At 71.9% G+C, this 53,789-nt stretch carries 48 protein-coding genes, 1 pseudogene and 1 riboswitch; of the genes and pseudogenes, 20 read left to right on the top strand and 29 right to left on the bottom strand.

Features of this window, described 5'->3' with window-relative positions:
- Positions 1-51: 51 nt before the first annotated feature.
- A complete protein-coding gene (locus BGM09_RS10000) occupies positions 52-429 on the bottom strand; it encodes a DUF1801 domain-containing protein (protein ID WP_188281135.1) in 378 nt (125 codons plus the stop codon).
- A gap of 359 nt (positions 430-788) precedes the next feature.
- Here BGM09_RS10000 and BGM09_RS10005 point away from each other — a divergent pair, with 359 nt between their 5' ends.
- Together BGM09_RS10005 and BGM09_RS10010 are read left to right on the top strand one after the other, a co-directional pair.
- Positions 789-3,320, top strand: coding sequence for a glycoside hydrolase family 2 protein (locus BGM09_RS10005; RefSeq protein ID WP_188281136.1), 2,532 nt, complete (start codon positions 789-791; stop codon positions 3,318-3,320).
- Positions 3,317-4,369 (top strand): LacI family DNA-binding transcriptional regulator, encoded by a 1,053-nt coding sequence (locus BGM09_RS10010; protein ID WP_317452623.1) that lies wholly within the window; start codon positions 3,317-3,319, stop codon positions 4,367-4,369. Before BGM09_RS10005 ends, BGM09_RS10010 begins: the two co-directional genes overlap by 4 nt.
- Positions 4,370-4,397: 28 nt before the next feature.
- Here BGM09_RS10010 and BGM09_RS10015 read toward each other — a convergent pair whose 3' ends face one another.
- The 3 genes from BGM09_RS10015 to BGM09_RS10025 are packed head-to-tail and all read right to left on the bottom strand — an operon-like array spanning position 4,398 to position 7,494.
- Entirely contained in the window at positions 4,398-5,294 is an 897-nt protein-coding gene (locus BGM09_RS10015) for a carbohydrate ABC transporter permease (RefSeq protein WP_188281137.1), read from the bottom strand.
- On the bottom strand, positions 5,291-6,196 hold the full coding sequence (locus BGM09_RS10020; protein WP_391118052.1) for a carbohydrate ABC transporter permease: 906 nt from the start codon (positions 6,194-6,196) through the stop codon (positions 5,291-5,293). Before BGM09_RS10020 ends, BGM09_RS10015 begins: the two co-directional genes overlap by 4 nt.
- Complete coding sequence (locus BGM09_RS10025) at positions 6,163-7,494, bottom strand: ABC transporter substrate-binding protein (protein ID WP_411158286.1); 1,332 nt, start codon at positions 7,492-7,494, stop codon at positions 6,163-6,165. Before BGM09_RS10025 ends, BGM09_RS10020 begins: the two co-directional genes overlap by 34 nt.
- A gap of 362 nt (positions 7,495-7,856) precedes the next feature.
- Here BGM09_RS10025 and BGM09_RS10030 point away from each other — a divergent pair, with 362 nt between their 5' ends.
- Entirely contained in the window at positions 7,857-8,663 is an 807-nt protein-coding gene (locus BGM09_RS10030) for a putative protein N(5)-glutamine methyltransferase (RefSeq protein ID WP_188281138.1), read from the top strand.
- A gap of 31 nt (positions 8,664-8,694) precedes the next feature.
- Here BGM09_RS10030 and BGM09_RS10035 read toward each other — a convergent pair whose 3' ends face one another.
- From BGM09_RS10035 to BGM09_RS10050, 4 genes are all read right to left on the bottom strand, one after another.
- A complete protein-coding gene (locus BGM09_RS10035) occupies positions 8,695-9,837 on the bottom strand; it encodes a HoxN/HupN/NixA family nickel/cobalt transporter (protein WP_188281139.1) in 1,143 nt (380 codons plus the stop codon).
- A gap of 103 nt (positions 9,838-9,940) precedes the next feature.
- Positions 9,941-10,780, bottom strand: a complete 840-nt coding sequence (locus BGM09_RS10040) for a (2Fe-2S)-binding protein (RefSeq protein ID WP_188281140.1) — start codon at positions 10,778-10,780, stop codon at positions 9,941-9,943.
- Between the two features lie 4 nt (positions 10,781-10,784).
- Positions 10,785-11,648 carry a CbtA family protein gene (locus BGM09_RS10045; RefSeq protein WP_188281141.1) on the bottom strand — a complete coding sequence of 288 codons (864 nt, stop codon included), beginning with the start codon at positions 11,646-11,648 and terminating at the stop codon, positions 10,785-10,787.
- Between the two features lie 33 nt (positions 11,649-11,681).
- Positions 11,682-11,831 carry a CbtB domain-containing protein gene (locus BGM09_RS10050; RefSeq protein WP_188281174.1) on the bottom strand — a complete coding sequence of 50 codons (150 nt, stop codon included), beginning with the start codon at positions 11,829-11,831 and terminating at the stop codon, positions 11,682-11,684.
- 103 nt (positions 11,832-11,934) lie between these two features.
- Positions 11,935-12,083, bottom strand: a riboswitch (cobalamin riboswitch).
- A 55-nt stretch (positions 12,084-12,138) separates the two neighbouring features.
- Here BGM09_RS10050 and cobF point away from each other — a divergent pair.
- Both cobF and BGM09_RS10060 read left to right on the top strand, forming a co-directional pair.
- Positions 12,139-12,912, top strand: a complete 774-nt coding sequence (cobF, locus tag BGM09_RS10055; RefSeq protein ID WP_188281142.1) for a precorrin-6A synthase (deacetylating) — start codon at positions 12,139-12,141, stop codon at positions 12,910-12,912.
- A complete protein-coding gene (locus BGM09_RS10060; RefSeq protein WP_188281143.1) occupies positions 12,909-13,676 on the top strand; it encodes a cobalt-precorrin-6A reductase in 768 nt (255 codons plus the stop codon). Before cobF ends, BGM09_RS10060 begins: the two co-directional genes overlap by 4 nt.
- Here BGM09_RS10060 and BGM09_RS10065 read toward each other — a convergent pair.
- A complete protein-coding gene (locus BGM09_RS10065; RefSeq protein WP_188281144.1) occupies positions 13,666-14,064 on the bottom strand; it encodes a MerR family transcriptional regulator in 399 nt (132 codons plus the stop codon). The two genes, BGM09_RS10060 and BGM09_RS10065, sit on opposite strands and share 11 nt — an antisense overlap.
- A 141-nt stretch (positions 14,065-14,205) precedes the next feature.
- Between BGM09_RS10065 and BGM09_RS10070 the strand changes: the two genes are divergently transcribed.
- Positions 14,206-15,279, top strand: coding sequence for an alkene reductase (locus BGM09_RS10070; protein ID WP_188281145.1), 1,074 nt, complete (start codon positions 14,206-14,208; stop codon positions 15,277-15,279).
- A gap of 14 nt (positions 15,280-15,293) precedes the next feature.
- Here BGM09_RS10070 and BGM09_RS10075 read toward each other — a convergent pair whose 3' ends face one another.
- Entirely contained in the window at positions 15,294-16,187 is an 894-nt protein-coding gene (locus BGM09_RS10075; RefSeq protein ID WP_188281146.1) for an NAD(P)H-binding protein, read from the bottom strand.
- 81 nt (positions 16,188-16,268) lie between these two features.
- Here BGM09_RS10075 and BGM09_RS10080 point away from each other — a divergent pair, with 81 nt between their 5' ends.
- Entirely contained in the window at positions 16,269-16,913 is a 645-nt protein-coding gene (locus tag BGM09_RS10080) for a TetR/AcrR family transcriptional regulator (RefSeq protein ID WP_188281147.1), read from the top strand.
- 21 nt (positions 16,914-16,934) lie between these two features.
- Here the strand turns inward: BGM09_RS10080 and BGM09_RS10085 are convergent, their stop codons facing one another.
- Positions 16,935-17,345 (bottom strand): Fur family transcriptional regulator, encoded by a 411-nt coding sequence (locus BGM09_RS10085; RefSeq protein WP_188281148.1) that lies wholly within the window; start codon positions 17,343-17,345, stop codon positions 16,935-16,937.
- Between the two features lie 391 nt (positions 17,346-17,736).
- Here BGM09_RS10085 and katG point away from each other — a divergent pair, with 391 nt between their 5' ends.
- Positions 17,737-19,965, top strand: a complete 2,229-nt coding sequence (gene katG, locus BGM09_RS10090) for a catalase/peroxidase HPI (RefSeq protein ID WP_188281149.1) — start codon at positions 17,737-17,739, stop codon at positions 19,963-19,965.
- Between the two features lie 110 nt (positions 19,966-20,075).
- Here the strand turns inward: katG and BGM09_RS10095 are convergent, their stop codons facing one another.
- Positions 20,076-20,975, bottom strand: a complete 900-nt coding sequence (locus BGM09_RS10095; RefSeq protein ID WP_223186608.1) for an aminoglycoside phosphotransferase family protein — start codon at positions 20,973-20,975, stop codon at positions 20,076-20,078.
- A 286-nt stretch (positions 20,976-21,261) separates the two neighbouring features.
- Between BGM09_RS10095 and BGM09_RS10100 the strand changes: the two genes are divergently transcribed.
- The 4 genes and pseudogenes from BGM09_RS10100 to mftG all read left to right on the top strand — a co-directional run bounded on the left by BGM09_RS10100 (position 21,262) and on the right by mftG (position 24,904).
- Complete coding sequence (locus tag BGM09_RS10100; RefSeq protein WP_188281150.1) at positions 21,262-21,747, top strand: cation:proton antiporter regulatory subunit; 486 nt, start codon at positions 21,262-21,264, stop codon at positions 21,745-21,747.
- Between the two features lie 6 nt (positions 21,748-21,753).
- Complete coding sequence (locus BGM09_RS10105; protein WP_317452624.1) at positions 21,754-23,001, top strand: cation:proton antiporter; 1,248 nt, start codon at positions 21,754-21,756, stop codon at positions 22,999-23,001.
- Between the two features lie 60 nt (positions 23,002-23,061).
- Positions 23,062-23,301, top strand: a pseudogene (locus BGM09_RS10110) (MFS transporter); the annotation flags it as partial.
- A gap of 43 nt (positions 23,302-23,344) precedes the next feature.
- Positions 23,345-24,904 (top strand): mycofactocin system GMC family oxidoreductase MftG, encoded by a 1,560-nt coding sequence (gene mftG / locus BGM09_RS10115; RefSeq protein ID WP_317452626.1) that lies wholly within the window; start codon positions 23,345-23,347, stop codon positions 24,902-24,904.
- A 3-nt stretch (positions 24,905-24,907) separates the two neighbouring features.
- On the opposite strand, the gene mftF is transcribed toward mftG, so the two are convergent.
- The 10 genes from mftF to mftA all read right to left on the bottom strand — a co-directional run bounded on the left by mftF (position 24,908) and on the right by mftA (position 34,121).
- Complete coding sequence (mftF, locus tag BGM09_RS10120) at positions 24,908-26,410, bottom strand: mycofactocin biosynthesis glycosyltransferase MftF (protein ID WP_188281151.1); 1,503 nt, start codon at positions 26,408-26,410, stop codon at positions 24,908-24,910.
- Complete coding sequence (mftE, locus tag BGM09_RS10125; protein ID WP_188281152.1) at positions 26,407-27,198, bottom strand: mycofactocin biosynthesis peptidyl-dipeptidase MftE; 792 nt, start codon at positions 27,196-27,198, stop codon at positions 26,407-26,409. The genes mftF and mftE overlap by 4 nt, the downstream gene beginning before the upstream one ends.
- A gap of 1 nt (position 27,199) precedes the next feature.
- Positions 27,200-28,444, bottom strand: coding sequence for a pre-mycofactocin synthase MftD (gene mftD / locus BGM09_RS10130; protein ID WP_188281153.1), 1,245 nt, complete (start codon positions 28,442-28,444; stop codon positions 27,200-27,202).
- A gap of 138 nt (positions 28,445-28,582) precedes the next feature.
- Positions 28,583-29,563 (bottom strand): vWA domain-containing protein, encoded by a 981-nt coding sequence (locus tag BGM09_RS38805; protein ID WP_317452627.1) that lies wholly within the window; start codon positions 29,561-29,563, stop codon positions 28,583-28,585.
- A gap of 6 nt (positions 29,564-29,569) precedes the next feature.
- Positions 29,570-30,511 (bottom strand): AAA family ATPase, encoded by a 942-nt coding sequence (locus tag BGM09_RS10140; RefSeq protein WP_188281154.1) that lies wholly within the window; start codon positions 30,509-30,511, stop codon positions 29,570-29,572.
- Between the two features lie 39 nt (positions 30,512-30,550).
- Positions 30,551-31,387: a mycofactocin-coupled SDR family oxidoreductase gene (locus BGM09_RS10145; protein WP_188281155.1), complete on the bottom strand. Its 837-nt coding sequence runs from the start codon at positions 31,385-31,387 to the stop codon at positions 30,551-30,553.
- Positions 31,388-31,423: 36 nt separating this feature from the next.
- The gene (locus BGM09_RS10150) at positions 31,424-32,257 is read right to left on the bottom strand and encodes a mycofactocin-coupled SDR family oxidoreductase (RefSeq protein ID WP_188281156.1); all 834 of its coding nucleotides are present in this window, start codon (positions 32,255-32,257) and stop codon (positions 31,424-31,426) included.
- Between the two features lie 138 nt (positions 32,258-32,395).
- On the bottom strand, positions 32,396-33,646 hold the full coding sequence (gene mftC, locus BGM09_RS10155; RefSeq protein ID WP_188281157.1) for a mycofactocin radical SAM maturase: 1,251 nt from the start codon (positions 33,644-33,646) through the stop codon (positions 32,396-32,398).
- Entirely contained in the window at positions 33,643-33,978 is a 336-nt protein-coding gene (mftB, locus tag BGM09_RS10160) for a mycofactocin biosynthesis chaperone MftB (protein WP_223186609.1), read from the bottom strand. The genes mftC and mftB overlap by 4 nt, the downstream gene beginning before the upstream one ends.
- 11 nt (positions 33,979-33,989) lie before the next feature.
- A complete protein-coding gene (gene mftA, locus BGM09_RS10165; protein ID WP_188281158.1) occupies positions 33,990-34,121 on the bottom strand; it encodes a mycofactocin precursor MftA in 132 nt (43 codons plus the stop codon).
- A gap of 112 nt (positions 34,122-34,233) precedes the next feature.
- Between mftA and mftR the strand changes: the two genes are divergently transcribed.
- Both mftR and BGM09_RS10175 read left to right on the top strand, forming a co-directional pair.
- The gene (mftR, locus tag BGM09_RS10170; RefSeq protein WP_317452628.1) at positions 34,234-34,860 is read left to right on the top strand and encodes a mycofactocin system transcriptional regulator; all 627 of its coding nucleotides are present in this window, start codon (positions 34,234-34,236) and stop codon (positions 34,858-34,860) included.
- A 221-nt stretch (positions 34,861-35,081) separates the two neighbouring features.
- Positions 35,082-38,141, top strand: coding sequence for an alpha-L-rhamnosidase C-terminal domain-containing protein (locus BGM09_RS10175; RefSeq protein ID WP_188281160.1), 3,060 nt, complete (start codon positions 35,082-35,084; stop codon positions 38,139-38,141).
- Between the two features lie 65 nt (positions 38,142-38,206).
- Here BGM09_RS10175 and BGM09_RS10180 read toward each other — a convergent pair whose 3' ends face one another.
- From BGM09_RS10180 to BGM09_RS10210, 7 genes are all read right to left on the bottom strand, one after another.
- Positions 38,207-40,699, bottom strand: coding sequence for an ATP-binding cassette domain-containing protein (locus tag BGM09_RS10180; RefSeq protein ID WP_188281161.1), 2,493 nt, complete (start codon positions 40,697-40,699; stop codon positions 38,207-38,209).
- 74 nt (positions 40,700-40,773) lie between these two features.
- Positions 40,774-41,130, bottom strand: a complete 357-nt coding sequence (locus BGM09_RS10185) for a VOC family protein (RefSeq protein ID WP_188281162.1) — start codon at positions 41,128-41,130, stop codon at positions 40,774-40,776.
- A gap of 162 nt (positions 41,131-41,292) precedes the next feature.
- Positions 41,293-41,793: a hypothetical protein gene (locus tag BGM09_RS10190; protein WP_188281163.1), complete on the bottom strand. Its 501-nt coding sequence runs from the start codon at positions 41,791-41,793 to the stop codon at positions 41,293-41,295.
- An 88-nt stretch (positions 41,794-41,881) separates the two neighbouring features.
- The gene (locus BGM09_RS10195) at positions 41,882-42,673 is read right to left on the bottom strand and encodes an ArsR/SmtB family transcription factor (RefSeq protein ID WP_188281179.1); all 792 of its coding nucleotides are present in this window, start codon (positions 42,671-42,673) and stop codon (positions 41,882-41,884) included.
- 101 nt (positions 42,674-42,774) lie between these two features.
- The gene (locus tag BGM09_RS10200; RefSeq protein WP_223186610.1) at positions 42,775-43,830 is read right to left on the bottom strand and encodes an SMP-30/gluconolactonase/LRE family protein; all 1,056 of its coding nucleotides are present in this window, start codon (positions 43,828-43,830) and stop codon (positions 42,775-42,777) included.
- 121 nt (positions 43,831-43,951) lie between these two features.
- Positions 43,952-44,851: a helix-turn-helix domain-containing protein gene (locus BGM09_RS10205; protein ID WP_188281164.1), complete on the bottom strand. Its 900-nt coding sequence runs from the start codon at positions 44,849-44,851 to the stop codon at positions 43,952-43,954.
- Between the two features lie 89 nt (positions 44,852-44,940).
- The gene (locus tag BGM09_RS10210; RefSeq protein WP_188281165.1) at positions 44,941-45,705 is read right to left on the bottom strand and encodes an MgtC/SapB family protein; all 765 of its coding nucleotides are present in this window, start codon (positions 45,703-45,705) and stop codon (positions 44,941-44,943) included.
- Between the two features lie 285 nt (positions 45,706-45,990).
- Between BGM09_RS10210 and BGM09_RS10215 the strand changes: the two genes are divergently transcribed.
- The 6 genes from BGM09_RS10215 (at position 45,991) to BGM09_RS10240 (ending at position 53,600) form a co-directional block, all read left to right on the top strand.
- A complete protein-coding gene (locus tag BGM09_RS10215; protein ID WP_188281166.1) occupies positions 45,991-47,817 on the top strand; it encodes an ABC transporter ATP-binding protein in 1,827 nt (608 codons plus the stop codon).
- Positions 47,814-49,739, top strand: a complete 1,926-nt coding sequence (locus BGM09_RS10220; protein ID WP_188281167.1) for an ABC transporter ATP-binding protein — start codon at positions 47,814-47,816, stop codon at positions 49,737-49,739. Before BGM09_RS10215 ends, BGM09_RS10220 begins: the two co-directional genes overlap by 4 nt.
- A complete protein-coding gene (locus BGM09_RS10225) occupies positions 49,736-50,800 on the top strand; it encodes an ATP-binding cassette domain-containing protein (RefSeq protein ID WP_188281168.1) in 1,065 nt (354 codons plus the stop codon). Before BGM09_RS10220 ends, BGM09_RS10225 begins: the two co-directional genes overlap by 4 nt.
- A complete protein-coding gene (locus BGM09_RS10230) occupies positions 50,797-51,615 on the top strand; it encodes an ABC transporter permease (protein ID WP_188281169.1) in 819 nt (272 codons plus the stop codon). Before BGM09_RS10225 ends, BGM09_RS10230 begins: the two co-directional genes overlap by 4 nt.
- Positions 51,612-52,451, top strand: coding sequence for an ABC transporter permease (locus tag BGM09_RS10235; protein ID WP_188281170.1), 840 nt, complete (start codon positions 51,612-51,614; stop codon positions 52,449-52,451). The genes BGM09_RS10230 and BGM09_RS10235 overlap by 4 nt, the downstream gene beginning before the upstream one ends.
- A gap of 105 nt (positions 52,452-52,556) precedes the next feature.
- A complete protein-coding gene (locus BGM09_RS10240; RefSeq protein ID WP_188281171.1) occupies positions 52,557-53,600 on the top strand; it encodes an ABC transporter substrate-binding protein in 1,044 nt (347 codons plus the stop codon).
- Positions 53,601-53,789: the final 189 nt, after the last annotated feature.

Raw genomic sequence — 53,789 nt, forward strand, 5'->3', positions numbered from 1 at the left:
CGCCGCCCCCTCGCGCGGCGCTGCCTCTCCGCGCGGCGCGGCCTCCCGCGCTCAGGCCGACTCCGCCGCGGCCAGCGCGCGGGCCCGGGTGAGCCAGCGCGTGAACAGTGCGGCGTCCACGTCGTCCAGAGTGCGCAGCTTGACCGAGGCCATGGCCCGCGCGCCCGGTTCCAGCCGCCCGCTGCGGTCCTCGACCCGCTGGCCCTGCCAGAGCCCGAAGGTCACATACGAGCCGTACGCCTTGAGCAGGCAGACCGGTGAGACGCCCGGCGCTCCGCCCAGGCTCCACACCGGGTGACCGTGCCACAGGGCGCCGGGCGCGTCCGGCAGCGCGGCCTCGATGATCTCCCGCGCCTTCGTGCCGACGTCGCGCAGCGGTTCCTCCAGGGCGGCGAGGTAGTCGGTGACGGTGGTGGTGGCCTGGCCCATGCGGATCACTCCCGAGCGTCGGATACGGCGTGTGCGGGGTTGACCGGCACGGCGTCCGAAACTCATCGCCTCCGGCGGAGGTCTTTGCCCGGCCGCCGGTCCGCCGGGCCCCGTACCGGCCCATCGCCACCTCCGCACCGGCCCACTACCGGCCCCGCACCGGCTCCGGTCGGCCCTGTATCGGTTCAGCAAAACCGCTGACATCAAGGGAACACCCCGCTTCCCATCTGCACTTGTGGTGCTTTACCGTTTAATGGACAGCCGGTCGGCGGGGTCGCTAGGTTGGGCGCCGCGGGCCACGGGCCGAAAACCGGCCGGAAACCGCCCGGCAGCAAGGCAACAGCAGGCAAGGAGCAGGGATGAAGGACGTCACGCCGATCGCCGACGGCTGGAGGCTGCGCCTTCCCGAGCCCGGGTCGGCAGCCGGAGCCGGAGCCGGACCGGAAGCCGCGCCCGCGCTCGGGTCCGGCACCGTACCCGCCCAGGTACCCGGCTGCGTGCACACCGACCTGATGGCCGCCGGGCTGCTGGAGGACCCGTTCCTGGACCGGAACGAGACCGCGGCGGCGTGGGTGGGACGGGCCGACTGGACGTACGAGACGGTGCTGCCGCCGCGCGCCACCGGGCACGAGCGCACCGACCTGGTCTTCGACGGCCTGGACACGGTGGCCGAGATCCGCCTCGGCGACACCGTCCTCGGCGCCACGCGCAACATGCACCGCGGCTACCGCTACGACGTCACCGAGCGGTACGGAGCGGCGGCCGAGACCGCGCTGACCGTCGCCTTCACCTCCGCCTACACCGAGGCGGAACGGGTCCGCGCGCTGGTCGGCGACCGGCCCAACTCGTACACCGAGCCCTTCCAGTACATCCGCAAGATGGCCTGCTCCTTCGGCTGGGACTGGGGTCCGACACTGGTCACCGCCGGGATCTGGAAGCCCGCGCGGCTCGAACACTGGTCGACCGCGCGGCTGTCGGGTGTCACCCCGCTGGTCACGGTGGCCGACGGCACCGGACGGGTCGAGGCCCGACTGGAGGTCGAGCGCACCGCGTCCGGTCTGAACCGCCCGCTGGCGGTGCGCCTGCGAGTGGGGGAGACGACGGTCGAGGCCGAACTGCCCGCGGGCGCCGAGCGGTTCACCGTCACCGCGCGGGTGCCGGGCGTCGAGCTGTGGTGGCCGCACGGCTACGGCGCCCAGCCGCTGTACGACTGCGAGGTCACCCTCCTCGACGCGACGACCGCCCAAGGCGCCTCGCTCGACCGCTGGCAGCGCCGTATCGGCTTCCGCACCGTCACCCTCGACACCGCCCCCGACGACAAGGGCACCCCCTTCACCCTGCTGGTCAACGGCGAGCCGATATTCGCCCGAGGGGTCAACTGGATCCCGGACGACGTCTTTCCGACCCGGATCACCCCCGACCGCTACCGCCGCAGGCTCCGGCAGGCCAAGGACGCGGGCGTCGACCTGATCCGCGTCTGGGGCGGCGGGATCTACGAGAGCGACGACTTCTACGACGCCTGCGACGAGGCCGGGCTGCTGGTCTGGCAGGACTTCCTGTTCGCCTGCGCCGCCTACTCCGAGGAGCAGCCGCTGCGTTCGGAGGTGGAGGCCGAGGCGCGGGAGAACGTGGCCCGGCTCGCCCCGCACGCCAGCCTCGTGCTGTGGAACGGCAACAACGAGAATCTGTGGGGCTTCCGCGACTGGGACTGGGAGCAGGATCTGGCGGGCGCGTCCTGGGGCGAGGGCTACTACCTCGGCCTGCTGCCCCGCGTGGTCGCCGAGACCGACCCCACCCGGCCCTACTGGGCGGGCAGCCCCTGGTCCGGCTCCTGGAACCACCACCCCAACGACCCGGCGCACGGCACCGCCCACTCCTGGGAGGTGTGGAACCGCCGGGACTGGACCGGCTACCTGGAGGACGTGCCGCGCTTCGTCGCCGAATTCGGCTGGCAGGCGCCGCCCGCGTACGCCACGCTGCGCCGGGCGCTGACCGACGACCCGCTCACCCCGGAATCGCCCGGCATGCTGCACCACCAGAAGGCCGCCGACGGCAACGGCAAGCTGGACCGCGGCCTGGCCCACCACTTCCCGGCCCCCGCTGACTTCGGCACCTGGCACTACCTGACGCAGGTCAACCAGGTCCGCGCCATCGCGTGCGGCATCGAGCACTGGCGCTCGCACTGGCCGGCCTGCGCGGGCACCGTCGTCTGGCAGCTCAACGACTGCTGGCCGGTGACCTCGTGGGCCGCGATCGACGGCGACGAGCGCGAGAAGCCGCTCTACCACGAGCTGAAGCGGCTCTACGCGGACCGGCTGCTCACCGTCCAGGAGCGCGCCGCCGGCCTGGTCGCGGCCGTGGTCAACCAGAGCGCGCGGGACTGGTCGGGCACGGCGGTCCTGCGCAGGGTCGCGGTGGACGGCGCCATACTCGCCGAGACCCGGCTGCCGTTCACCGCGACGGCCCGCACGGTCGCCGAGATCGCCGTACCGCGCGACCTCGTACCACCGGGCGACAGCACCAAGGAACTGCTGACCGTCGAGGCGGAAGGACCCGACGGTGGCGAGGACGTCCGCGCCCTGTGGTTCCCGGCCAGGGACAAGGACTTCGCCTACCCCGCGCCCCGCTGGGACCTGGAGCTCGCCACCTCGGACGACGGCGCCACCGAAGTGACCGTCACCGCCCGTACGCTCCTGCGCGACCTGCTGCTCCAGGCCGACCGGCTCGACCCCGCGGCCCACGCCGACCGGGGCCTGGTCACACTGCTGCCCGGCGAGCGCGTCACGATCACCGTACGCGGCTGGGACCGGCCGGAGCCCGCAGCCGCCGCCGCGGCGCTGTACTGCGTCAACTCCGCGGTCCAGCGCACGGATCCGGGCGACGAGCGGTGAGCCTTCCGGCCGGGGAGCCGGGACGCCGCCCCACCATCAAGGACGTCGCCGCGCTGGCGGGCGTGTCCAAGGGGGCGGTGTCCATGGCGTTCAACGGCCGCCCCGGCGTCTCGGAGACCACCCGCGCGCGGGTCATCGCCGCCGCCTCCCAACTCGGCTGGGCGCCGAGCCAGTCGGCCCGCGTGCTGTCCGGCACGCGGGTCAACACCATCGGCCTGGTCATCGCCCGCCCGGCCAGGATGCTCGGCCTCGAACCCTTCTACATGGAGTTCATCTCCGGCATCGAGAGCGTCCTGGCCGACCACGACAGCGCCCTGCTGCTGCGCCTGGTCGGGGACGTGCCCGAGGAGATCGCCGTACAGCGGGCCTGGTGGCGCTCGCGGCAGATCTCCGGGTCGATCCTCGTCGACTTCCTCTCCGACGACCCGCGCATCCCCGCGCTGACCGCGCTCGGCCTGCCCGCGGTCGCGGTCGGCCACCCGTCGCTGACCGGCGGCCTGCCCTGCGCCTGGACCGACGACGCGACGGCCGTCACCGAGGCCGTGCGGTATCTGGCCGCGCTCGGTCACCGCAGGATCGCCCGGGTCGGCGGGGCCGCCGCCTTCGGCCACACCGCGATCAGGGCCACCGCCTTCGCGCGAACCGCGCGCGAACTGGGCCTGGACCAGGCGCGCAGCGTCGACACCGACTTCTCCGGCGCCCAGGGCGCCCGCGCCACCCGCGGTCTGCTCGCCTCACCGGCCGGCTCCCGCCCCACCGCGATCCTCTACGACAACGACCTGATGGCCGTCGCCGGTCTGTCGGTGGCCGCCGAGATGGGCCTCGCCGTACCCCGTGACGTCTCGCTGCTCGCCTGGGACGACTCGCAGCTGTGCCAGCTCACCCTGCCGAAACTGTCGGCGATGAGCCACGACGTCTTCGGCTTCGGCGCCGAGTTGGCCCGGCGGCTGCTGACCGTGCTGAACGGCGGCACACCCGCGACGGGACCGGTGGCCACCCCGGTACTGACCCCGCGCGAGAGCACCGCCCCGCCCGCCCGTACGACCTGACCGGCGTGCGCCGTCCGCGTCGTCGGGGCTACTTCGTCGCGCCTCTGGTGAATCCGTTGTAGATGAACCGCTGGAGGAACAGGAAGATCACCAGCGTCGGCACGATCACCAGGATCGCGCCCGCCGAGATGTCCTCCCAATGCGCGCCGTAGGGCCCCTTGAAGCGGAACAGCGACGTCGAGATGGTCCCCAGATTCTCCGACGGCATGTAGAGAAACGGAATGTAGAAGTCGTTGTAGACGGTGATCCCCTTGATGATCACCACCGTGGCGATGGCCGGTTTGAGCAGCGGCAGGATGATCCGCCAGTAGATCGTGAAGGTGTTCGCGCCGTCGATCCTGGCCGCCTCGTCCAGCGAGACCGGAATGCTCCGGATGAACTGGAGGAAGATGTAGATCGACACGATGTCGGTGCCCATGTACAGCACGATCGGTGCCCAACGGCTGTCGTACATCCCGAAGTTGTTCACGATCTTGAAGGTCGCCACCTGTGTCGTCACGCTCGGCACCAGCGAGCCGATCAGGAACAGCGCGATCACCAGCCGTCGCAGCCGGAAGTGGAAGCGGTCGATCGCGTACGCCGCCATCGAGCCGATCAGCACCGTGCCCGCGATCGAGAAGACCAGGATGAACGCGGTGTTCCCGAAGGCGCGCAGCATCTTCCCGGCCCGGAAGGCCGTCACGTAGTTGTGGTAGTTCAGCCAGTTGTGCGGCAGCGACAGCGCCCCGCCGTCCGCCGTCATCTCCTGCGACGTCTTGAGAGAGGTCAGGAACACCGCGACCAGCGGCAGCAGCACCACCGCGGAGGCGAGCAGGAGTGAGAGGTACACCAGCGTTCTGACCAGCACCCTGCGGGTGCGCGCGGGCCGGTCGACGGTCTCCCGCGGCGGGGCCTGCTCCGTGTCGCGGACGAGCAGCGAGGTCATACGAGATCGTTCCTCTCGTCGGGCACGACGACGCGCTGCAACCAGGTGACCAGCAAGATGATCACCAGCAGGGCGACGGCCGCCGCCGAGGCCAGCCCCATCTTGTTGAACTCGAAGGCCAGCTTCACCGTCTGGATCACGAAGGTCTGGGTGCCCGCCGCGCCGCCGGTCATGATGTACGGGATCTCGAACGCCGACAGCGAGCCGGAGATCGCCAGGATCGCGCTCAGGCTCAGCACCGGTTTGATGCCCGGCGCGATGATGTGCCGGAACTGCTGCCAGCGGTTGGCGCCGTCCAGTTCCGACGCCTCGTACAGCTCACCGGGGATCGACTGGATCGCGCCGAGGAACAGCACGAAGTTCAGGCCCATGAAGCGCCACACCGACACCGCGGACAGCGAGGTGTTCGCCGTTCGCCCGCTGCCCAGCCAGAAGTGGTGCCCGTGCACCCCGAAGGCGCTCAGCACGGTGTCGAGGGTGCCGTGCGGCTGGAAGAAGTACAGGAAGACGAAGCCGATCGCGACCCCGTTGAGCAGGTAGGGGAAGAACAGCAGGCCCTTGAAGAGATTCCGGAACCGCAGGTCGAAGCTGAGCACGGTCGCGAAGTACAGCGCCAGTGCGATCTGCGCCACCGACGCCACCAGGTAGTAGACGCTGACGAAGAAGACCTGGAACAGCTCGGGTCTGGTGAACAGCTCCACGTAGTTCTTGGCCCCGACGTAGTTCCGGTCGGGGCTGACCCCGTCCCAGTCGGTGAAGCTGTCCCTGATCATGGTGCCGACCGGCAGGTAGGTGAACGTGATCAGCAGAGCGAGCGGCACCGCCAGATACAGCCACGGCGTCACGGTCCGCCAGACCCGGGCGCGCGTCACAGGGCGGCGGTCTTCTGCGCGTTCGCCCACTTCTTGGCGAGGCCGGCGAAGATGCCGGGGAGATCACCACCCGCGGCGCCGCGCGCCACGTCGATCAGGTGCTGGCGGTACTCGGGCTTGTCGGTCATGCCGATCTCGGACTGGTTGTCGATCCTGGTGACCTTGGCGCTCTGCGCCTGCGACATCTCCACGAACCGCACACCGGCGTCCTGGAACGGCTTGAGGGCCGACGGCAGCGGTCCGCCCTTGAGCGTGGGGACGGCCTGGTTGGTCTGTACGTAGCCGGACTTGTCGGTGAACCAGTCGATCCAGGCGCGGGCCGCCGCCTTGTTCTTGGAGTGGACGTTCACCGCCTCCTGGTAGTCGGGCGCCACCGGGGTGCAGAAGGTGCCGTCCTTCTGGGAGGGGAAGGGCATGTAGCCGATCTCGGATGGGTCGCGCCCGGCCTTCTTCGCGGCGTCCTGCATCTGCACGATGGACCACGAGCCCAGCCACATGGTGGCGATCTTGCCGGTGGCCAGCAGATTCTTGCTGTTCTCCCAGTTGGTGGTGGTCGGGTCCTGCTCGGAGAGCCTGTCGTGCACGATGGTGTAGAGCAGCGTGTCGCCGACGTTCAGGTCGGTGCCCGCGTGCCAGGGGTCCGGGTCGGTGGCGGGCTCGTCGGCCGCCTTGGCGTCGCAGGTGGCCGCGCCCTGCACCGAGGTCCAGGCGGTCAGCGGCCAGCCGTCCTTGTAGTTGGTGTAGTACGGCGTCGCGGAGGTCTTGGCCTTGACGGCCTTGAGGTCGGCGAGGAAGGCGTCGGGTGTGGTCGGCCAGTCGGTGACCCCGGCCTGCTGCCAGACGGCCTTGTTGTAGACGAAGCCCGCCGCGTTCGCGAAGTTCGCGATGCCGTAGACCTTGCCGCCGACCGTGGCCTTGCCGGTGAAGGTGTATTTCTTGCCCAACTCCTCGGCGCTGCCCAGCGAGGCGAAGAACTTCGGGTAGTCGTCGGTCTTGATGGCCGCCGGGATCATCAGCACGTCGCCGTAGTTCGAGGTGTTCATCCGGATCTTCACCTCGCCCTCGTAGTCCGTGATCCCCTCGAAGGTCACCCGGACCTTCGGGTAGAGCTTGCTGAACTCGGCGGCGTACTTCTTCATCGTGCCGTCCTGCACGAGGTCGGTCCGCTGGGTGAGGACCTTGATGTCACCCGACACCGCCGACGGGTCGGCGGGCACGGTGGCGGTACCGCCCTTGGACGTCGAGCCCCCGCCACCGCAACCCGCGGCGAGCAGCGCCATGGTCGCCAGCAGCGACCCGGCGAGTGCCTTGCCCTTCATGTGCACCATCTCCGTCTCCACAGCGCGGTACTTAAGCGATTCAGTGGCGGAACGACCGCACTATTGCATTGGGTTGTGGGCCGGTAAAGGGACTGATTCAGCGCTGATGCTTAACCGTTATATTGCGGTTCAGCGCGCCGCCGTCCGTGGGCACGGGTTCGCGGGACGGGCGCGGCGCGCTGTGGGGTAGGGTCGGTGCCGTCAGGGGCGGGTCAGGACCCGTCACCGCAGTGGGGATCAGCCGAGATCAGCCGAGGAGGTGGGACCGATTACCGGTATCGCAGGCCGGGTGCTCCCGCCGTACGGCCGAGCGGTCTCTCCGACGTAGGTGAGGCCGGGGGAGTGCCCGTGGGCTTCCCGAAAGGCTCTACATGTCGGACTTCACCGCACCGTCGCCCGAATCCACCGTCGTCGCCGCGCTCAGGGCCGCGGGCTGCGTCTTCGCCGAGGACGAGGCGCGGCTGCTCATCACGGCGGCCGGAACCCCCGAAGAACTCGCCGCGATGGTCGCGCGCCGCGCGGACGGTCTGCCGCTCGAACACGTCCTGGGCTGGGCCGAATTCGCCGGACAGCGGTTCGCCGTGGACCCCGGTGTCTTCGTACCGCGCCGCCGTACCGAATTCCTCGTCCGGGTCGCGGTCGGCCTCGCCGCGCCCGGCGCCGTCGTCCTGGACCTGTGCTGCGGCTCGGGGGCCGTCGGAGTCGCCCTGGCCACCGTGCTCGGCGGCGGCGTCGAACTGCACGCCGCCGACCTCGACCCGGCCGCGGTGCGCTGCGCCCGCCGCAATGTCGCCCGCGTCGGCGGGCGGGTGTACGAGGGTGACCTCTTCGCGCCGCTCCCGGCCGACCTGCGCGGACGGGTCGGGCTGCTGGCCGCCAACGTCCCCTACGTACCCAGCGAGGAGGTCGGCCTGCTGCCGCCCGAGGCCCGCGACCATGAGGCCCTGATGGCGCTCGACGGAGGCGCGGACGGCCTCGACGTCATGCGCCGCGTGGTCGCGCGTGCCGCCGACTGGCTCGCCCCCGGCGGTTCCCTGCTGGTCGAGTCGAGCGGGCGGCAGGCCCGGCGGGCGGCCGGCCTGTTCACCGCCGCCGGGCTCCGCGCGCACGTCGCCGAATCGGACGAGCTGTACGCGACCGTCGTCGTCGGCACCCGCCCGCCGCTCGACATGTCCTAGCGCCGCGCGCGTCGTGGCCGTTCGTCGCTGGTCAGTCGGCCTGTTGGTCGGCGGTGCGCAGGCCCGCCGACCACTTCTCCTCGATGTTGCCGAACCGCCAGACGGCGAAGGCGACGGCCCAGGTGGCGAAGAACAGGCCCACGATGACGTAGCCGACGATGTTGAGGTCGATGCCGCCGACCCAGTCCCAGAAGGCGCCGTGGAACCCGGCCTTGTCCGCGACCAGGCCGAGGAGTTCGACGGTGCCGATGATGAGGGCGACGGCGACGGACAGGCCGGTGATGGTCAGGTTGTAGTAGACCTTGCGGACCGGCTTGGAGAACGCCCACTCGTAGGCGAAGTTCATGAACGAGCCGTCGATGGTGTCCAGCAGCGACATGCCCGCGGCGAAGAGCACCGGGAGGCAGAGGATCGCGTACCAGGGCAGCCCGGACGCCGCGCCGGAGCCCGCGAGCACCAGCAGCGCGATCTCGGTGGCGGTGTCGAAGCCGAGGCCGAAGAGCAGTCCCAGCGGGTACATCTGCCACGGCTTTGTGATCGACTTCATGACCCGGCCCAGCAACCGGTTCATGAAACCGCGGTTGTTGAGCTGCTCCTCCAGCGCTGCCTCGTCGAAGTGGCCCTCGCGCATCTGCCGGAAGACCTTCCAGATCCCGGCCAGGATCACCAGGTTGATGAAGGCGATGACGTACAGGAAGGTGCCGGAGACGGTGGTGCCGATCCAGCCGGTGACGTTGTGGAGCTGGGAGTTGTCGTCCTCGACGGGGTTGGCGAGCGCCTTGATGCCGAGCGAGAGCAGGAAGGCCAGGCCGAAGACGATGCTGGAGTGGCCGAGTGAGAACCAGAAGCCCACCGACAGGGGCCGCTTGCCCTCGCCCATCAGCTTGCGGGTGGTGTTGTCGATCGCCGCGATGTGGTCGGCGTCGAAGGCGTGCCGCATGCCGAGGGTGTACGCGGTGACGCCGATGCCGATGCCGAAGGACTTGGTGCCGAGGCTGTAGTGCTCGGGGGCCACGATCGCCACCAGCGTGAACCAGCCGATGACGTGCAGGGCGAGGATGAAGGCGAACATGCCGCCGACCCTCGTCCACTCGGCGCGGGTCATCGAGCCGGCGATGCGGCGCCAGCGGGACCCTGCTGGTGCCGGTGCGTCCGGAGACGTGGCGGTGGTCATTTCATCAGTCCTTTGTCGAAGCGGGCGAAGCCAAGCTAGACGCACCTCAGTCCTAGTTGCAAGGTACTGGCAATAAGAATGCCCACCCTGGCCCACCCCAAGCTCAGCGGGGTGCCGATACCACCGGCGCGAGGACGCAGTCGCCGCAGAGCCCGCCCGCGCCCCCCGGCGCGGCCCGGTAGATCAGGCAGCAACTGCGCCGGCGGAAAGGAGCGCCCGGGGCGCCCGGAGCGCCCGTACGCGCCCCCGTGCTCGTACCGCGCAGCGGCGGCCGGTCCAGCAGCAGGGCGGCCAGTGACCGTACGCGCCCGGCGTCGGCGGGGCGGGCCGCGGCGAGCATGCCGACGGCGCCGTTCAGCGCGGAGGCGGTGTTGCCCCACAGGATGTGCGGGGACACCTTGAAGGGCGCGAAGGCGTCGGCCAGTTCGCGCACCGGCCCGTCGAGCAGATGGCGGGCGAGGGCGGCGGCGGGGCCGTCCCCTCCTGCGGGCACGCCGGGAGCCGTGTCCTGGTCTGTGTCCTGGGCTGTGTCCTGAGGCGCGTGCGGCAGCGACAGCGGGAAGGGGCCGCCGAGGACCGGCTGCCAGCGCAGATCGGCGAGCCGCAGGCCCGCCGCGACCTCGCCGCGCAGGACCGCGAGGGCCAGCGTCGGCGACAGCACCCGGGCGACCAGGCCGAGGTGGGCCACGGACGCGGCGACCCGCGGCTCGACGGCCTCCGCCTCCCGGCCGCCCGCCGCCGCGAGGTACCGCCTGACGCCCGCCACCCGGTCACCGAGCGCGGGTCCGCCGTCGGCCAGTTCACCCATCGACCGCCAGGGGGCGCCGGTCCCGGAATCGGCGCGGTGCTCCTCGGCCGCGAAGAACGGGCCGAGGGCCGCGAGATCCGCCGTCCGGGACGCCTCGGCGGGCGGCTCGGACGGCGGCGGTGCGTCGTCGTTCATCGGTTCACGCGCTGACCGGGTCCGTCCTGCCGGTCTGCGCGGCGGGGGCGGTGCGCGAGGCAAGCACCCGCTCGGCCAGCGGGCCGAAGGCCAGCCCGATCACCGTCCACAGCAGAAGCTGCGCGGCCACCGAGTAGAACCGGAAGGAGAACATCACGTCGGCGGGGAATCCCGGATACACGATCCGGCCCTTGTCGTCGGTGAGCGGCAGCGGCGTCTCCGTCGCGTGGTTGCCGAAATTCTCCTTGTTGTACGCCAGGTGGCCCAGTTGCGGCAGCAGCGCCATCACCACGCCGATCGCGACGACGAAGGCGGCGCCGGCGAGCAGGGTCGCGTTCCAGTTCCCGAACCGCGCCTGGAGCCTTCTGCCGAGCAGCGCCGCCCCGACCAGAAAGGCCAGCGAACACACGACCATCACCAGATAGAGCCCGGTGCGGTCCTTGATGGTGTCCTCGTGCCCGATGGCGGGCGGGTTCGCCGGGTACTTGAGGAACGGCACCAGGTAGATGCCGAGGAATCCGCCGCCCGCGACCAGCAGGGCGAGATTGCGTGCCCGCAGATTGCCGACGCGTCCCAGGCACACCGCGTAGGCGACCGCGAAGAGCGCGCCCATGGCCATGCCGAAGAAGATCATGCCGACGCCGATGCCCACGTCCGCCTGGACGGTGCGGCTGAACAGTTCGTGTCCCGCGTGCTCCATCGGCAGCCCGGCGGCTTTGTCGAGCGCGGCCTGCGCGTCGTCCCTGCCGCTCTCGTAGTCGATCGCTTTACCGATCTCCGGCTCCGCGAAGATCCGCGCGAAGAGGAATGCGAGCAGCCCTGCGACTGCGCCGACGACTATGCCGCGCAGGATGAGTTTCTTTTCCATGTCGAATTGTCCGTCTGTTCTGTCGGCGCGAACTCAGTGGCAGGGGAAACCGAGGAAGTGCCGGGCGTCGTGGACGAACTCGTGGATGTGCGTGTCCTTGCCGAAGACGCTGACCGCGCCTTGGTCGACACCGATGAAGTAGTAGACGGCGAACGCCAGGATCGCGGTGCCTACCAGCCACATCACGGCCTTCGAGACCGGCAGGACAACCGGTGTGGCGGTGGTGGTGGGAGCGGACACGGAGCTCACGGGTGGGCCTCCTTCAGGGATTCGGCGTCCCTCGATCGAATGGGGCGTTTGTGACGGCGGAGTATCTGACTCACCGGCCACCTCCTCGATGCCCGGCTACACAGTGGCGCGACCGTGCTGGATTTTCACCAGCTTCCTCACGCCATCACGTAATTGAGCGTAGGGGCTGTCGAACAGGCACGTCAATCGGGCCTGCGACGTTGTGACATACGCCCCTGACCGCTGTGCGAGACTCCGGACCGTGAAACAGATCTTCGTCATCGGTATCGGGGCGGGCGACCCGGATCAGCTCACCCTCCAGGCCGTGCGGGCGATCGGCCGCACCGAGGTGTTCTTCCTCCTCGACAAGGGTGAGGAGAAGGCCGATCTGGTCGCGTTGCGCGAGGAGATCCTGCGGCAGCACGCCGTACGGCCGCACCGCGTGGTCGTCGCGCGCGACCCGGAGCGCGACCGGGACCGGACGACTCCCGGCTACGCGAACGCGGTTGACGACTGGCGGCGGCGCCGTGCCGACATCTACGAGCGGCTGATCGCCGGGGAACTGCCGGACGACGGCTGCGGGGCGTTCCTCGTCTGGGGCGATCCGGCCCTGTACGACAGCACGTTGGGCATTCTCGAAGAGGTGCACGGCCGGGGGAGCGCCGCGTTCGAGTGGACGGTCGTGCCCGGCGTCAGCAGCGTCTCGTCGCTGGCCGCCAAGCACCGCACGGGCCTCAACCAGGTCGGTCGGCCGGTGCAGATCACCACCGGGCGCAGGCTCGCCGACGGCGGGCTGCCGGACGGCGTGGACGACGTGGTGGTGATGCTGGACGCCCACCAGACCTTCGGGCGCTTCACCGGCCAGGGGCTGGAGATCTACTGGGGCGCGTATCTCGGCACGCCCGACGAGATCCTGCTGTCCGGACCGCTGGACGACGCCCTCGCGCTACGGATCAGCGACGTACGGGCGCGGGCCAGGGCGCGCAAGGGCTGGATCATGGACACGTATCTGCTGCGGCGCGGCGTCCCCACGTGACGTCGCCCGGCGCGGAGTCGAGACATGTGCTGATCCTCGGCGGTACGGGGGAGGCCCGGCGGCTCGCGGCGCTGCTCGCGGCCGATCCGGGGTTTGTGCCGACGAGTTCGCTGGCCGGGCGGGTCGCGGAGCCCCGGCTGCCGGACGGCCGGGTCAGGATCGGTGGCTTCGGGGGAGCGGACGGGCTGGCCCGCTGGCTGCGTGAGGAGCGGGTGGACGTGGTGGTCGACGCCACGCATCCCTTCGCCGCCGTCATCAGCGCCCGCGCGGCCGAGGCGGCCCGCGCCGTACGCCTGCCGCTGTTCGTGCTGCGCCGGCCGGGCTGGGCGGCCGGTCCCGGTGACCGCTGGCACTGGGCCGACTCCGTCGCGGACGCGGCGGCCCTGCTGCCGGGCCTCGGGAGCCGTCCCTTCCTGACCACGGGGCGCGGCGACCTCGCGGCCTTCGCCGCGGCGCCCGCCTCGTTCCTGCTGGCGCGCTCGGTCGACCGACCCGATCCGCCGCTTCCCCCGCACGTCCATGTCCTGCTGGCACGCGGCCCGTTCACGGTGGAGTCCGAACGCGCGCTGCTGCGCGAGCACCGGATCGACGTCCTGGTCACCAAGGACAGCGGCGGCGCCGCGACCGCCCCCAAACTCACGGCGGCCCGTGAGGCGGGCATTCCCGTCCTGATCGTCCGCCGCCCGCCCCCGCCGGAGTCCGTCCCCGTCGTCGCGACCCCCGCGGAGGCGGTCAGCCGGCTGCGTGCCCCACTCAGGCGCTAGCCGCCTCCGTGGGGGTGGCCGTTCCCGCGAGGACCTGGTCGCGGTGGGTCCGCGCCGTGACCATCAGGGCGTCGAGGGTGTCGCGGGTGCGGACGAGGTCGTCGATATGGGCTGAGAGGCGGTCGCGCTCCAGGGCCATCCGGTCGAGGGCGGCGTCGGAGTTCTCCTCGCTGGGGGAGTCGACGCAAGGGAGCAGTTCGGCGATGGTGCGGCTGGACAGGCCCGCCGCGTAGAGGCGTTGGATGAAGGCGACGCGCTCGACCTCCTCGTCCGTGTAGTGCCGCTGTCCGCTGCCGCTGCGCACGCTGGTGAGCAGTCCCTGCTCTTCGTAGTAGCGCACGGACCGCACGCTGACCCCGGCCCGCGCCGCGAGTTCCCCGATCCGCACGGTGTCCTCCCGCGTGTGTGATGGCTATGTCCTGCGTCACAGAGCTTGCCTCTGACGTCAGTGTCAGGTTTTAGCGTAACAGTCGCGTCCGGGAGACCGGGCGATACGGACAGCGACGCGATACGCATGAAGGAGCCCGACGTGACGAACCTCTTCACCAGCTACCGGCTCGGCGGTCTGACCCTGCCCAACCGGCTGGTCATGGCCCCGATGACCCGGGTCAGGGCCGCGGCGGGCGGGCTGGCGACACCGTCGATGGCGGCCTATTACGCCCAGCGGGCGACCGCCGGGCTGATCGTCAGCGAGGGCGTGCAGCCGAGCGCGATCGGACAGTCCAACCCGGGCACGCCGGGGCTGCACACGGACGAGCAGACCGCCGCGTGGCGCCCGGTGACCGACGCCGTGCACGCCAGCGGCGGCCGGATCTTCGCCCAGCTCATGCACGGCGGCCGGGTCTCGCACCCCGACACCATCGGGACGCTGCCGGTCGGCCCCTCGGCCGTCGCCGCCGTGGGAGACGTGTTCACCCCGACCGGCCCGCAGCCCGCCCCGACGCCCCGGGCCCTGGAGACCGCCGAGATCCCCGAGCACGCGCGGTCGTACGGCGACGCCGCCCGCCGCGCGGTCGACGCCGGATTCGACGGGGTGGAACTGCACGGCGCCAACGGCTATCTGATCTCGCAGTTCCTCTCGTCCAACGCCAACCTGCGCACCGACGGGTACGGCGGCTCGGTCGTGAACCGGATCCGCTTCGCCGTCGAGGCGGTCGCCGCCACCGTCGACGCCGTCGGCGCGGACCGCACCGGCATCCGGCTCTCGCCGGGCGCCGCCTTCTGGGGCGTCCGGGAGGACGACGTACCGGAGCTGTACGCGGCGCTGCTCACCGAACTGGCGGCGCTCTCGCCCGCCTACGTGCACCTGGAAGCCACCGCGGACGAGGACGTGCTGATCGCCCTGCGCAAGGCGTGGCCCGGAACCCTGATCATGAACCCCGTGCTGCCGATGGGTCCCAAGCAGACGGGCCGGGACGAGGCGGACCACTGGCTCGGTCTTGGCGCCGACCTGATCAGCTTCGGCCGCGGCTTCATCGCCAACCCCGACCTGGTCGAGCGGCTGCGCGTCGGCCTGCCGCTGGCCCCCGTCGACGAGGCCACGTACTACCAGGGCGGCGACGCGGGCTATCTCACGTACTCCTCCCACCAGTACGCGGCCTGAGATCCCTCCGTCGGTCAGGCGGCCTTGACCGCGGGCTTGAGGACGTCCTCGCACCACTGCCGGAGCGTGGTGGGGGTGTCCACGGCGTGCTGCGGGGTGCGGGTGATCCCGCTGTCGAGGCCGCCGTCTTTGGCGATCGCCATCTCCAGCATGCCCTGGGCGATGGCCTCGGACGCGCCCGCGCTGAGGAACCGCTCCTTGAACGGCCCCGTCGGGACCTGCTGGTAGCGGACCGGGAAGCCGAGGACGTTGGAGATCACGGCGGCCGTGTCATTCTGCGACAGGTCCTCGGGGCCAAGTACCGGTACGTCCTCCCGGCCGCTCCACGAGCGGTCGAGCAGCAGGCGGGCGGCGACGGCGGCGATGTCGCCGGTGGCCACCGTGGGCAGCGCGCGGTCGGGGGAGAGCGCGTTGAAGAACACGCCCTGCTCCTTGATCACTTGGGCCTGGCGCAGCAGATTGTCCATGAAGCTGGGCAGATTCAGGGACCGGAAGGCCGCGCCGGTCTCCGCGAGTCGGTCGTCCAGGGCCAGTGTGGCGGTCGCATGCCCTGCCCGGTCCGCGAACGCGGTGCCGCGGCCCAGAGCGCTGACGCTCACGACGTGCTTGACGCCGTAGGCGCGGATCGCCTCGACGGCGGGCCGGGCGAAGTCGGAGTACACCTCGTCTAGGGTGGCCGCGTGGTGGTTGGGCGGCGGCAGCCAGAACAGCGCGTCGGCGCCGTCGAGGGCGCGGGCCACGGCCTCGGGGTCGCCGTGCGAGCCCTGGACCACCTCCGCGCGCTCGCGGACGCCGGCGTTCAGTCTGGCGGGATCGCGCACGACGACGCGGACCGGTTCGTCGGCGGCGAGGACGCGGTCGACCACCTGGTGTCCGATGTTTCCGGTAGGTGCGGTGATGACGATCATGAGTTCACTCCAGCGGCATGGGAAACGGTCGCTCGAACAAGTAAACTCTACCGTACCGTTTACTTTTGAGGATGCAAGCCGATGACCGAAGAAGGCGGCCCGCGCCAGCGCGGGGAGCAGCGACGAGGCGAGGAGTTGCGGCGCCACATCCTGTTCATGGCCAAGGACGTGTTTCTCGAGGCCGGGTACGAGCGCGCCTCGATGGACGCCGTCGCGGCCCGCGCGGGGACGTCCAAACGGTCGCTGTACGCGCATTTCGAGAACAAGGACAAGCTGTTCCTCGCCGTCCTCGGCCTCGTCCGCGAGCTGTACCTCGGCAAGCTGCGGACCCCCGACGCGTACTCCGCGGACCCCGCGGAGGCGGTCGCGCTGTTCTGCGCCCGCTTCCTCCAGCTCATGACGTGGGAGACCCAGGTGCGCACCTGTCGGCTGAGCATCGCGGCGGCCGAACGGCTGCCCGCCAGCTCGCGCGCCTACTTCGACGCCATGTTCGCCACCACCCAGGAGCGGCTGGCCGCGTATCTGGTCGAGCACTACGACACCACGGCGGCCGACGCCCTCGCGCAGGACCTGCTCGCCCGCACCGTACTGCCGCGCGTGTTCCGCACCCTGCTCAATGTCGAGGACGCGACCAAGGGCATGCCGCAGGACGACGCGCTCGCCGACCACGTCGACCTGCCCGGTATCCGGCGGGTGGTCGCGGGGGCGCTGCCCGTACCGGAATAGGGGCGCGAACAGGGGCGCGCTCTAGGCGCAGGACGGGCACACGCCCCGGTAGGTGACCTCGAACGCCGAGACGGTGAAACCGAAGCGCTCCTCGGGCGGCAGGTCGGCCAGCGGGTCGCCGGTCGGGTGGACGTCCCGGATCGTGCCGCAGCGCGAGCACACCAGGTGCTGGTGGGCGTGGTGCGCGTTCGGGTCGTACCGCTTGGCGCGGCCGTCGGTGGAGACCTCGATGACCTCGCCGAGCGCGACCATCTCGCCCAGGGTGTTGTAGACGGTGGCCCGCGAGATCTCCGGCAGCCGCCCGGCCGCGCGGGCGTGCACCTCGTCGGCCGTCAGGTGGACGTGGTCGCCGTCGAGAACCTCGGCGACGACGCGGCGCTGGGACGTCATCCGCCAGCCGCGTCCGCGCAGCCGCTCCAGCAGGTCACTCATGTCGGTTCACCTATTCAGGTTCGGCGGGATGCCCGAAGTTTACTCACGGGCGTCCGGAGTCTGATGGGATATGAGCTTGGCCCGCTTCTTGACTTGGACACAGTCCATCGTAGGATCGGTTCCGGCGATAACCAAGGGACAGGAAGCCCCCAGCAGGGCAGGAGACGGAGACGTGACAGGACCACCGCCGTGAAGTCGCGCGGCGTCGGCCTGAGGGTGGGGACCGCCCGCGTCGCGGCCACCGCCCGCCCGACCGTGTCCGATGACCCCGGCTCGTCGTTCGACTTGTCGCCCGACGAACCGCGGTCGTCTCCCGGGGCCGAGCGCCCCGACTGTTCCCTTTCCCCGCAGTTCCTGAGCACCGTGATCCGCCTGGTCCGGAAGGATTCCCATGTCTGAGAACCATGATGCAATCGTCACTGACGCGAAGGCGGAGGGCGGGGGTGGCTGCCCGGTCGCGCACGGACGCGCGCCGCACCCGACTCAGGGCGGCGGAAACCGCCAGTGGTGGCCCGAGCGGCTCAATCTGAAGATCCTTGCCAAGAACCCCGCCGTGGCCAACCCGCTCGGCGAGGGCTTCGACTACGCCGAGGCGTTCAAGACCCTGGACCTCGCGGCCGTCAAGCAGGACATCGCGCAGGTGCTGACCAGCTCCCAGGACTGGTGGCCCGCCGACTTCGGCAACTACGGCCCCTTCATGATCCGCATGGCGTGGCACAGCGCGGGCACGTACCGCATCAGCGACGGCCGCGGCGGCGGTGGCGCGGGCCAGCAGCGTTTCGCCCCGCTCAACAGTTGGCCGGACAACGGCAACCTGGACAAGGCCCGCCGTCTGCTGTGGCCGGTCAAGAAGAAGTACGGCCAGAGCCTGTCGTGGGCCGATCTGATGATCCTCACCGGCAATGTCGCCCTGGAGCAGATGGGCTTCGAGACCTTCGGCTTCGGCGGCGGTCGCGCGGACGTCTGGGAGCCCGACGAGGACGTCTACTGGGGCCCCGAGACCACCTGGCTCGGCGACGAGCGCTACACGGGCGACCGCGAGCTGGAGAACCCGCTCGGCGCCGTCCAGATGGGCCTCATCTACGTCAACCCCGAGGGCCCCAACGGAACGCCCGACCCGCTGGCCGCGGCCCGCGACATCCGTGAGACCTTCCGCCGGATGGCGATGAACGACGAGGAGACCGTCGCGCTGATCGCGGGCGGCCACACCTTCGGCAAGACCCACGGCGCGGGACCGGCCGACAGCGTCGGCGACGACCCCGAGGCCGCCTCCATCGAGCAGCAGGGCCTCGGCTGGAAGAACAGCCACGGCACCGGCAAGGGCGGCGACGCGATCACCAGCGGTCTCGAGGGCATCTGGACCAACACCCCGACCGCCTGGGACAACAGCTTCTTCGAGATCCTCTTCGGCTACGAGTGGGAGCTGTTCCAGAGCCCCGCGGGCGCCAACCAGTGGCGGCCGAAGGAGGGCGCGGGCGCCGGCACCGTACCGGACGCGCACGACGCGTCGAAGAGCCACGCCCCGACGATGCTCACCACCGACCTCGCCCTGCGGGTCGACCCGGCGTACGAGCAGATCTCGCGGCGCTTCTTCGAGAACCCCGCCGAATTCGCGGACGCCTTCGCCCGCGCCTGGTACAAGCTGACCCACCGCGACATGGGCCCGGTCGTGCGCTACCTCGGCTCCGAGGTGCCCTCCGAGGTGCTGCTGTGGCAGGACCCGCTGCCCGCCGCCACCCACGAGCCGCTCGACGCCTCCGACATCGCCGCCCTCAGGAGCCAGATCCTCGGCTCCGGCCTGTCGGTGGCCCAGCTCGTCTCCACCGCCTGGGCCTCGGCCTCGTCCTTCCGCGGCAGCGACAAGCGCGGTGGCGCCAACGGCGCGCGCGTCCGTCTCCAGCCGCAGATCGGCTGGGAGGTCAACGAGCCCGACCAGTTGGCGACCGTGCTGCGCACCCTGGAAGGTGTCCAGGAGTCCTTCAACGCCGACCGGAGCGGCGCGAAGGGGATCTCCTTCGCCGACCTGATCGTGCTGGCCGGTGGCGTCGGCGTCGAGCAGGCCGCCAAGGCGGCCGGGTACGACGTCCAGGTGCCGTTCACGCCGGGCCGCGTGGACGCGACCCAGGAGCAGACCGACGTCGAGTCGTTCAGCGCCCTGGAGCCGACCGCCGACGGATTCCGCAACTACCTCGGCAAGGCCAACCGGCTGCCCGCCGAGTACCTGCTGATCGACAAGGCGAACCTGCTGAACCTGAGCGCCCCCGAGCTGACCGTCCTCGTCGGCGGTCTGCGCGTCCTGGGCGCCAACTACCAGCAGTCCGCTCTCGGCGCCCTCACCGGGACCCCCGGCACGCTGACCAACGACTTCTACGTCAACCTGCTCGACCTGGGCACGACGTGGAGCGCGACGTCCGAGGACGCGAACACCTTCGAGGGCCGCGACGCCTCCGGTGCGGTCAAGTGGACCGGCACCCGCGCCGACCTGGTCTTCGGCTCGAACTCCGAGCTGCGCGCCCTGGCGGAGGTCTACGCGAGCGACGACGCGAAGGAGAAGTTCGTCAACGACTTCGTCGCGGCGTGGGCCAAGGTCATGGACCTCGACCGGTTCGACCTGGTCTGAGACCGCAAGGTCTGAAGTAACCCCCGGTGTCCGGGGCGGCTCGCCGCGAGCCGCCCCGGACACCGTCGTCAGGGCTCAACGGCAGGGGCTTTAAGGACAGGGACAGGGGCTCAGCCCTGGGTGAGCACCGCGCGGATCACACGCCGCGCGTTGTGCGCCATGGTCGGATTCGTCTCGCGGTAGTACGGCAGCGCGTTCACCGCCTGGGAGAGCGCCCGGCCCCGGCCGCGCCGCCACGTCGCGTCGTCGGCTCCGAGCGCGCCGCGCAAGACCTCCCGCGCGTCGGGCGGCAGCAGATTCCACGCGGGGAACAGGTCACAGGCCGGATCGCCCACCCCCGCGCACCCGAAGTCGATCACCGCGGTCAGCCGGCCCCCTGACACCAGCAGATTGCCCGGCATCAGATCGGAGTGCACCCACACCGGAGGCCCGTCCCAGACGGGCGCGCGCAGGGCGTCCTCCCACACGGCGGTCAGGGCGTCGCAGTCGACGCCCTCCTGCGGAATCCCGCGCAGTTGCGCGATCGCCGACCGGGTCGACGCGTCGTGGTGGGCGAGCGGTTCGCCGCGATAGGCGGCCGGCGGGTCCGGCAGCGTCACGTCCCGTATCGCCCGCACGAACCCGGCGATGTCCCCCGCCAGGCGTACGGGCTTGCTCAGCGCCCCCGCCTCGGGCGGCTCGCCGTCCAGCCACCGGTACACCGACCACGGCCACGGATACCCCTGCGCGGGCTCCCCGGCGCCGAGGACTTCGGGGACGGCCGCGGGCAGCAGGGGCGCGAGCCGCGGCAGCCACTCCTGCTCCAATGCGACGTCCCCGGCCCCGCCCGCCACGAGCGGCAGACGGACCACCATGTCGTCGCCGAGCCGGTACATCGCGTTGACCGTGCCGCCGGACGGGAACCGCCGCACGTCGAGCCCCGCCCACCGGGGGAACTGCCCGGCGACCAGCCGCCGTACGAGGTCGGCGTCGATGGGATGCAGGTCAGGGTGCATGGGTGGGGTGGTCATGGGGCGTCATACGATCTCGCGGCGGCGGCTCCCGTCAACCGCTTTTCCCCGCGCGCCGTCCCGCCGTGCGGGCACCCCGCCGGGGGCCGGCGAGCAGTGCCCGATCCCGCCCCCGCAATCCATTTGCCATTCCTTTACTATGGCTCGGTCGGTCCGCCCGCGACCCTGGTAGGAGCCGCGGTCGCCGCCGACCCGGCGAACGCGCCGCGCCGCCCGACCGCCCGACCAACACCGGTCGGCCCGGATGCCGTTCACACGACACGTCCCGTCCCCCTTGGAGCACGCAATGCAGCACACCGTCCACGCGCGCAAGACCCCGCTCCCGGGGGTGGGCATCCGCTACGACGTGTCCACCGACGCCGGTCGGCACCTGTCGGTGGTCGTGCACCACGACGGGCGGCGCACCCTGGCCTTTCACGACCCCGAGGACGACGACGCCTGCAAGGACGCCGTGGTCCTGGAGCCGCACGAAGTGAGCGCGCTCGCCGAACTGCTCCCGCCCGACCCGGTCGCGCACCTGCGCCAGCACTTCGAGATCGACCTGGTCACCGAGCACATCACGGTGAGCAAACGTTCGCCGTACGCGGGCCGCACGCTCGGCGACACGCAGGCCCGTACCCGTACCGGCGCCTCGATCGTCGCCGTGCTCCGCCGGACGGCCGCCGTGCCGTCGCCCACCCCCGACTTCCGCTTCGCGGTCGGCGACATCCTTGTCGTCGTCGGCACCCGCGAAGGTGTGGACGCCGTCGCCGAACTGATCACAGGAGGATAGAAGCCTGTGCACGACACGACCGACATGCTCATCGAGCTCGGGGCGATCATTCTCGCCCTGGGCATCCTCGGCCGCCTCGCGGGACGTGTCGGCTTCTCGCCGATCCCGCTCTACCTGCTCGCGGGGCTGGCCTTCGGCAAAGGCGGGCTCATCCCGCTGCATGCCAGTGAGGACTTCGTGGCCACCGGCGCCGAGATCGGCGTCGTCCTGCTGCTTCTGCTGCTCGGCCTGGAGTACAGCGCTTCGGAACTCGTCACGAATCTGAAAACGCAGTACCCCTCGGGCGCGGTGGACTTCGCGCTCAACGCCGTACCCGGCGCGGTGGCCGCGCTGCTGCTGGGCTGGGGCCCGGTCGCCGCCGTCGCGCTGGCGGGAGTGACCTGGATCTCCTCGTCGGGTGTGATCGCGAAGGTCCTCGGCGACCTCGGCCGTCTCGGCAACCGCGAGACCCCGCTCATTCTGGGTGTGCTGGTCCTCGAAGACCTGTCGATGGCGGTCTATCTGCCGATCCTGAGCGCCCTGCTGGCGGGGGTGAGCCTGGCGGGCGGCACCCTCACGCTGCTGATCTCGCTCGGCACGGTTGGGATCGTCCTGTACGTGGCGCTGCGCCACGGGCGGCTGATCAGCCGCGCGGTGTCGTCGGACAACGCGGAGATGCTGCTGCTGGTCGTGCTCGGCCTGACGCTGCTGGTGGCCGGTGTTGCCCAGCAACTCCAGGTCTCGGCCGCTGTGGGCGCGTTCCTGGTCGGTATCGCGCTGTCGGGGGAGGTCGCCGAGGGCGCGAGGAGTCTGCTGACTCCGCTGCGGGACCTGTTCGCGGCGGTCTTCTTCGTCTTCTTCGGCCTGAGCACCGTCCCCGCCGACATCCCGCCGGTCCTGGTCCCCGCGCTGATCCTGGCGGTCATCACGACCCTCACGAAGGTCGCCACCGGCTGGTACGCGGCGCGCAGGGCCGGAATCCGGTCCGCCGGACGGTGGCGGGCGGGCGGCACGCTGGTCGCACGCGGCGAGTTCTCCATCGTCATCGCCGGGCTGGCCGTGGGCGTCGAGCCCCGGATCGGGCCGCTGGCCACCGCGTATGTGCTGATCCTGGTCGTCCTCGGCCCGCTCACCGCCCGCTGGACCGAACCGATCGCCCGCAAACTCACCGAGGCCGTCCGCCCGTACGCGCGTCGGCGCGCCGTGCTCCCGGCCGCCGCCGCGTCCCCCGGCCCGGCCGAGGAACAGATCGACACGACGGCCACGCATTCCTGAACGCTCCGCCCTCCGCGCGACGACGTCTCACTCGTGCCCCTGGGCGCCCACCAGCACCTCCCCGGCGTCCTCGGCGGTCACGCCCTTGGGCTCCACTCCTCCGGCATGCTCACCCTCCAGGGTGTCGGCGCCACCCTGGCGGGCGGCCTCGCCCAACGCACCTCACCCGCCACCGCCATGACCGTGATGGCAGCCGCCTCCGTGGCCGTCACCCTCGTCCTGGCCCCCGGCCTTCGCCCGCTCCCCGCCGCTCAGGGCCCGGCCCTCGGCGAGACCCCGGCGCGGAGCCCGTCCGCCTGACACGTTCTAGGGTGGTGGTGAGCCGGTGGGAAAGGGGCGGGGCGTGGGTCCGACGAACGGGGTGGCGCGGGCCGATGTCGTGGTGGTCGGGGGAGGCGGGAGCGGGGGGCCGTTGGCCGCGCGGCTGAGTGAGGACGCGGGGCGGACGGTGGCGCTGATCGAGGCGGGGCCCGCGACGGGGGCCTTCGCGCCGGAGTTGCTGGACGCGCGGCTCGTGCCGGGGGCATGGGCGCGGGGGGCGCCGCTGTGGTGGTATCCGGCGCGACTGACACCCGAGCGTCCCTACACGGTCGGCCGCGGCAGAATCCTGGGCGGCTCGACCACCGTCAACGGCGGGTACTTCGTCCGGGCCAGGCGGGACGACTTCGACCGGTGGGCGGCGGCGGGCAACGACGCCTGGTCCTTCGACCGGGTGCTGCCGTTCCTGCGCCGGATGGAGACCGACCTGGACTACGGCGCCTCCGCCGTGCACGGCGCGGACGGCCCGGTCCGGGTGCGCCGGACCGCGCTCGACCACCCCGCCGCCGCGGCGTTCGGCGCGGCGGCCCGCGAGTCGGGGTTCCCGGCCGAGCCGGACAAGAACGACCAGGGCGCGCCCGGCTTCGGCCCGGTGCCGTCGAACGCGGTCGACGGCGTACGCGCCAACACCGCCGTCGGCTATCTCCAGGACGCGCTCACGCGCCCCAACCTCACCGTCGTCGGCGACCGCACCGTCCGCCGAGTCCTGGTGGAACACGGCCGCGCGGTCGGCGTGGAGACCGAACGCGACGGCGTACGGGAGACCGTCACGGCGGGCGAAGTCGTGCTGTGCGCGGGCGCTTTCGGGTCACCGCACCTGCTGGCGCTGTCCGGCATCGGCCCGCGCGCGGACCTCGAACGCCTCGGCATCCCCGTGCTGCGGGACGCCCCCGGCGTCGGCGGGTCGTTCTGCGACCATCCGCAGATCGTCGTGGAGTGGACCCCGGTACGCGACGTGCCCGCCGCCGACGGCAGTTGGCTCGGCGGCGCCCTCCATCTGACGTCGAGCGGCGGCTCTGCGGCGGGCGACCTGGAAATCCTCCAGTCGCTCACGCCGACGGCGGCCCTGACCGCCGCCCGCACGGCGCTGCCCGGTGCGCCGCTGCCCTTCCTCGTCTCCGCGCAGGCCCCGCGACCGCGCGGACGCCTGCGGATCGTCTCCGCCGACCCCGCGGTGCCGCCGACCGTCGACTACGGCTATCTGCGGACGCCCGACGACCGGCGGCCGCTGCGCGAGGCCGTCCGGACGACCGCGGCGCTGATCGCCGCGCCCGCCTTCCGTACCGTCGTCGAGCCGGGCACGACGGCCGGGCCCGGCCAGGGGACGCTGGCCGACGACGGCCTGCTCGACGCGTGGATCCGGGCCCGTATCGGCACCTCGGTGCACGCCTGCGCGAGCGCGCCGATGGGCCCGGCGGACGACCGGTACGCCGTGGTCGACCAGTACGGCAGGGTGCACGGGGTGCGGGGGCTGCGGGTCGCGGACACCTCGATCCTCCCGGCCGCCCCGCTGCGCGGCCCGGCGGCGACCGCCGTGCTGATCGGCGAGGTCGTCGCGGACGCGATCCGGCATGACCGTGCGTGACCGTCAGCCCGAGGCGCCCTTGCCGGACGCCAGGCGCGGGCGCAGCGCCGCTGTCGAGCGGCCCTTGAGCGCGGAGAGCCAGACGCCCGTCCCGTAGGCGAGGTCGTCCAGGCGGCGGGCGGCGGCGTAGCGCACGGGGTCAAGGCCCACATCGCCCGGACGGTATTCGAGAGCGACGTCGGCGACCGCGGCCACCGCGACCGCGCGCCGGATCCGGGGGGAGACCGCGCAGCCGACGGCGGCCAGCGGCCACCAGTGCCGGGTGAGCAGGGCGCCGGTCTGGGACAGGGCGCTGACAGCGCCGTTTGCGGTGAGCCGGGCGGCCAGCCGTACCGGGTGGTCGGCGCCCTTGAGCTTGCGGGCGATCCGTACGGTCGTGATCCCGCAGACGGCGCCCGCCACCGGCAGCGACCAGCGGCGCTGGGCCAGCAGCGCGAGGGACAGCGCGCCCGCCCAGGGCGCGAGGACGGCGGGCGCGATGAGTTCGGGGTGGCGCTCGGCCAGCGGATGCGCGCCCGTGCCGTACGCGGCCTTGCGCAGCATCCAGTCCGTGAACCGCACGCGGTGCTCGTGCTCGGCGCGGACCGACGGCTCGTACCGTACGCGCCAGCCGCCCTCGATCAGCCGCCAGCACAGGTCGACGTCCTCGCCGACCCGCATGGCCGCGTCGAAGCCGTCCGCCATCGCGTCCACCCGCGCCACGCTGCACGCGGTGGAGGCCCAGGAGACGGGGGTCCCCGGGCGTACGGCCGCCGGGTCCCGGCCGAGGTCGAGCGAGGACCTGGCGGCCTCGTACCGGCCGATCCAGCCGGTGGCCGCGGCGGTCGGCAGCCCGGTGATACGGGGCACGGCCATGGCGACCTCGGGGTCGGTGAAGTGCCGGAGCAGGACGGGGACGGTCTCCGGGGGGAGCACGATGTCGGAGTCCACGAAGACCACGTACGGGGTGCGGACCAGCCGCAGCCCCGCGTTGCGGGCCGCGGCCGGGCCCATGTTCCGCTCCAGGACGACCAGTTGGGCGCCGTGCCTGGCGGCGGTGTCCTCGATGTCGTCGGCGTGCCGCGATCCGTCGTCCACGACGACGACGCGATGGCCGGGGCCGATGCTGGTGAGCAGCCGGTCGAGCTGCGCGGCCCGCTCGTGGACGGGCACGACGAAGGTGTGGCGCGGGTCAGGATTGGGCGGCAGGTCGCGGACGACCGGGTACGCCATGCCGTTGTCCAGCAGCCGGTCGGCGAGGACGGCGCTCGCCGCGTCCCGGACGCGCACCGTACGGTCGTCGGCGAGCAGCGGGCGGGCGCGGGGGGTCAGCCGGACGAGCCGAGTCGGGAAGCCGCCGAGCAGGGCACGGCCGCCGTCGATGACGCGGGTGTGGCGGTTGAGCGCGACCACGAAGCCGCCGGGCAGCCGCGCCTTCCCGCCGGGCGCGCTCGTGCCGCTCGTACCGCTCGTGCCGCCCGGAGCGCCGTCGCCCTCCGGCGCGCTCCCCGCCCGTTCCGCGGTCATTCGGCCGCCTCCCCGTCCAACGGTTCGGCGTCGACCAGTCGGCCGCGGGCGTCCGCGGCCCCTTCCGCGATCAGCCGGGTGACCGTGGTGACCATGTACGTCATCGCTCTGTCTCCCTCTTCGGCGGACGCCCCCGCCGGGTCGCCGAGGACCCCGGACGGCGAGACCGCCAGCACACCGCCCGCGACCAGGTCGGGCATGAGGTCCGCGAGCGGCCGGGTGTCCCCGGCGACGGCCTGCGCGGTCCGCACGTCCTCGGGCGCCAGGTGGAGCATGACCGAGGTCTCCCACCGTCCGGCGTGCGGATCCGCGTCGGGTGCCACGCACGGCGCCCACGCGACGTGGTGGCCCTCGGCGCGCAGCAGGACGACCGCCTCGGCGAGCGTGGCGACATTGCCGCCGTGCCCGTTGACGAAGACGATCCGCCCGGCCCACATCGCCAGCGACCGCACGGACTCCACGAGCACCGCCCGCAGGGCCTCGCGGCCGATCGAGACGGTGCCCGCGAAGCCCGCGTGCTCGCCGCTCGAACCGTAGGCCATCGTCGGCGCGACCAGGGTGTGCCACTCGGGCGGGGCCCCGGCCGCCACCCGCTCGGCGACCGCCCGCGCGATGGCGGCGTCGGTGCCCAGCGGCAGATGCGGCCCGTGCTGTTCGGTCGAGCCCAGCGGCACCAGGACCAGGGGCGCGAACGGGACCGCCGGCCAGACGGCGTGCGCCAGCTCCGAAGGGGCCGCGGGTCCTGCCGTGCTCCCGGGGCCCGCGCGGTTCGCGGGTGTCGACGGCATGTCAGCGGATCGGGTCCTTGGAACGCGGGGCGGCCACCGCGCCGCTTCCGCGGTCCGCGCCGCCGCCGAGCCCGCCGCCGAGTGTCCTGGTGAAACCGTCGGGGATCACCAGGTCGTCGGGGGACAGCTCGTGTACGGAGGAGTGGCCCAGGCCCAGCACCGCGGAGTCCAGGCCGCCGCGCATGATGTCCAGGACGTTCTCCACGCCGGCCTGGCCGTTGGCCGCGAGCCCCCACAGGTAGGCGCGGCCGATCAGCACCGCGCGGGCGCCGAGCGCCAGCGCCTTGGCGACGTCGCCGCCGCGCCGGATGCCGCCGTCGAGCACGACCTCGATCTGGTCGCCCACCGCCTCGGCGATCGACGGCAGCATCCGTATCGTGCCCGGCGTCGTGTCCAGGTTGTTGCCGCCGTGGTTGGACACCGAGATCCCGCTGACCCCGGCGTCGACCGCGCGCTTGGCGTCGTCCACCCGCGTCACGCCTTTGAGCAGGAACGGGCCGCCCCACTCCTCGCGCAGCCACTTCACGTCGTCCCAGGTGGGCGGCGCCGTCTGCATCCACTCGTAGTAGGCGCCGAAGAAGGTGGGCGCCGCGCCGCCCGGCGGCCGGAGGTTGGGCGCGGTGAGGTCGGGGAGCCGACGGGATTTGAGGAACCGCATCAGCCAGGCCGGGTGCGGCGCCACGTTCGGCGCGAACTTCAGCATCGTTTTGAAGTCCAGCTTCTCCGGGATCGACGGACTGCCCCAGTCGCGCCCGTTGGAGAAGGACCAGTCGAGCGTGGAGATCAGCGCCTTGGCACCGGCGGCCCTGGCCCTGTCCATCCGCTGCACCATCGACTCGCGGGTGCCGGTCCAGTACATCTGGAAGACGGTGTTCCCGTTCGCCTCCGCGACTTCCTCGACCGGCTTGCTGGCGAACGAGCTGAGCCCCATGATCACGCCCCGGTTCGCGGCGGCCCGCGCGACGGCCACCTCGCCGTCCGGGTGGACGGCCTGCACACCGGTCGGCGAGATCACCACGGGCATCGACGTCGGGATCCCCAGCACCGTCGTGGACAGGTCGCGCTCGGCGTGATGGCCCACCACCCGCGGCGCGAAGCCCAGTTCGGCGAACGCCTCGATGTTGTCATCGATGGTCCGGCCGCGCTCCGAGCCCGCGACCAGGGCTCCGTAGACCGAACTCGGTAGTTGCTTCTTTGCCCGGCGCTGCGCCTCGGCAACGGTCTCGAACCAGGGATTCCTGCTCATTGCGTGTTCCTCTTCGTCTCGGAGCCGGTCCTTCGGGGCCGGTCCATGTCCGTGAGCGTCAGGTGCCGCCCGTGCGCCGCGCAGGCGCGGGTCAGCCGCTCCTCGCGTGCCCCGGGCGAACATGCCTCCATGCGCCGCTCATGTGCGGAAGACCTCCCTGAGAGCCGGTGCGATGTCGTGGTGGGTGCGGATGCGGTGGAAGGTGCCGTGCCCGGCCCTGGCCAGGTCCGTGCCCAATTCGACGTCCTTCTCACCGCTCGTGTCGAGCAGCACGTCCAGCCGCGGCAGCCGGGCCGCCGCCGGGCGCGGGTCAGGACCCGCGTTGTGGACGCAGTCCGACAGCAGCAGTACCCGCGCGCCGCGCCGCGGCGCCGACGCCAGCCGGACGGCGGCGAGTTCGAGCGGGAAGGCCACATTGGTCAGGCCCCTGGCCGGGATGCGCAGCATCGCGTCCAGCAGCTCCGTCGGCCGGACCGGGTCGCCCAGTTCGAGCAGCACCGCCGCGTCCGACCAGAAGGCGACGACGGCCAGCGCCTCGGACTCCAGCTCGGCCGCGAGCGCGCCGACGGTGGCCGCCGCGGTACGTACCCGCTCGCCCTTCATCGACCCCGACAGGTCCACCGCGAGCACGACGGAGCGGGGTGTGCGGACCCGCTCGAAGACGAAGACGTCCTCGTCGTCGGGGACCGGCCGCTCCGCCAGCCGCTCCAGCGTCCGATCCAGGTCGATGTCGCTGCCGCGCTGCCGGTACGGGAGGCTGGCCAGCCGCCCCGAAGCGGCCGGCCGTCCGCCGCGCGCCCGCTTCGGCTTCGGCAGGGACAGCCGCGCGGCGATCTCGCGGGCCCGCGCCCGCACCGCGGGGTCCACCGGCTCGGTGTCGTCCGAGCCGGTGAGCAGTTCCCCCCGCTCGTCGGTGAAGTCGGCCGCCGAGCGGGTCGGCCGCGGACGCGCGGGACCGGCGCCGCGCGAGCGGGCGCGCAGCACCGTGCCTCCCGTGCCTGCTACGGCCTCGAACACCTTCGGCTCCTCGTCGAGTGTCTTGGGGATACGGCGCAGCGGTCGCCGCGAACGGTCCGTGGACGCCGGTCCGCGCCGCCGTACGGGCGAGTCGGCCTCCACCGCTCTTCATCCGGGCTCCGCCCGCGCCGGGTCCAGCACGAAGCGGTCCTCCCAGATCTCCCGCAGGACGCGCTCCGCAGTGGTCTCCGCCGCGTCGTCCAGCCGGATCCGGCCGGACAGCGAGACCGTCATCGCGTCGTAGAAGGTCTCCGGGTAGCGGTCGTCGTCCGGTCCGCTCAGTTCGCGCATCGTCATCAGGCCGTCGGCGACCAGGGCGCAGTCGATCGCGCCCCGCACGCTGCTGCCCTGCCGCAGGTCCGGGTGCTCGCGGGTGGCCCGGGTCACCGCGACGGCGTCGGGCACGACCCGGTCCGCGAGCGGACCGGACAGCGTGGTGCGCAGCCTGACGATGTCCTCCTCCGCGGCGGCGTCCTGGTAGCCGACCACGATCCGGTTGAGCCGGTCGCTGACGCCCGCCGACAGCCGGGTGGTGCCGATGTCGTCACCGGGGTTCATCGAGGCGATGACCCGGAACGACGGCTCGGCGGTGACCAGACCGACCCTGGGCACCTCGACCGCCCGGTCGGCCATCGCCGACAGCAGGGTGTTGAGGGTGTCCTCGGGGGCGCGGTTGAACTCCTCGATGTAGAGGAACCCCCCGGTGCGCATCGCCTGGACCAGCGGCCCCGCCACGAAGTTGTCGGCGCTGTAGTCCTCCCGCAGCACCCGCGCGGGATTGTGGTGCCCGACCAGCTTGGCCGGGGTCAGATCGGCGTTGCCCTCCACGAACACCAGCGGGATGCCCCACTCCTCGGTGATCGCCTTGAGCATGGTGGTCTTGCTGGTGCCGGGCGGGCCCTCCAGGACGAGATCCCGCCCGGCGCCGACGGTCGCGAGCGCGAGTTCCAGCTCGCGCTCGCGGCCGACGATGCGCGAGGCGATCCGCTCCCCGGCCGCCGCGACGCCGGAGCCGGCCCCGGCGTCCCGTACCGTCCGCAGTGTGGTCATCGTTCGCGCTCCCTACGCTTGACGTGGCTGACAGGCCCGTTACTTGGCCGTCTGGCCCGCGTCGATCGGCAGGGTGACGCCGGTGACGTACCGCGCCTCGTCCGAGGCCAGCCACAGCACCGCGTTGGAGATGTCCACCGGCTCCACCCACGGGATCGGCAGCGCGTTCATCGAACCGAAGCGCGGGCCGAGATTCTCCTTGGTCCGCTCGGCCACCGGCAGGTCGGACGCGAACAGCTCGTACGTCGCCGAATTCTGGATCATCGGGGTGTCGACCGACGTGGGGTGCACGCTGTTGACCCGGATGCTGTCCGGGGCCAACTCCAGCGCCAGCGTGCGCATCAGGCCGACGACGCCGTGCTTGGCGGCGACGTAGTGCCCGATGTTCTCCATCGCCATCAGTCCGGCGGTCGAGCTGGTCAGCACGATCGAACCGCCGTCGCCGCCCGCCTTGATGTGCGGGATCGCCGCCTTCACGGTGTGCCACACCCCGGTGAGATTGACGTCGATCATGTCCTGGAACACCCGCTCGTCCAGCTCCGACATGGTGCCGAAGCTGAAGATGCCCGCGTTCGCCGAGACGATGTCCAGCCGTCCGAGTTGCGCGACCCCGGCGTCCACGGCGGTCTTCAGCGCCTCGAAGTCACGGACGTCCGCCCGCGTGGCGACGATCCGCCGGTCCAGCTTCTCGACCTCGCGTACGGTCTCCGCGAGGTCGTCCGGCGTCGCCATCGGGTACGGCACCGAGTCGATCTGTGACACGACGTCGACGCCGATGATGTCCGCGCCCTCCTGCGCCAGACGTATCGCGTGGCTGCGGCCCTGACCACGGGCCGCCCCGGTGACGAGTGCGACCTTTCCCTCTACACGCCCCATCGCGTGTTCACCTCTTTCTTTCTCACTGATCTCTCGCTACTTCAGGAAGTTGCCGCCGTCGACCGGCAGCGTGACCCCGGTGACGTACCGGCCCTCGTCCGAGGCCAGCCACAGCAGGGCGTTGGAGATGTCCACCGGCTCCACCCACGGGATGGGCAGCGCGATGACCGACCGCGAGACCTCGGCGAAGTCCTCCGCGGTCGGGTGCTCCAGGTCGGGGCGGAACAGCTTGTAGGTCATCTCGTTCTGGATCATGGCCGTGTCGACCTGGGTCGGATGGATGCTGTTGACCCGGATGCCGTCCGGGGCCAACTCCAGCGCCAGCGTGCGCATCAGGCCGACGACGCCGTGCTTGGCGGCCACGTAGTGACCCGCGTGCGGATACGCGCGCAGGCCCGCCTCCGAGCTGGTCAGGATGATCGAGCCGCCGCGCCCGCCCGCCTTGATGTGCGCGATCGCCGCCTTCGCGGTCTTCCACACGCCCGTCAGATTGATGTCGATGACATCGCGCCAGCGCTGGGAGTCCAGTACGTCGAGGGTGTCGGGTATGACGCCGATCCCGGCGTTCGCCGCGACGATGTCGAGCCGTCCGAGCTGCGCCACACCGTCGTCCACGGCGGCCTTCAGCGCCCCGAAGTCACGGACGTCCGCCTTCGTGGCCACGATCCGCCGGTCCAGCTTCTCCACCTGCCGTACGGTCTCGGCCAGGTCCTCGTCGGTGGCGCCCGGGTAACCGGCGCTCGGCACGTCCTCGCAGATGTCCACCGCGATGATGTCCGCGCCCTCCTGCGCCAGCCGCACCGCGTGGCTGCGGCCCTGACCGCGCGCGGCCCCGGTGATGAATGCGACCTTTCCTTCTACACGCCCCATTGCGTGCACCTTTCGTTACGGAGTGATTACTGTGAGTGATGTCCCCGAGGTGTGCGGAACCGATGTCGTGGCCGGGCTCCGCGGCCGGGCTCCGTGACCGGAACCGGCGGCCGGGCCGGTGGGGCGGTCCCGGAGTGCTCAGGCCGGACGGAAACCGGCGAGCGGATCCTCCGCGCAGTCGCTGACGGGCGGCCGGTCCAGATCCTCGCGACGGGTGAGGGTCAGCGGGACCGGTCCCCGGCGCGGTGCGGGGGAAGTACGGTGTGAGTGGTCGACGGACGACTTCGGGACGGGTGTGTGCTGCGTACGGTTCGCGAGCAGTTCCTCGCCGTAGCCCTGCACGCACTCCGGGTCCGGCCCGTCCAGCGGCAGGCCGGTGAAGAACTTGGCCGCCATGCACCCGCCCTTGCACGTGTCGAAGAACTGGCAGGAGGCGCAGGCGCCCCCCGACTGGGGCTCGCGCAGGCCGCGGAACAGCTCGGACTCGCGCCATACGCCGGTGAAGCCGCCGGGCTGCCGGATGTTCCCTGCCAGGAATTCCTCGTGGATCGCGAACGGGCAGGCGTAGACGTCCCCGACCGGGTCGATCAGGCACACCACGCGTCCGGCGCCGCACAGATTCAGGCCGGGCAGCGCCTGCCCGTAGGCGGACAGGTGGAAGAAGGAGTCACCGGTCAGCACGCTGTCGCCGTGCGCCACCAGCCAGTCGTACAGCTCGCGCTGCTGGTCACGCCTCGGGTGCAGCTCGTCCCAGACGTCGGCGCCGCGCCCGGACGGGCGCAGCCGGGTCAGCCGGAGCTGGGCCCCGTACCGGTCGGCGATGGCCTTGAACTCGTCCATCTGGGGGATGTTGTGCCGGGTGCACACCACGGACAGCTTGAAGTTCTTCATCCCGGCGGCGGACAGATTCGCCATGGCGCGCAGCGCGGTGTCGTACGAACCGGGGCCGCGGACGGCGTCGTTGACCTCGGCGGTCGCGCCGTCGAGGGAGATCTGCACGTCGACGTAGGAGTTCTCGGCCAGCCGGGCCGCGACCTCAGGGGTGATCCGGACGCCGTTGGTGGAGAACTTCACGCCCACGTGGTGGGCGGTGGCGTAGTCGACCAACTCCCAGAAGTCGGGGCGGACCGTGGGCTCGCCGCCGCCGATGTTGACGTAGAAGACCTGCATGCGTTCCAGCTCGTCGATCACCGCCTTGGCCTCGGCCGTGGTGAGTTCGCGCGGATCGCGGCGGCCGGAGGTGGACAGGCAGTGCGTGCAGGACAGATTGCAGGCGTAGGTCAGTTCCCAGGTCAGACAGATGGGCGCGTCGAGTCCGTACTCGAACAGGTCCACCAGCCGTTCGGCGCCGGGAGCGTGGGCGGGGGCATCCGTGGTCGTCGTGGTCATGGGGTCCTTTCCGCCGCGATCGGCGGCCTTTCCACCACCATCGACGACCTGGCGAGGGTCGCGAGGGCGCGGCCGTACCGCGGCACGTCGGCTTCGGTGACCCCGGCCGCCGAGCAGGCGGCCCGTGCCGTGGGGGAGTCCTTGAGGGACTGGACGACCGACAGCAGTCGCCGGTCCTTGAGGAACGAGAGTTTGCGCGTTCCGAAGTGGTACAGCAGGGCGCCGAACGGTTCCGGCCGGACCGAGACCTGCGGGTGCAGGTCCCAGGGGCGGTCGAGATCCATGACGGGCGCCGGGTCCGGGGCGTTCACCGGACCGTCCGTGCCGCTCATCGCGGGGCGGCTCAGTAGACGCCGCACATGCCGTCGATCGAGACCTCTTCGACCAGGTCGTCGGCCTCGATCACGGAATCCGCGGTGACATCCTCGTCGGCGGCACGCGGCTCGCCGGGCTCCTTGAGCTGAAGCTCTTCCATACCATGGCTCCTCAGTCGGGCGATGGTCGCAGGCGGGGTTGTCGTCGTCCGCCGTGCCTTCAATAATGTTCAGACTAATGGCACCCGGTGCCAAATGGAAGAAGGAAAATCCGTGAGGTCCCCAGCCGACGCCCCGAAACCGCCGTCGACCAGCGCCCGCATGGGGCGGCAGCCCTCCACGACGGTGGACGAGCTGAGCCATGTGGCGCTGGAGCTGTTCGCCGAGCGCGGCTTCGCCGAGACGACGGTGGACGACATCGCCGCCGCCTGCGGCATCGGCCGCCGGACGTTCTTCCGCTACTTCCCGTCCAAGAACGACGTGCCCTGGGGGGACTTCGACGCCCTGGTGGAACGGATGCGCCGCTACCTCCAGCGCACCCCGCCGGACATGGCGCTGGCCGACGCGCTGCGCGGCGCCATCGTGGAGTTCAACCGCTTCCCGGCCAGCGTCGTCCAGGACCACCGGCTGCGGATGTCCCTGCTGCTCAACGTGCCGACGCTGGTCGCGCACTCCACGCTGCGGTACGCCACCTGGCGGCAGGCCATCGCCGAGTACGCCGCACGCAGGCTCGGGGTGGACGAGGACGACATGCGGCCGCAGGTGATCGCCTGGGCGGCGCTGGCCGCCTCGCTGTCGGCCTACGAGCAGTGGCTCAAGGACGAGGACGCGGATCTGCCGGCCCTGCTGGGCTCGGCCTTCGACATCCTCGGCGAGACCTTCTCCGGCGAAGGGCGCTGAGCCGGGCGTCGTTCAAGGGCGTTGTGTCGGCTCAGGTGAAGGGCGTGGAGCATGCCCACGGCCAACTGCGGCGAGCCTGGGTGCCGTTGGCGTGAAAGCACCGTCTGCCGCACGCGCCATTGACCGCGGGGACGCCAGTCAATAACGTCGCCGACGGTGCAATGGAATGAATCGTTTCACTGCACATGGTCCCCCCACTGGACCTCCTTCAGGAGCCCGCCATGAGCACCGAACGGCACACCCGTACGCGCCGCCGCCGCACCGCGGCGGCCCTCGGCTGCGTACTCGCCCTCATCGGCTGGGCGTCCGCCCGGCCCGCCGCCGCCGCGCCCGTCACGCCCGCGGCGGCGACCGCCGCCACGCCGTGGCCCGCGGCCCCCGACTGGCAGAGCTACGTGCGGACACCGTCGAGCGCGACGGTGTGCCCGACCGCTGTGGTGAGCACGTCAGGCACCGTCTCCGGCGCGCAGAATCTCCTCTGCGGCGCGTCGGGCACCGCCACCTTGACCCTGGCCGCGGGCGGCGCCACCCCCACGATCGTGCTCGACTACGGCAGGATCACCGGCGGTGTGCCGTACTTCGACGTCACCGCGCAGTCCGGCTCGCCGACCCTCCAGGCGGGCTACAGCCAGTCCCGGCAGTACCTCACCGCGACCGGGGACACCGCCGTCCCGTGGGCCGAGGGCGACCCCGCCCGCCACGACGCGTACACCGTGACCGCCCCCGGCACGATCACCAACAAGTACGAGCAGGGCGGCCAGCGTTACGAACAGATCACCCTCACCTCGCCCGGCACGCTCACCCTCGGCGGCGCGGGACTGCGCTACATCGCCGACCGCACCGGAGCCGACGGCTACCAGGGCTACTTCGTCTCCAGCTCCGACGAGCTGAACAAGATCTGGTACGACGGCGCGTACACCGCGCAGCTCGACTCCGTACCGGCCGGCTCACTGCCCGGGAACTGGCGGGTCAGCGGCGGCGTCCTCGACGACTTCGGCGGCAACGCGGGGCTGCTCAAACAGGGCGCGTCCTGGAGCGACTACACGACCACGTTCGAGACCAGGATCGTCTCCAACCAGGCCGGCTGGCTCGTCCGCGGTCAAGACGCCGACAACGGCTACGCGTTCATCCTCAACGCCTCGAACGACACCGCGGGCACCCCGAACGTGCTCCAGGAATTCGACCTGCACGACGGGACGTACACCAGCGTCGGCACCACACCGCTGCCCGACAGTCTGCCGCCGGGTACCTGGCACACCGTCACCACGACGGCCTCGGGCACCACGGTGACGGTCTCCGTCGACCAGAAGAAGATCGCCACGGTCAACTCCGCGGCCTTCCCGGCGGGGACCCGCGCCTACCCGACCGGGACCGTGGGATTCCGCGAATTCAACGGCGAGGAAGCCGAGTTCCGCAATCTCAGCGTGGTCAGCAGCGCCGGTGCCACCCTCTACAGCAACCCGCTCAGCAGCCCCTCGGCGCTGGCGGACTTCACCGTTCCCGGCACCAACGCGCTGCCGTCCATCCTCGACGGCGCCACCCGCGACCGCGCCGTCTGGGGCGGCGACCTCAACATCGAGGGCCCCACGACGTACTACTCCGTCGGCAACACCTCTTACCTCAAGGGCTCGTTGCAGCTCCTCGGCAGCTACCAGCTCTCCAGCGGCTTCGTCGCCGGGGCCGAACCCCCGCAGACCCCGCTGCACACCGGCGCCCCGATCCAGGGCACCACCGGCAGCTACTCGGCCTCGTACTCCATCTACTGGGTGCTCGGCCTCGGTTCGTACTACCTCTACTCCGGCGACACCGCCTTCGTGCAGCAGGAGTGGCCGATCGTCAAAAGCCAACTCGCCTGGAACGCGACGCAGTTGGACGGCAACGGACTGCTCACCACCACCGGTGACGACGGCGCCGACTGGGACTTCTACGACGGCGACAAGACCGGCGAGGTCACCGCGTACAACCTGCTCTACTACAAGGCGCTGCTCGACGGCGCCCAACTCGCCACCGGGGCGGGCCAGAGCGCGCAGGCCGCCGCGTACACCCAGCAGGCGGCGGCGCTGAAGTCGGCCATCAACGCCCACCTGTTCAACAGCTCCACCGGGCTCTACCTCACCAGCAGCGCCCAGACCGGCAGCGTCGCGCAGGACGCCAACGCGCTCGCCGTCCTCTACGGTGTGGCGCCCGCCGACCGGCAGGCCGCCATCCTGGCGTCGCTCAAGTCCAGGCTGTGGACCAGCCCCTACGGCCCGGTGCCGTTCTCCGCGGACTCCGGCAACAGGGCACTGGTCAGCCCCTTCGTCAGCGGATACGAACTCCAGGCGCGGCTGGCGAACAACGACACGGCGGGCGCTCAGCAACTGCTCAGCGACGTCTGGGGCCATATGATCACCGCCGGCGGATTCGCGGGCGCCACCATGTGGGAGAACGTCTCCGCCGCCGACGGCTCACCCGGCCTCGGCTCCAACACCAGCCTGGCGCACGGCTGGTCCACCGCGCCGACCGGCGCCCTGTCCGGCTACGTCCTCGGCGTCCAGCCGACGTCCCCCGGATACGGGACCTGGTCCGTGCAGCCGCACCCCGGCGACCTCGCCTGGGCCGAGGGGCGGGCGCCGACCCCGCACGGCGCCGTCCAGGTGTCGTGGGCCGGACAGGGCGGCGTCAACGCGTTCGCCATGAGCGTGACCGCGCCCTCCGGCACCAGCGGCACGATCGCCGTCCCGACGTACGGCAACGCCAACCCCGTCGTGGCGGTCAACGGCCAAGTCGTCTGGAACAACGGCGCGTTCAGCGGTGCCACCGGAATCGGAGGCGCCCGCCAGGACGGCGGATACGTCTACCTCACCGGCGTCCAGCCCGGCACCTATCTGGTCGCCGCGAATCCGGGCGGTGTCGCCCCGCCGACCGGCTACACGCTGTGCGCCCAGCAGAACGGCACATGCTCCTTCACCGACACCCGCACGGTGGCCTACGGCGCGAACGGCATCTACAGCTACCGCACGGTCACCGGCGGCACCGCCTGCGACGACACCGCGCTGACCGACGCCGACTTCGGTTTCGTCAAGTCCTGTTACACGGGACCGGTCACCACCGGCCCCAGCGGCTCCACCTTCTGCGCACCGGAGGACGGCCTGTGCGCCTTCAGCGGCCCGCGCACGGTCGCCTACGGTGCGAACGGCACCTTCACCACCAGGTCCCTGTCCGGCGGGACCGCCTGCTCCAACGCGGTGTTCCCCGATCCCCTGATTGGCACAGTCAAGGCGTGCTATCTGATGCCCTGACCGGCCCCGCCGCGACAGCGGGCGCCCGACCCGTTCCGACAGGTCAGGCGCCCGCAACGGCTACGTCAGGCGCCGACATACGCCGCGAGGTGCTCCCCGGTGAGGGTCGTGGCGTCCGCGACCAGGTCGGCGGGGGTGCCCTCGAAGACGACCCGGCCGCCGTGGTGCCCCGCGCCGGGGCCGAGGTCGATGATCCAGTCGGCGTGCGCCATCACCGCCTGATGGTGCTCGATGACGACGACGGACTTGCCGGAGTCGACCAACCGGTCGAGCAGGCCCAGCAGTTGCTCCACATCGGCGAGGTGCAGGCCGGTGGTCGGCTCGTCCAGCACATACACACCGCCCTTGTCCGACATGTGCGTGGCCAGCTTCAGCCGCTGCCGCTCGCCACCGGACAGCGTGGTGAGCGGCTGGCCGATGCCCAGATAACCCAGGCCCACATCGGCCAGGCGCCGCAGGACGGCGTGCGCCGCGGGGGTGTGCGCCTCGCCGCCGCCGAAGAACTCCTCGGCCTCGGCCACCGACATCGCCAGTACCTCGCTGATGTCGCGCCCACCGAAGCGGTAGTCGAGCACCGACGCCTCGAACCGCCTCCCCTCGCACTCCTCGCAGGTGGTCGCGACCCCGGCCATCATTCCCAGGTCGGTGTAGACGACGCCCGCGCCGTTGCATGTCGGGCAGGCCCCCTCGGAGTTGGCGCTGAACAGCGCGGGCTTCACCCCGTTGGCCTTCGCGAACGCCTTCCGGATCGGGTCGAGCAGCCCGGTGTACGTCGCCGGGTTGGAGCGCCGCGAGCCGCGGATCACGCCCTGGTCGATCGACACCACGGCCGTACCGTCGGCGCCGCCCGCGCCCTTGACCTGCGCGCCCTTGACCCGCGCGCCCTTGGCCAGGGAGCCGTGGATGAGCGAGCTCTTGCCGGAGCCCGCGACACCGGTCACGACGACCAGCACACCGAGGGGGACATCGACGTCGACACCGCGCAGATTGTTCGTGGTCGCGCCACGGATCTCCAGCGCGCCGGCCGGTTCGCGGACCGTCTTCTTGAGCGAGGACCGGTCGTCGAAGTGCCGCCCGGTGATGGTGCCGCTGGTCCGCAGCCCGTCGAGGTCGCCCTCGAAGCAGACCGCGCCGCCCGCCGTACCGGCGCCGGGCCCGAGGTCGACCACATGGTCGGCGATGGCGATCGTCTCCGGCTTGTGCTCCACGACGAGCACGGTGTTGCCCTTGTCCCGCAGCCGCAGCAGCAGGTCGTTCATCCGCTGGATGTCGTGCGGGTGCAGGCCGGCGGTCGGCTCGTCGAAGACGTACGTGATGTCGGTGAGCGCCGACCCGAGGTGCCGGATCATCTTCACGCGCTGTGCCTCGCCGCCGGACAGCGTGCCCGCGGGCCGGTCGAGCGCGAGATAGCCGAGGCCGATCTCCACGAACGAGTCGAGGGTCTGGAGCAGTGCGGTCAGCAGCGGGGCGACCGAGGGCTCCTTCAACTCGCGGACCCACTCGGCCAGGTCGCTGATCTGCATCGCGCAGGCGTCGGCGATGCTGATCCGCTTGATCTTCGAGGACCTGGCGCCCTCGCTGAGCCGGGTGCCGTCGCACTCGGGACAGACGGCGAAGGCGACCGCCCGCTCCACGAACGCCCGGATGTGCGGCTGCATCGCCTCCTTGTCCTTGGAGAGCATCGACTTCTGGATCCGGGGGATCAGCCCCTCGTACGTCATGTTGATGCCCGCGATCTTCATCCTGGTCGGCTCGCGGTGCAGGAAGTCGTGCAGCTCCCGCTTGGTGTACTTGCGGATCGGCTTGTCCGGGTCGACGAAGCCGGACTCCTTGTACAGCCGCATGTTCCAGCCGTCCGAGCCGTAGCCGGGGATGGTGATCGCGCCTTCGGAGAGCGACTTCGTGTCGTCGTAGAGTTGTGCGAGGTCGATGTCGGAGACCGTGCCCCGGCCCTCGCAGCGGGTGCACATGCCGCCGGTCCGGTGGAAGGTCGCCTTCACTGCCGTCTTCGAGCCGCGCTCCACGGTGATCGCGCCGCTCGCACTGACCGAGGGGACGTTGAACGCGTACGCGCCGGGCGGGCCGATGTGCGGCTTTCCGAGGCGGCTGAAGAGGATCCGCAGCATCGCGTTCGCGTCGGTGGCGGTGCCGACCGTCGACCGCGGGTCGGCGCCCATCCGCTGCTGGTCGACGGTGATCACGGTGGTCAGCCCGTCCAGCACATCGACGTCGGGGCGTGCCGTCGTCGGCATGAAGCCCTGCACGAAGGCGCTGTAGGTCTCATTGATCAGCCGCTGCGACTCGGCGGCGATCGTGCTGAACACCAGCGAGCTCTTGCCCGAGCCGGAGACCCCCGTGAACACCGTCAGACGGCGCTTGGGGATCTCGATGCTGACGTCCTTGAGATTGTTCACCCGCGCGCCGTGCACGCGGATCAGGTCGTGACTGTCGGCCAGATGCGCCGCGGACGCCTGGGTCGGCGTGGCCCTTTTGGCTGCCTTGGCGGTCTTGGTGGGCGCCGCGGCTGTCGGCCTGGCCGTCTTCTTCGCCGTGCTCATCGTCTCTCCATGACGTCAGGTCGACCGGCGGGCGTCGTCACCCGGCGCGTGGCCGGACTCGCGCGGGTCGGCGGTCATCGGTCCTGGAGGATACCGAGGACATTGCCGTCGAGGTCGGTGACGGTGGCCACCAGCCGGCCGCCGCCCACGTCCGACGCCGCGTCCTTCAGCGTGGCGCCGGCGGCGGTCAGCTCGGCCAGCTTCGCCTCGATGTCCGACACCTCCCAGTACACGACCGGGGACGTCAGACCCTGCGGGCCGCCGCCCGGCACCAGCCCGATGTGCTGGTCCCCGGTCTCGAAGCCCACGTAGTACGACTCGTCGGTCTGCGGCTCGATGCCGAGCAGCGCCGCGTACACCGCCTTCGCCTTCGGCAGGTCGGACACGGGGTGCAGCACGGTCTTGATGCCCTGGGTAGTGGTGCCGGTCATGATCGCTCCTGTAGTCGCGGGCCGCATGGACCCGGTGTTCCGTGCCGGGCTCCCCTGACGTTCGGGGGCTCGGCGTCCATGCGATTCACGCTACGGGCGGGCGCGGGGATCCGCTTCTCCATTCCTGACCGCTTCCCCGCCGCCGCCCTGACCAGCGCCTTCCTACCGGAGGGCCAGGAGCTGCGCGGTGTGGCCCGGCAGCTCTTGGGCCGCGAGGCCCGCGACCAGATCCCGCAGCGGCACCGGCCGGTCGACCTGGACCGCACCGTTGGACAGCAGCAGGGTGGGGACGAGAGTGTCCAGCTCGTCCTCGCTCAGTACGGGACCGCAGGACGGGTCGGCCCCGCTGAGCGCGCGGAGGGCGTCCGCCTGGAGACGGATTCGGTTCCGCAGCCCGGCATTGCCCCCGGCGCGCTCGATAACGCGTCGCAGCGTCCAGGAGTCCTGCGCCATCCGGTTGTCGTACGTCGCGCTCGCTCCGGAGGTGACGTGGGAGACGGCGGTGACGGTGAGGGCGCTGACGAGGGAGACGTGCGCCAGGATCTGGTCGCCGTCCCACTCGCCGGGCGGCGGGGTCCGTCGCGCGTCGCCGGAGTCGGCCACCGTGGCGGCGGCGTCCAGCAGCGCGCGGTACGCGTCCCGCAGGGGGTCGGTGTCCGTCATGTCTTCACCTCTCGGGTGGGTGGCTCGGGGGTGTGCGGTGGCCGGAGGTCCGGCTGTCGGACGTGCGGCCTTCCCGGTCCCGTTGGGGTCAGTCGTGCGCGGCGGGAGACATCTCCCAGGGGGCCTGCGGCAGGACCTCGCCGGTTTCGAGCAGCGACTTGAGGTTGGCCAGCACGGCGGGCCAGCCCTGCGAGATGCCGTGGAACATGTCCGAATTGGGCAGCTTCTCGTGGGTCACGGTCAGCCGCACGATGTCCTGGTGCGGCTCGATGAGGAAGGTGACCTCCGACGGCTCGCGCGGCGGCTCCGCGTCGACGGAGTCCTCGAAGGTGATGACCATCCGGGTCGGGGGCTCGGCCTCCAGCACCTTGCCCACGACGTCGACGACGCCCGAGCCGTCGGCCCTGCGGTGCTCCCAGCCGGAGCCCGGCCGCCAGTCCGAGACGTTGGCGTGCCCCCAGTACCGCGCGGTCAGATCGGCGTCGGTGAGGGCACGCCACACCTGCTCGGGCGTCGCCCGGATGTAGGTGACGTAGACATAGGTCGGTACGGATACGGATTCGTCGGTCATGGCGTACTCCTCTGCCAGGTTCTTGACGGCGCTCAGCGCGCGCAGCCGGGGTTTGTCGAATCCCGAGATCCAGCGCTCCTCGATGTCGTGGATGGGCGCCGGATTCAGGTAATGCAGCCGCTCCCGCCCACGGCGCACCACGGTCACCAGACTGGCCTGCCCGAGCAGGTCGAGATGCTGCGTCACCGACTGGCGGGCCATGCCGAGACGCTCGCACAGCTCACGCAGCGTCTGGCCGTTCTGTTCCCGCAGCCGGTCCAGCAGGAGTCGCCTGGTCGGGTCGGCCAGTGCTCTGAAGACCAGGTCCATCTCGCTCGGTTCTGGGCTCACCTCTCCATTATGCAGGTAGCTGCCTGCCTAATGTCAACGACACCGGTGCCGGACATGGCCGGCACCGGTGTCGCGGGGTCTCAGCGGTGGTCGTGCAGGCGGGCGCGCAGCAGATTGGGGTCCGCGGCCGTGGTGTACGCGGCGCTGAGTACGTACACGTCGTCGCCGCGCAGCGCGACGGAGGTGGGGTTCTGGAGCCCGTCACCGGCGTTCAGAACGGTGGTCTCTGTGCCGTCGGGGCGGATGCGTACGACCGTGTTGGGTCCGTTGAGCGCGGCGAGGATGTCGTCACCGCGGCCGGTGAAGGCGAAGTCGTCGATGCCGACCATGCCCGACGCCTTGACCTGCGGTGTGCCCGCGCGGTTCCCGGAGCGGATCGGAATGCGCAGCAGAGTGCCCTGGTCGAGATTGGTCACCCACAGCGCTCCGTCGTGGACCTTGGCCCCGTTGGCCCCGAGGAAGCCGGTCGAGGCGAGTGCGGGAGCGGCGGACCACTTGGCGGGTGCGCCGCCGGTGAGGGGGACGGTCCATACGGCGCCGAGCACTGAGTCCGTGATGTAGAGCCGCCTGCCGCGTTCGTCCAGCGCCAGCCCGTTGGGCAGGCCGTCCGCGGGCAGCGCGGCGATGCGCCGCGGGGCCTGCCCGGGGCGCAGCCGCCACAGCCCGGTCAGGTCGGCCGTGCCGGTCGCGTACAGCACATAGACGGTGCCGTCCGCGGTGTGCACGATGCCGGTGGTCAGGGGGAAACCGAGGACGGGGGTGTGGACTCCGCCGTCGGCGGGCGCGGGAAGCGTGGCCAGGACGCGCGGCGCCTGGCCGGGGGCGATCCGGGCCACCTGGCGGGCGGCGGCGAAAGTGACGTCCGCCGTGCCGTCGGACAGCAGCGCGATGTTCTCCGGCATCTGGCCTGCCGACAGGTCGAAGTGCGCGGCGATCCGCACGTCGGTCAGGGGCGCCGCGGCCGGAGGCGCCGGGTGGGCGGCGGCGGCCCCGGCGGTCGAGACGGTCGCGGTCAGGGCGGCGGCCACCAGGGCGGCCGACAGGGCGAGAGTGATGCCTCGCGGGGGCAGGGCCTTGGGCAGAGCCTTTGGCAGTGCCTTGGGCAGGGACGTGAAAAGGGGCAGGGACTTGGACATGGGTGTGGGTCCTTCGCTGTTTTCGGGCATACGGCAGCCGTGACGCGGTGCCGTGGTCAAAGGTGTGCGCCTCAGGGGGCGCGGTCGCGCTCGTGATCGGGCGCGGGTCAGGCCGTACGGGTCACACGGACCGGGTCCCGGCGCTGCGGTTCGCCTCGGCCGCTTCCTGCGGCGTGGTGACGTGGGCGAGCAGGGCCAGCGCCTCCGCCGAGGGGGAGCAGGGGGCGGCCGTCGCCACCACCAGGGCCGGGCCGTTCCCCTGCGGATTCTGCAATGTCTGCTGCGTGACGGTCAGCGTCCCGACCAGCGGGTGCCGCATCTCGTAGTCGGCGACATCGCAGGCCAGAACGCGGTGATCGGCCCACATCGTGGCGAATTCCGCACTGCGCACGGTCAGTTCACCGATCAGCCCGGCCAGCAGCGGATCGTCCGGGTAGCGGCCGGCCGTCAGGCGCAGATTACCGACCACGGCTCGCGCCTTCGCGGGCCAGTCGGCGTACAGCTCGCGGGTGTGCTCGTCGAAGAACACCAACCTGGCCATGTTCGGCCGCCGGGCCGGGGACGTGGGACTCTCCGGGTCGAGATGGCCCGCGAACAGCCCGTGCCCCGGCCGGTTCCAGGCCAGCACATCGGTGCGGCGGCCGATGACGACGGCCGGAGCGCCCCCGATCGCCGCCAGCAGAGCGGCGGTTGCCGGGGTGACGTGTTCGGCGCGCGGTCGGCCCGCGCGGCTGCCCCGTCGGGGGGTACGGGCCAGCGTGTGCAGATGAGCGCGCTCGGAATCGTCCAACCGTAGAGCGTTCGCTATGGCGTCGAGCACTTCACGTGACGCGTTGCGCGACTGACCCTGCTCCAGCCGGGCGTAATAGGGGGCGCTGACACCCGCGAGCATCGCCAGCTCCTCCCGCCGCAGCCCCGGCACCCGCCGCCGCTCGCCGTAGGTCGCCAATCCGATGTCCTCGGGCCGCAGTTGACTCCGGCGCGCCTGGAGGAAGTCCGCGAGATGCCCCTGCTCGTTCATGAAACCGAGTATGCGCATCCCCGACGATCCGTGCCGCACCCTGTCGGGGCGAGGATGCCTCCTTCCCATGGGGCCGACCGGCCACAGCGCTAGTCCTCCGACTCGTCCGCGACCGACGAGACGCTCAGCAATTCCTCGAACTCGGCCAGGCCCGCGACCAGATGCTCGGGGCTGCCGGTGCCCTCGACGTCGACCGCGACCAGGGCGGTGCCGCCCTCGGCGGGGTGCCGGTTCTCGTCGTCGGGGTGCTGGGCGGCGCGGTCGACGCGGACCTGGACGACGCGGAAGCCCTGGGCGGCGGTGTATTCGAGGACGCGGGTGAGGACGCCGGTGCCGATCCGGTACGCGAGGTGGATACGGGTGCGCTCGGGGGTGGCGAGGAGGGGGACCCGGCGGGTGAGCCACGGGTAGCCCTGGACGACCAGGAAGTGCGCGAGGGTGACTCCTATGGCCAGCAGCGGGAGACCGCCGCCGCAGGCCATGCCGACCGCGCAGGTGAGCCAGACCGTCGCCGCGGTGGTGAGGCCGCGGACGGCGTCGCGCCGTACGAAGATCAGGCCGCCGCCGATGAAGCCGATGCCCGAGACGATCTGGGCGGCCACCCGGGACGGGTCGAAGGAGACGGCCTGCATCCCCAGTACGGCGTTGAACCCGTGCTGGGACACCTCCATGAACAGCGCGCTGCCGACACCGACGAGGGTGTGGGTGCGCAGCCCCGCGCTCTTCTGCTGCGTGGCGCGCTCGGCGCCGATCAGGGTGGACAGCAGCAGTGCGAGGCCCAACTCGGCGAACTGCCTGGTCCCTTGGCCCGCGCCGGGGTCGAAAAGCGGCAGAGCGAACGAAATATGCTGCATGAGGAGATCCTGCCACTGGTCACGGGGGTGGCGCGGAACCGGCTCTCCCGCGCCCGGTTGGGCGGATCAGCGCATCAGCCGATGAGCGCGTAGGGACGGGCCGCCGCGGCCGTTCGCCGCGCGCCGCCGAGCCGTTGGATGCGGCGCTCTCCCGACGCGGTTGAGGGCGCGACGAGTTCAGCACACGGGGGCGGGGGGAGAGGTTAAGTAAGTCTTACCTTGCTTGTTAGTGACGGCCTGTTGTAAAGTCCGGACGGTCCAGCCTCATACGTGATGGAGTCGGCCATGAGCCGTGCACCGGCCACCGCCCGGAGCAGAGATTTCCGCGTCCTGACCGACCCCGTCCGACCGGCTCTGCTGACCGCGGGGACGCTCCAGGCCGTGGCGGCGGTGCTGGCGCTGGTGCCGTTCGCCGCCGTGTACGAACTGGCCGGCCACTTCCTCGACGGCTCGGGCGCCGACGGCGGTGCCTGGACCATCGTGGGGGTGGCGGCGGGCGCCGCGGTCGCGCAGTTCCTCATCGGCAGCGCCGCCGTGGCCGTCAGCCACCGCGCCGACGCCGACCTGGCACTCGCCCTGCGCCGCCGGATCGCCGACCGGCTGCGCGGGGTGCCGCTCGGCTGGTTCACCCACGGCACCACCGGCACCGTCCAGGCCGCACTCCAGGACGACCTGGACGAGATGCACTACGCCGTCGCGCACGCCAGGCTCGACCTGACCGCCGCGATGGTCGCCCCGGCCGCCGCGCTGATCTGGCTGGCCACCGTGAGCTGGCAGCTCACCCTCGTCACCCTGGTCCCGACCGCCGTGTTCATGACCATGCAGAGAGCCGTCATGGCCCGCGCGGGCGGCGGCGCGCCCGAAGTCGCCGCCGCCATGCGGTCGGTGCACTCGGCCGTGGTCGAATTCGTGCAGGGCATCGCGGTGGTGAAGCTCTTCGGCCGCACCCGCCAGGCCCACCGCCGGTTCGCCGAGGCGGCCGACGACTACCACCGCACCTTCAGCGGCGTCAACGCCCCCGTCCTGCGGCTGATCTCCCTCGGCACGGCCGCCGTCGCGCCCGTGACCGTACTGACCGTGGTCCTGCTCGGCGGTACGGGACTGGTCGCCGCCGACGTGGTGCGGCCCGTCGACGTCCTGCCCTTCGTCCTGCTCGGCCTCGGCCTGACCGCCCCGATCCAGCGCCTCGGCCAGGCGGCGGGCAGCATGCGCTCCGCCCAGGCCGCCGCGGGACGCGTGCGTGAACTGCTCGGCACACCCGAGCTGACCGTGCCCGACACCTCCCGGGTCCCGGCGGACGGCCGCGTCGAATTCGACGGCGTCACCTTCGCCCACACCCCTGGCGTCCCCGTCCTGCACGAGGTGAGCGCCGTTCTCGAACCCGGCACCCTCACCGCCCTGGTCGGCCCCTCGGGAGCGGGCAAGTCCACGCTCGCCACCCTGGCCGCCCGCTTCCACGACGTGGACGGCGGCGCGGTACGGATCGGCGGCGCCGACGTCCGCGAGATCGCACCGACCGACCTCTACCGGCAGGTGGGCTTCGTGTTCCAGGACGCGCCGCTGCTGCGGACCACCGTCACCGACAACATCCGCCTCGCACGGCCCGACGCCGCCGACGAGGACGTACGGGAAGCGGCGCGCGCCGCCCGCGTCCACGACGTGCTCGCCGCGCTGCCCCGCGGCTACGACTCCGTCGTCGGCGACGACGCCCGGCTCAGCGGCGGCGAGGCCCAACGCCTCGCGGTGGCACGACTGTTGCTCGCCGACCCGGGCGTACTGATCCTCGACGAGGCCACCGCCTACGCCGACCCGGACTCGGAGGCCGCCGTCCAGCGGAGCCTGTCCCGGCTGGCGGCCGGACGCACCGTCCTCGTCGTCGCGCACCGGCTCGCCACGGTCACCGCCGCCCACCAGATCCTGGTGCTGGACGGCGGCCGGATCGTCGAACGCGGCACGCACGGGGAGCTGTTCGCCGCAGGCGGGCTCTACCGGCGGCTGTGGGACGCGCAGCAGCCGGGGCGCGAGCGGGACCTGGACCGCGAGGAGACCGGCAGCGGCGGCCGGACGACGACCACGGCCGCGGCGGCGCGTACCGCGGAGGTGCCCCGATGAGTTCCCCCCACACTCCTGCCGAAGTCACCCCTGCCGACGACAGCGGTTCGACGGCGGTCGGCCCGCTGCCTCGGTCGGTCCTCGGACGGCTCTTCGCGGTCGTCGGACCCGGCGCGGCGCCCGCCCTGCGGCGGCAGATCGCCCGCGTGGCGGCGTACTCCGTCCTGCAAGGCGTCACCTTCGTGCTGTCCGTACCCGCGCTGCGCGCCCTGCTGGACCGCGACACGACCGCCGCGTGGTGGTGGTCGGCGGCGGTCGCGGTGAGCGCCGCGCTCACCCTGGGCGCCCGGCACGCGCAGGCGATGGGCGGCTTCTCCGTCGGCCTCGCCACCATCAACGCGCTGCACCACCGGCTCGGCGACCACCTGGTGACGCTCCCGCTCGGCTGGTTCACCGCCAAGCGCGGCGACCGGCTGACCAGGCTCGTCGGACAGGGCGCCAAGGACACCAGCGGTATCGTCGCGCATCTGCTGGAGCCCCTGCTGACCGGCGTCCTCACGCCCGCCGTCGTCGTCATCGGCGTCTTCGCCTGGGACTGGCGGCTCGGCCTGACCTTGCTGGTGTGCGCGCCCGTCCTGTACGCCGTCCACCGCTGGAGCGGCGTCCTGGCCGCGCGGGTGGACGAGAAGCTGGACGAGGCCGCCGCCGAGGCCAACGGCCGGGTCGTGGAATTCGCCCGCGCCCAGAGCGTGTTGCGGGCGGGCGGCCCCGACTGCCTCGGCTGGTCGCTGCTGGACGGCAGCCTCACCGCGCAGGACCGCGAGGCCCGGCGCAGGGCCCGCGCCGACGCCCCCGCCCGGCTGCTGTTCGGGATCACCGTCCAACTCGGCGTCGCGGCGGCCCTGGTGGTCGGCGCGGACCGCCTCATCGGCGGAGCTGCCCCGGGCACCCTGCTCGCGCTGCTGGTCCTGACGGTCCGCTTCGCCGAACCGGTCGCCGCCGTCGCCAACCTCTCCACCACACTGCGCACCTCGGTGGCGGCCCTGGAGGGCATCGTCGAAGTGCTCGCCACCCGCTCGCTGCCCGAGCCCGCCGAACCCCCGGCGCTGGCCGAACCCGGCGACGGAGAGCGGGGGTTGGAGGTTGAATTCCGCGATGTGCGCTTCGGATACGACGCCGACCGGCCGCCCGTACTGAACGGTCTGACCTTCCGTGCCGCAGCGGGTTCCGTCGTCGCGCTGGTCGGCGCGTCCGGCGCGGGCAAGACCACGGTGACCCGGCTGGTGGCCCGGTTCGCCGACGTCGACGCGGGCCACGTCCTCGTCGGCGGCCACGACGTCAGGGAACTGACGAGCGGTCAGCTCGCCGGACTGCTCGCCGTGGTCTTCCAGGACGTCTACCTCTTCGACGACACGGTCTTCGAGAACATCAGGGCGGGCCGCCCCTCCGCCACCGACGCCGAGGTCGAACGGGCCGGGCTGCTGGCCCGGTTGGGCGACGTCGTGGACCGGCTCCCCGAGGGCTGGCGGACCCGGGTGGGCGAGGGAGGAGCCGCGCTGTCGGGTGGCGAACGCCAACGCGTCTCCCTGGCGCGGGCGTTGCTCAAGGACGCCCCGGTCGTCCTGCTGGACGAGGCGACGGCCTGGCTCGACGCCGAGAGCCAGGCGGCCGTCCAGCGCACACTCGCCGAACTCTCCGGCCGCTGCACCCTGTTGGTCGTCGCGCACCGCCTGGAGACCGTCGTCGGCGCCGACCTCATCGTGGTCCTCGACCAGGGCCGCGCCGTCGAGACCGGTACCCATCACGAGCTGCTGGCCAGGACCGACAGCCGATACGCGGCCTTCTGGCGGGAGCGGACGAGAGCAGGCGGCTGGCGACTGGACCCCGTAGCGGCGGACGAGGAAACGGCGCCCGACACCGCGACCGCCGTGACCGCCGCGGCCCCCGGCCCCAAGAAAGCGGAAGAGGTGACGACCCCATGACCTCCGTCACGGAACACAGCGGCGGTCGGGCCCGAGGGACGGCGGCCGTCGTCGCCGAGGACCTGCGGCTCTCGTACGGCACGCACGCCGCGCTCGACGGCCTCTCGCTGACGGTCGGCGCGGGCGAGATCGTGGGCCTGCTCGGCCCCAACGGCGCGGGCAAGACCACCGCCGTCAACGTCCTGTCGACGCTCGAACCGCCGGATTCGGGAACCGCCAGCGTCGCCGGGCACGACGTACGCCGCGCGCCCGCGGCCGTACGCGCGGTCATCGCCCTCACCGGCCAGTACGCCTCGGTGGACGAGGAGTTGACCGGCCGCGAGAACCTGGTGCTGTTCGCCCGGCTGCTCGGACTGCGCAAAGCCGCCGCCCGCGCACGCGCGGCGGAACTCCTCACCGCCTTCGACCTCCTGGACGCCGCCGACCGGCGCGCCGCTACGTACTCGGGAGGCATGCGCAGGCGCCTTGACCTCGCGGCCGGTCTCGTCCGCGACCCCGCCGTGGTCTTCCTCGACGAGCCCACCACCGGCCTCGATCCGCGCAGCCGCCTCGCGCTGTGGGCCGCCGTACGCGAACTGCGGGCCAGGGGAGTGGCGGTACTGCTCACCACCCAGTACCTGGAGGAGGCCGACCGGCTGGCCGACCGGATCGTGGTCATCGACCGCGGCCGGGTCATCGCCACCGGCACCCCGCAGCAGCTCAAGGAACAGGTCGGTGGGACCTTCTGCGAGGTGACACCGGCCGACCCGGCGGACACCCCGCGCGTCCTGACCGTCCTCGCCGACCTCGGCGCCGACGCCCACGACGACGCGGTGGCGCTCCCCGCGCCCGACGGCCCGGCCACCCTCACCACCGTGGTCAGGCGCATGGAGGACGCGGGCATCGCGATGACGGACATCGCCCTGCGCCGCCCCTCGCTCGACGAGGTGTTCCTCGCACTGACCGGCCACCCCGCCGCAGCGCGCGCCGACGACGACCTGTCGGCCGAGGAACCGCCAGCCGCCGTATCAGCGGACGCGGACACCGACACGGGCGTGGACGTACGTGAGGCCGCCGGATGAGCGCCGCCGTACCGCCCACGGCGACAGCCGTCGTGACGCCGCGCGCCGCGTCGCCCCTGACCCAGTCCTGGGTGCTGGCCCTGCGCGCGGTCACCCTCCTCAAGCGGGACACCGCCGAGATCTCCGGGGCCGTGATCGCCCCCCTGGTCTTCTTCGCCGGCTTCTACGTGCCCCTGCGCGGTGTGATGGAGCAGCGCGGCGTCGACTACGTCCAGTGGCTGCCGCCGATCGTCGTCCTCCAGTCGATGCTGTTCGTGGCGATGAGTTCCGCGGACGCCATCGCGGCCGACGTACAGCAGGGCATGTTCCAGCGGTTCCGCACCATGCCCCTGGGACGGCTCGCGCCGGTCGCCGGACGGCTCGGCGCCGACCTGTGCCGTGCGGTGCTCGCCCTCGCGGCGGCGATCGGGACGGCCGCCGCCTTCGGCTTCCGGTTCGGCGCCGGGCCCGGCGCCGCCGTGGGATTCCTGGTCCTGGCCGTGGTGTTCGCGCTCTGCCTGGCCGTCGGCTGCATCGCGCTCGGGCTCGCGGTCGGCAATCCGGAGCACACCGCCTCGGCGATGCTCGTACCGCAACTGCTGCTCACCATGCTCTCCACCGGCTTCACCCCGGTCAGCGGATTCCCCGGCTGGATCAGGCCCTTCGTCCGCAACCAGCCGGTGTCACAGGCCGCCGACGCGCTGCGCGCACTGGCCACGGGCGGGCCGACCGCCCACCCGGTGCTCGTCACCTCGGTGTGGCTGGCGGCGCTGCTGGCCGTCTTCACGCTGCTGGCGGCCCGTGCCCTCGGCCGCACGAAGGGCGGTCCCCGATGACGACCACGACCGCGCAGAATGCGGCCCCCGTCCCCGAACGCGGCCCCGCCGACATCCACGCAAGCGCCCTCGCCCAAGGCGGACTCCAGGCCGGGCGCCTGCTGCGCCGCTGGTCGCGGTCCCCGATCGTCTTCGTCCAGGCCCTGGTCTTCCCGGTGTGCCTGCTCCTGGTCTTCCGGCTCGTCTTCGGCACCACGGTCGCCGCGTCCTCCGGCGGCGACAGCCTCAACCGCTTCCTGCCGCTGGCCACGCTCGTCGGTACGGTCTTCGGCGGCGTCGGCAGCGGCGCGTCCCTGATCAGGGAACGCCAGTCGGGCCTGCTCGACCGCTTCCGCGCCATGCCCGTACACCGCTCGTCCCTGCTGATCGGACGGCTGGAGGCGGAACTGGCCCGCGCGCTGCTGACCGCCCTGGCCTTCCTCGCGGTCGGCTACGCGCTGGGATTCAGGGCAGACGGTGACGCGGGCGCGGCGGCGCTCCCGCTGTTCCTGGCGGTGCCGCTGCTGCTCGGCGCCGGATTCGCGGCGGTGGTCTGCGCCGTCGCCGCGTACGCCCGCAGCGTGGCCGCGCTCAGCGGCCTGTCGATGCTCTTCACCCTGATGCTCTTCTTCAACACCGGCTTCGCGCCCGTCGACTCCTACCCCGGCGCGCTGCGCCCGCTGGTCCGCGCACTGCCGATGAGCTGCGGCGCGGACGCGATGCGCGGCCTGGTCGACAGCGGAGCCGTCCGTACGCCGCTGCTCGGCGTCGTCGCCTGGACGGCCGTCCTGGTCGGCGTCTTCGGCGTGGTGGCCGTCCGCGGTCTGTCAGGACCGGCCCGGCACGACAGCACCTGACGCCCCCCGGCCCGGCCCTCGGCCGCGCCGCCCCCGTACTCCCCCCAACGGCCGCTCCCGCGCCGTGGCTCAGCCCTGCCCGAATCCAGCACCACCGGAGGCACCGTGTTCCGCACCACCAGATCCCTCAGACCCTCCCTGCGCCCGCTCGCCGCCGCGGCCCTCGTATCCGGGCTGCTGCTGACGGCCGCCGCCTGCGGCTCCGACTCCGACAGCGACGCCCAAGCCACCCCGTCCGCGTCGGCCTCGTCCTCCGCGTCCCCTTCCTCGTCCTCGGCCGCGAGCTTCCCGCTCACCCTGAAGGACTCGCAGGGCAGCGTCACGATCGAGGCCGCGCCCAAGCGCGTGGTCGCGCTCAGCTCCGTGGATCTCGACGCGGCCCTCGCGGCCGGTGTCGTTCCGGTGCTCGCGCCGAAGAACTTCTTCTCGCCCGACGGCGGTTATCCCTGGCTCTCCAGCAGGATGACCGGTGACACCAAGCTCATCGCCACCGCTGCCGCGCTGCCCTTGGAAGAGATCGCCGCGCTCGACCCCGACCTGATCCTCGACACCAGCGACTACACGGCGAAGGACAACTACGCCAAGCTGTCGAAGATCGCGCCGACCCTGGCGCCGATCGCGTCGGCCGCCACCGACTCCTGGCAGGACCGGCAGAAGCAGATCGGCCGCGCGCTCCGCCACGAGGCCGACTCGGACGCGGCGGTCAAGCAGTCCCTGGACGCGGTGGCAGCGGTCAAGGCGAAGTACCCGGGCCTCGCGGGGAAGACCTTCAGCGTCACCTACACCGCCTCCGTCGACCAGATCGTCACCCTGTCCTCGCCGCGGGACTTCGCGGTCGGCTTCCTGGAGTCCCTCGGCCTCAAGCAGGCTCCCGCGCTCACCGACCTCGCCAAGAACAGCCGCGGCGTCGGCACGGTCAGTCAGGAGAAGCTCGACGTGCTCTCCGCCGACCTGATGATCGGCGCCTACCAGACGCCCGACCTGGAGCAGCAGATCGGCCGGTCGGCCCTGATGAAGTCCGCGGCCAAGGGGCACACCCTCCAGGAGGTCGACCTCACCACCATCACCCTGCTGCGCAACCCGTCCACGCTGGGCCTGCCCTGGGTCCTCGAACAGCTCGACCCGGCCTTCGCGAAGGTCGCGGGCTGACCCGGCCGCAAGGACATCCGTAGGCGGGGGAACGGCAGGCGGGGGCACGGGGGTCCGGACATCGGCCCGGACCCCCGCAACAGCCGTGCGGTTCAGCCCGAGCGGATCACCGCCCGCGAGCCCGCTCCGCCGCCCGCAACCGCCGCTCGGCGCGCGACCGGCCGCGCGCCCCGGCGACCGGGGCAGCGG

The sequence above is a fragment of the Streptomyces sp. CBMA29 genome (assembly GCF_014596445.1).
GTDB lineage: Bacteria > Actinomycetota > Actinomycetes > Streptomycetales > Streptomycetaceae > Actinacidiphila.

Excerpts from the sequence above, each read along its gene's own strand:
- BGM09_RS10000 (WP_188281135.1), bottom strand. The coding sequence starts at position 429 with ATGGGCCAGGCCACCACCACCGTCACCGACTACCTCGCCGCCCTGGAG.
- BGM09_RS10005 (WP_188281136.1), top strand. The coding sequence starts at position 789 with ATGAAGGACGTCACGCCGATCGCCGACGGCTGGAGGCTGCGCCTTCCC.
- BGM09_RS10015 (WP_188281137.1), bottom strand. The coding sequence starts at position 5,294 with ATGACCTCGCTGCTCGTCCGCGACACGGAGCAGGCCCCGCCGCGGGAG.
- BGM09_RS10025 (WP_411158286.1), bottom strand. The coding sequence starts at position 7,494 with ATGGTGCACATGAAGGGCAAGGCACTCGCCGGGTCGCTGCTGGCGACC.
- BGM09_RS10030 (WP_188281138.1), top strand. The coding sequence starts at position 7,857 with ATGTCGGACTTCACCGCACCGTCGCCCGAATCCACCGTCGTCGCCGCG.
- BGM09_RS10035 (WP_188281139.1), bottom strand. The coding sequence starts at position 9,837 with ATGACCACCGCCACGTCTCCGGACGCACCGGCACCAGCAGGGTCCCGC.
- BGM09_RS10040 (WP_188281140.1), bottom strand. The coding sequence starts at position 10,780 with ATGAACGACGACGCACCGCCGCCGTCCGAGCCGCCCGCCGAGGCGTCC.
- BGM09_RS10045 (WP_188281141.1), bottom strand. The coding sequence starts at position 11,648 with ATGGAAAAGAAACTCATCCTGCGCGGCATAGTCGTCGGCGCAGTCGCA.
- BGM09_RS10050 (WP_188281174.1), bottom strand. The coding sequence starts at position 11,831 with ATGTGGCTGGTAGGCACCGCGATCCTGGCGTTCGCCGTCTACTACTTC.
- BGM09_RS10075 (WP_188281146.1), bottom strand. The coding sequence starts at position 16,187 with ATGATCGTCATCACCGCACCTACCGGAAACATCGGACACCAGGTGGTC.
- BGM09_RS10080 (WP_188281147.1), top strand. The coding sequence starts at position 16,269 with ATGACCGAAGAAGGCGGCCCGCGCCAGCGCGGGGAGCAGCGACGAGGC.
- BGM09_RS10085 (WP_188281148.1), bottom strand. The coding sequence starts at position 17,345 with ATGAGTGACCTGCTGGAGCGGCTGCGCGGACGCGGCTGGCGGATGACG.
- katG (WP_188281149.1), top strand. The coding sequence starts at position 17,737 with ATGTCTGAGAACCATGATGCAATCGTCACTGACGCGAAGGCGGAGGGC.
- BGM09_RS10095 (WP_223186608.1), bottom strand. The coding sequence starts at position 20,975 with ATGACCACCCCACCCATGCACCCTGACCTGCATCCCATCGACGCCGAC.
- BGM09_RS10100 (WP_188281150.1), top strand. The coding sequence starts at position 21,262 with ATGCAGCACACCGTCCACGCGCGCAAGACCCCGCTCCCGGGGGTGGGC.
- mftF (WP_188281151.1), bottom strand. The coding sequence starts at position 26,410 with ATGACCGCGGAACGGGCGGGGAGCGCGCCGGAGGGCGACGGCGCTCCG.
- mftE (WP_188281152.1), bottom strand. The coding sequence starts at position 27,198 with ATGCCGTCGACACCCGCGAACCGCGCGGGCCCCGGGAGCACGGCAGGA.
- mftD (WP_188281153.1), bottom strand. The coding sequence starts at position 28,444 with ATGAGCAGGAATCCCTGGTTCGAGACCGTTGCCGAGGCGCAGCGCCGG.
- BGM09_RS10140 (WP_188281154.1), bottom strand. The coding sequence starts at position 30,511 with ATGACCACACTGCGGACGGTACGGGACGCCGGGGCCGGCTCCGGCGTC.
- BGM09_RS10145 (WP_188281155.1), bottom strand. The coding sequence starts at position 31,387 with ATGGGGCGTGTAGAGGGAAAGGTCGCACTCGTCACCGGGGCGGCCCGT.
- BGM09_RS10150 (WP_188281156.1), bottom strand. The coding sequence starts at position 32,257 with ATGGGGCGTGTAGAAGGAAAGGTCGCATTCATCACCGGGGCCGCGCGC.
- mftC (WP_188281157.1), bottom strand. The coding sequence starts at position 33,646 with ATGACCACGACGACCACGGATGCCCCCGCCCACGCTCCCGGCGCCGAA.
- mftB (WP_223186609.1), bottom strand. The coding sequence starts at position 33,978 with ATGAGCGGCACGGACGGTCCGGTGAACGCCCCGGACCCGGCGCCCGTC.
- mftA (WP_188281158.1), bottom strand. The coding sequence starts at position 34,121 with ATGGAAGAGCTTCAGCTCAAGGAGCCCGGCGAGCCGCGTGCCGCCGAC.
- BGM09_RS10175 (WP_188281160.1), top strand. The coding sequence starts at position 35,082 with ATGAGCACCGAACGGCACACCCGTACGCGCCGCCGCCGCACCGCGGCG.
- BGM09_RS10180 (WP_188281161.1), bottom strand. The coding sequence starts at position 40,699 with ATGAGCACGGCGAAGAAGACGGCCAGGCCGACAGCCGCGGCGCCCACC.
- BGM09_RS10185 (WP_188281162.1), bottom strand. The coding sequence starts at position 41,130 with ATGACCGGCACCACTACCCAGGGCATCAAGACCGTGCTGCACCCCGTG.
- BGM09_RS10190 (WP_188281163.1), bottom strand. The coding sequence starts at position 41,793 with ATGACGGACACCGACCCCCTGCGGGACGCGTACCGCGCGCTGCTGGAC.
- BGM09_RS10195 (WP_188281179.1), bottom strand. The coding sequence starts at position 42,673 with ATGGACCTGGTCTTCAGAGCACTGGCCGACCCGACCAGGCGACTCCTG.
- BGM09_RS10200 (WP_223186610.1), bottom strand. The coding sequence starts at position 43,830 with ATGTCCAAGTCCCTGCCCCTTTTCACGTCCCTGCCCAAGGCACTGCCA.
- BGM09_RS10205 (WP_188281164.1), bottom strand. The coding sequence starts at position 44,851 with ATGAACGAGCAGGGGCATCTCGCGGACTTCCTCCAGGCGCGCCGGAGT.
- BGM09_RS10210 (WP_188281165.1), bottom strand. The coding sequence starts at position 45,705 with ATGCAGCATATTTCGTTCGCTCTGCCGCTTTTCGACCCCGGCGCGGGC.
- BGM09_RS10215 (WP_188281166.1), top strand. The coding sequence starts at position 45,991 with ATGAGCCGTGCACCGGCCACCGCCCGGAGCAGAGATTTCCGCGTCCTG.
- BGM09_RS10220 (WP_188281167.1), top strand. The coding sequence starts at position 47,814 with ATGAGTTCCCCCCACACTCCTGCCGAAGTCACCCCTGCCGACGACAGC.
- BGM09_RS10225 (WP_188281168.1), top strand. The coding sequence starts at position 49,736 with ATGACCTCCGTCACGGAACACAGCGGCGGTCGGGCCCGAGGGACGGCG.
- BGM09_RS10230 (WP_188281169.1), top strand. The coding sequence starts at position 50,797 with ATGAGCGCCGCCGTACCGCCCACGGCGACAGCCGTCGTGACGCCGCGC.
- BGM09_RS10235 (WP_188281170.1), top strand. The coding sequence starts at position 51,612 with ATGACGACCACGACCGCGCAGAATGCGGCCCCCGTCCCCGAACGCGGC.